The sequence below is a fragment of the Pseudalkalibacillus sp. Hm43 genome, assembly GCF_054170705.1.
Genome location: NZ_CM135129.1, coordinates 2,354,372 through 2,412,042 on the forward strand (window position 1 = coordinate 2,354,372; position 57,671 = coordinate 2,412,042).

The following is a 57,671-nucleotide window of genomic DNA, read 5'->3' on the forward strand; positions in this document are numbered from 1 at the left end:
GATCGTAATGACTCCCTTTCGGCTTCCTTCTTGTAAAGGCTGTGCAGCATACAACAATCGTTCGAGGTCCTGTATCCGTTGATCATAGAACCTGTTTTCTCCCTCAGACTGCTGAGGGTCAACTTCCGGTGCAGTCTTTCTACTTTCATAAACTTCAATCAAATCCGTAGCTAACTTCTTGATGCCTTCACACGTGAGCTGGGTTACTTGTTCACTCATACTCATCCTCCTATTAATAGGTTGCTTGTGTTGACACCAAGAGGTATGTAAACAGTATTCTCTAAGAGTACACCGTTATCCTACTTTAACTTCTTTTTGTTATTTCACCGATTTGGAACGTGTTGTTCCACTCTTTTACGACTGCTGTACTTTTTTTGGAGAAAGTTCTTCTAATGATATTTTCAAAGTCTGACTGACTTTTTGGATCATATCTTCATCTGGCATGCGATTCCCTCGTTCAATCTCACCGAGAATCGATACAGATATGTTCATTTCCCCTGCGAGCCCTTCTTGGGTGAAACCTTTCAGTTTTCGAAAAGCCCGAATTCGCCTTCCCCATTGTTCCGCTTCCATACGTATACTCCTTTTTTGTCCAATCTTTCTTCGATGACCTTCTCAAAGTTTTCATCCGTATGTGGAAATTGCAAATCAGGTTGAAGCTCATAAAGGGGAATCATGACAAATCCTCTTTCGAGCATTCTAGGATGTGGTATTTTTAGGTCTTCTGATAGTATATTCTCTTGATTATACAACAAAATGTCAAGGTCTATCGTGCGTGGACCCCAGTGTACCTCACGTGTACGGTCGAGCTTCTTTTCGATCTTCAATAAAAGATCCAACAACTCATGAGGTGGGATTTCCGTCTCGATCTTCGCCACCATATTCAAAAAAACATCTTGATCGGTATAACCGACGGGTTCTGTTTCATATATGGAGGATACTTTCACGACATTCGTCTGATCGAGAGAATCAATTTCCTTCAAAGCACTTCGCAAAAAACCGGAACGGTCTCCAATGTTGGACCCTAATGCAATGAAAACATCCTTCATGTACGAGACCTCTTGATTTCAATGGCTACTGCATCATAGTGTCCTGGGATTGGTGGATCCGGTTTGATGACCTTCACTGTACACGCCTCGACGATCGGGAATTTTTTGAGTAAGGCTTGGGCGATGTCTTCTGCAATCGTCTCTACGAGCTTCTTCGGTTTCCCTTCGACGATTTCTTTTGTAAGTTCATAAGCTTGACCGTAATGGACAGTGCTCTCGATGTCATCGGATTTCGACGCTTCGGTCAAATCACATTCTAAGATCAAGTCGACATTGAAGCGTTGCCCCAATTTGTTTTCCTCAGGGTATACACCGTGATAACCATAAAATTTCATATTATCGATATAAATTTTATCCATGTTGCACAGCTCCCTTCTTCATTAGCATGGCATCCATCATCATGGCCATGCGTTTGTTTTCAAGCACATCGTGTACACGAACGAGCTGACATCCTTTTTGTATGCCTAGACAAGTTGTTGCGCCTGTCCCCTCCATCCGTTGATCCGCCTCGGTCTGGAGAACTTTCCCGATAAAGGATTTCCGCGAAGTTCCGAGTGTGACGGGATAGCCGAGTTTCGTCAGCACCTCCAGGTTCGCCATCACTTCAAGGTTATCTTCATACGTTTTTGCAAAACCAATTCCCGGATCGAGGATGATGTTCTCGTCTTTCACGCCAGCTTCTTTTACAAGATCAATGCTTTCCCTTAGACCTTTTGCAATGTCCGACATGAGATGGTCATAACGATTTTCGTCCTGGTTATGCATCAAGATGATCGGCACTTGATAATCTGCTGCAACTTCAGCCATTTTCGTATCCGCTTTAGCTCCCCAAACATCATTGATGATGTCGGCACCTGCTTCTATAGCCTGTTTGGCTACTTCTGCTTTATACGTATCAATTGATATAGGTACATCCACCGCGGCCCGAACCGCCTTGATGATCGGAACGACCCTTTCAATCTCTTCTTCAAGGGAGACCTTTTCCGCTCCTGGGCGAGTCGACTCTCCACCGATGTCGATAATATCTGCACCGGCGACTACCATTTCTTCAGCATGCTGTACGGCGCGATCAATGGAGTTGAAGTTACCGCCATCTGAGAAAGAATCGGGTGTGACATTGAGGATTCCCATGATCCAAGTGCGCTCGTTCAGATCTAATGATTGGTCTCGGAGGTTGATTACCCATGGATGTTGCATCCGTTCTAGTCCATCCAACAGTTCTTTGAGTTCTCTACCAACAAGGGTGACTTCATCCGATTCATGTCGAAGCAGGTCTTCTACAGCTAACTGCATTCCGTATGAATGACCAAGCAACAAGGCATGGGTCGTCTCCGCATCCATTTCTTCAGCGCCTTCGGATATGATGGAATCCAGACCTTTCTGAAGCATCGTTTGTTTCACCAACCAAGCGACTTTCAACGAAAGATCTTCTAATCGTACGACCGTTTTACTCGCAATTAACCGATTTCTTCTATCCCGATCGATCCTTGCTCCAACAGACATAAGCTCATTCATAGCATCCGTTTCAGTGCGCGGGTGGATAATGATAGGGTTGTATCTCATTTTGTAAAATCCTTTCTATGGTCTCCTCGACCAGCGTCTTTCTCGATCCTGTTGATAGTAGCGGAACAGTTCTGTCGTCACTTCTCCTGTATCACCAGGAAAAGAAGTATCATCTATCGTTCGAACGGCGGTGATTTCTTGAACAGAGTTCGTCAAGAAGCATTCGTCTGCATTGAGAAGATCTTTTTGTGTATACCGTCCTTCTTTCACCGGAATACCTAGTTTCTCACAAAGCGACATCACATATTGCCTTGTGATCCCATTCAATATACCAGTATCAAGCGAAGGGGTATGAACGATCTTTTCTTTTACCCAAAAAAGGTTAGAAGTGATGCCTTCCGCTACAAAACCATCGGCTGTCATAAAAATGCCTTCCGTACTTGGATCGTTGATTTCCTGCTTCGCGATCAAGTTATTCATGAAATGATGGGATTTCCATCGCTCATGCCCCTCAGGACTGCTTCTTTTGACAGATAGAATACGGGCTTTTTTCTGCTGTAGCTCCACTCCTGCTTGCGGTAAAGAGCTTCCATAGATCAGTACGGTCGGTTTTGTAAAATGAAGCGTCCTTAATGCAGCTTCTCCTTCACCCGCCGAGAGGTTGATACGGATACTCGCATTTTTCCATTGGTTCCGTTCAAGCAGCTGATGGATGATTTCCAACACATCGTTTTTCTCGAACGTATAGTCAATGTTGAGGTCCTGCAGAGCCTTGTTGATTCTGTCCAAGTGATCGTCCAACAGAAAGGGATGGCCGTGATAGATGCGGAGTGTTTCAAAAAAGCCTATACCGTACAAGTACCCATAATCAAATGGAGAAATCCTTGCCTCGCTATCTTCTACAATTTCGCCATTCAGGTAGATGTACATACCAATTCACGTCCATATTCTGCAATAAAATTGCGGAGAAGCTGTTTACCGTTCTCTGTCATGATGGATTCAGGGTGGAATTGCACACCTTCAATCGCCAGGGTTTTGTGGCGGATCGCCATGATTTCTCCCTCTTCCGTTTCAGCAGATATGTCGAAACAGTCTGGCAGAGTGCCACGATCGACAATGAGCGAGTGATAACGAGTCGCTAACATGTCAGGCATCATCCCTTGGAAAATCGTTCTACCATCATGCAGTATTGGTGATGTTTTACCGTGCATCAGTCTCTCTGCACGTACGACCTCTCCTCCAAACACTTGTGCAATGGATTGATGCCCTAAGCAGACTCCGAATATCGGGATTTTCCCAGCAAAATAGCGTATCGCTTCCAGGCTGATCCCCGCTTCATCAGGACTGCACGGTCCTGGCGATATCATCAAATAACTTGGGTCAAGCTGTTCAATTTCTTCAATGGTGATTTCGTCATTCCGTTTGACGATCAGTTCCTCACCCAGCTCTCCAAGGTATTGAACCAAATTGTATGTGAAAGAATCGTAATTATCGATCATCACAATCATTTTCTACACCCTCTTCGTTGTTGCTTGTTCACTTAGTTCTTTTGCATGCCAGAGCGCTTTCGCTTTCTTCAAGCTTTCCTTGAATTCAGCTTTCGGGTCCGAATCGATGACGATTCCGGCGCCAGCTTGGACATGTGCTTTCCCATCCTTACAGATCATTGTCCGAATCGCAATATTCAACTCAGCATCACCATCAAATCCAATCCATCCGATTGAACCAGTATAGATGCCCCGTCGAACCGGTTCGAGTTCTTCAATGATTTCCATCGTCCGGATTTTCGGTGCACCGGTAATTGTTCCACCTGGGAAGGTAGCCCGGATTAAATCCATCGTACTTCGCTCTGGCGCGAGTTCACCTTGTACATTGGAGACGATGTGCATGACGTGCGAATATTTTTCGATGACCATGAACTCATTCACTTCAACGGTTCCATACTGACACACACGACCTAGATCGTTTCGCTCCAGGTCAACGAGCATGACATGTTCTGCACGTTCTTTTTCATTTTCTATGAGCGTTTTAGCCAATGCTTCATCCTCTGCAGGGGTCTTGCCGCGTGACCTTGTCCCAGCGATCGGTCGTGTACTTACGTGATTTCCTTGTTTCTTTACAAGGAGCTCAGGTGAGCCATTGACAAGTTGGAATGCAGGGGTTTCCATATAACCCATATAAGGTGACGGATTGAACTGCCTTAATTGTTCATAGATGCTGAACGGTTCAGAGTTCAATCGCTGTGTTTGGCGAACAGATAGATTCACTTGGAACACATCACCACTGCGGATATAGTCCTGCACTTGGTGTACGGCCGATTTGAACGCTTCTTCATCGATGGAGTATTCCATCGTTTCAGGCTGCATGTTTCCTGTATGGCTAACGTCACTTTGATTTTCACGTTCCTCAAACCATTGTTGCTGCATATCATTTAACTTCTGAGCGGCTTGACTTTGAGCCTCTTCGCTGACGTGTGTAACAAAGGTCAGTTTTTCTGTTTTTTTATCCAACACGATAAAGTCCTCGAAAATCATGAAGTATACATCCGGCATGTCCATATCGTCGATTGCTTGAACGGGAAGCCGTTCGATTTGTCGGGCAATATCATAACTGATGTAGCCGATTGCGCCACCTTTAAAATCAGGTAGTTCTGTTTCTTCATGAGCTCCTTCATCGATGATGTAGGACTGAAGATATTGCTCTGTCAAAGCAAGCAAGTCTCCATGTCTGGTCTCAATATGACCTGTTGCTGAAACACGGATTTCAAGACGGTCGTCTTTTCCAATCAACATAGCGCTTGGCGATACACCGATGATATGGAAACGGCCACCTCTCCCGCTTTCGAGCAGGACGTGATGAGGATGTCCATCTTTAAAAGCTGTATATCGCTCAAACCAATTTTGTAGGTTAGCGTTAACGGTTTTTGAAAACCGGAGTCTTTTGAACTGTTGCATTGAAGTCCTCTCCTGACGTTCATTTTCCTCTTTCATTGTACATGAACAGTACAGGGATGACACGTAAAAACAGCCTCCATTTATTTACATTGATAATGTATGAAGATATTTATTTCTTTGGATCTTTTCTTACGGATGATTGCTAATGGCTAAAGAAGCAACTTGTGCAATTTGATTGAAGAGCAAGGTGCGAGACTCCAGCGGGATCAGCGGGACAGGTGAGACCATTCACTTTTTAAAAGGATCTACGACTAAGACCCACCACGTCCTGTGGTGAACGTCGAAGCCAGCACATCCTGTGCAAGTGAGTGGGCTCACCGCACGCCCCGCGGAAAGCGAGCACCTGGAGCGGAAATCAACTACTTTTAAAGAAAACTTGGCGAGACCAAGCCTTTAATAGGTCGAGTCTTAGTTGCCCTTATACTGAAGAAAGTATTTTATACTTTCTTCAAGTGCAAGAGCAACAAAGCTTGCGAAAACAGGAAAAAAAGCCGACCGTCTGGTCAGCTCTTTATGATCTGCTATGATTATTCTTGTTCAAATTGATAGAGTGGTGTACTTAAGTAGCGTTCACCGTTACTTGGTATGATTGCGAGGACTTTCTTCCCTTTACCAAGCTTTTTTGCGACCTTCAATGCCGCCGCTATGGCTGCACCTGAGGAGATTCCACCTAATAGACCTTCTTCTCTAGCTGCTCGGCGAGCATATTCAAACGATTCATCTGTCGTGATCGTAAGGACTTCATCGTAAATCGACGTATTCAATATCGACGGCACGAAGCCTGCACCGATCCCTTGAATCTTATGCGGTCCTGGTTTGCCGCCTGATAGTACAGGTGAATCCTGCGGCTCCACTGCATACAGCTGAATGGAAGGGTAGTGTTTTTTCAACACTTCACCTGCACCGGTGATCGTTCCGCCTGTTCCAATCCCGGAAATGAAGGCATCTAGCTGATCACCCATCTGCTCAACGATTTCCTTACCGGTCGTATCTCTATGGATGGTAGGATTCGCTTCGTTTCTGAACTGTTGCGGCATGAAGTAACCGTGTTCCTCTGCCAGTTCTTCCGCCTTCGCAATTGCTCCCTTCATTCCTTCTGGGCCGGGAGTAAGTACGAGTTCTGCACCGTAGGCACGAAGGAGGTTACGACGTTCCATACTCATCGTATCAGGCATGACGAGGATCGTTCTATAGCCTTTTGCTGCAGCTACCATCGCAAGCCCGATCCCAGTATTTCCACTCGTCGGCTCGATGATGGTGTCACCTTCTTTCAGCTTTCCTTCTTTTTCAGCTGCTTCTACCATCGCAAAAGCGATACGGTCTTTGACACTGCTACCTGGGTTCATGAATTCAAGCTTCAGATATACATCTGCATCTTCATTGCCCGTCAAACGGTTCAATTTTACAATTGGCGTCTGTCCGATCAAATCTACAATTGAATTTCCCACTCTCACACCATTCACTCCCCAATTCTTAGTATTTTCATAGGAATACTGTATCCAATCATAGCATTATCAGAATCTTTATTCAATTATTGAGAACCGTATTCCCACTCGACCTTTAATTCATCCCAAAGTTGTTTCGGATCGAAGTTTGCATCAAGTTGCTGGATCGCGAGTTGACGTCGAATCTGTCCTTTCACTTCTTCGAACTCATACTTGCTTCCCTTTTTCACATCATGGAGATATACGATTCCATATCCTGCTTCTGTTTGGATCGGACCTCTCCATTTACCGGTTTCCATATCTTCTATGATCTCGAGGTATGCTGGGTCGACATAATTACTTGTTGTGTCCACCCACCCCATGGCACCTCCGCTAGGAGCTGAAAATTCATCAATGGAACGTTCTCTTGCGAGCGTTGAGAAGGATGAACCGTTCTCGAGTTCTTGAATGACTTGTTCCGCTTCCTCTTTCGATTCCACTAGAATTTGAGAAATCTGATAGAGAGGCTTCAGGTCATAAAGATGCTCATTCTCTTTATAATATTTACGCAATTCATCCTCGTTGATGACGACATCTTTCGTAATTAATTCTTCAAGTAAGATTGCGTGTTTAATTTCCTCTTTCAGTTCTTTATCACCCATTTGTTCAACGTCTGGGTGTTCATGCCCATCTGCACTTGTACCCACCATTCGGTGATACAGCTCAATCTCTCTATTCAATTCTTCATCCGATACGGTGATGTCATGCTTCGTTGCAAGCTGTGATACAACTTCCTTATTGATCATTTGCGTAAGCACTTCTTTTCCGTATCGCTCTTTCAAACGTTCAACCCAATCCCCTTCAGATATGGATTGTTCCCCAACCTGCGCCACATTCCCTGAGAATGAAGAAAGGACAGAGCCTTTGTCTCCACCCGTTGTTTCTTCATCAGCTGACATGAAATATACGACTGTGCCGATATTCGTCACCAACAGAAATGCCGCAATGATGATGAGCCACTTTGACTTCATTCACTTTTCTCCTTACGCGCTTCATCTAAGAAGGATTCGAGATCCTCTTTCGTGTAATGATACTCCTCGTTGCAGAAATGACATTTTGCGTCCGCTTTTCCATCTTCCTGAATCATATCCGTAATTTCATCTTCCCCAAGGCTGATGATGGCATCGGCAAACCGCTCTCTTGAGCAGGTGCATTTGAATGCAACTGGAGATGTCGATAAGATCTTCACATTTTCTTCTCCTAATACATTGTAGAGAAGTTGTTCTGGCGTATGGCCTGCTTCGATCATTTTGGAAACAGGATCTAAATTCTCTAGACGCTTCTCAATGAACGTAATCATCTCATCTTGCGCTCCTGGCATGACCTGGATGACGAAACCGCCTGAAGCAAGGACGGTATTATCAGGGTTGACCAGCACACCGACTGCGACAGCCGATGGAATCTGTTCAGATGATACGAAGTAATACGTAAAGTCTTCTCCTAATTCCCCTGAAACGAGAGGAACTTGTCCAGTGAATTTGTCCCGCATACCGAGATCTTTGACGACGGATAGATGTCCATTCTTTCCGACAGCTCGAGCAACATCAAGCTTTCCTTTCGCATTCAAGTCGAAATGGACAAGCGGGTTGGAAACATAGCCACGGGTTTCCCCTTGGACGTTCGCATCGACGATGATCGGTCCGAGCGGTCCATCCCCTTCAATCTTGACGGTCAATTTATTGCTTTCACCTTTCAGCATGGACGCCATCATGGTAGAAGCCGTCATTGCTCGGCCTAGTGCTGCAGACGCAGTCGGCAATGTGCCTTGACGACGCTGTGCTTCTCGAATCATTTCGGTTGTATCGACAGCAAAAGCTCGGATGTTTCCATTGAAAGCTAATGCTTTGACTAAGTAATCTGACATGGTGAAACTCCCTTTCTTAATGTAAATCTGTGTTTTTATGATAGATGAGTTGAAGACCTTTCAACGTGAGGAATGGATCTACGACATCGATGATGGCAGATTCGTCCCCAATCAGGTGAGCTAACCCACCAGTGGCGATGACCGTCGGGTTTTGACCGGATTGGTCCTTCATTCGTTGGACAATTCCTTCCACCTGACCTACATATCCGTAAAAGATTCCTGCTTGCATCGCACTTACCGTATTTTTCCCGACGACATGATCCGGTCTCATGATCTCGATTCGAGGTAGCTTGGCTGCATTCGTATAGAGCGCTTCAGTCGAAATGCCGATACCAGGGGAGATCGCTCCTCCGAGGTAATTATTTTGTTCATCTATATAACAATATGTCGTTGCTGTTCCAAAATCGACAATGATCAACGGACTTTTATACTCATGTAAAGCTGCTACTGCATTAACGATACGATCTGCCCCCACTTCGCGCGGGTTTTCTGTTTTGATATTCAAACCTGTCTTGATTCCAGGTCCAATTACGAGTGGTTTCAAGTTGAAGTATTTCTCACACATCTTCTCAAGCGGGAACATGAGTGGCGGTACAACCGATGAAAGGATGATCCCATCGATATCTTTGAACGCCAATCCAACATGTGTCAACAGATTGGAAATGAACATCCCGTATTCATCTTCTGACTTCTTTTTACTTGTACCAACTCTCCAGTGGTATTTCAATTCATCCCCTTCATATACACCGAGGACGATATTCGTATTTCCAACATCCATTACTAAAATCATTCTATTCCCCACTATCTATACCATTTTCTTTAGTTATAACACAAACAACCCATGAAAACACGTGTAAGAAAAGGATGCCCGTGATGGACATCCTTTATCATATAAGCTTTATTCGTTTTTATTGTCGTCTGAATCGTTTGTTTCATTCGACTCTTCAGTAGTATCTTCTTCCTTCTTATTGATGTTCACTTTCACATCATCTTCAGAAGAAGTTTCTTTTTTCTTTTCAGGAGCTTTATATCCTTCAGGCATTTTACCTGTTTCATATAGAGATTTGATTTGCTCGCTATCCAGTGTTTCCACTTCTTTCAGCGTCTCAGCAATCAAGTTCAGCTGCTCCTGGTTCTGAACAAGAACTTCTTTACAGTGGTTGTATGCTTCCATGATGATCTTCTGAACTTCAAGGTCGATCTCATGAGCAATGGCATCACTGTAATTCTGTTCGTTCTGAATGTCTCTACCGAGAAAGACGTTTCCTCCTTGGCCTTGACCAAACTGCATCGGTCCAAGCTTTTCACTCATACCGAATTCCGTAACCATGCGGCGGGCGATACCAGTCGCACGTTGGAAGTCGTTACTTGCTCCAGTACTGGATTCACCGAATGTGATTTCCTCGGCAACCCGACCACCAAGCAATCCTGTGATCTTATCGATCAGTTCAGGCTTCGTCATGAAGTAACGGTCTTCCTTAGGCAATGTGACCGCATATCCACCGGCTTGACCGCGTGGTACGATCGTAACCTTATGAACAATTTCTGCATTATCCAGAGCAAGACCGATGATCGTATGTCCAGCTTCATGGTATGCAACAATGTTCTTTTCTTTATCAGAAATGACACGGCTCTTCTTGGCAGGACCTGCAATGACACGGTCCGTTGCTTCGTCGATGTCTTCCATGTCTACTTTTTTCTTATTTTGACGGGCAGCAACAAGCGCTGCTTCGTTCAATAAGTTCTCCAGATCTGCGCCTGAGAATCCTGGAGTTCTCATGGCAATGGTCTTCAGGTCGACCTCTTCAGCAAGAGGTTTGTTTCGAGCATGTACTTTAAGTACCGCTTCACGACCTTTGACATCTGGACGTCCGACAGGAATTTGACGGTCAAAACGACCAGGACGCAATAATGCTGGGTCCAAGATATCCGGTCGGTTCGTTGCTGCAACGATAATGATACCTTCGTTCGCACTGAATCCGTCCATTTCAACGAGTAATTGGTTCAATGTCTGTTCACGCTCATCGTGACCGCCGCCAAGTCCTGCGCCACGCTGACGACCAACGGCATCAATCTCATCAATGAAGATGATACATGGTGCGTTTTTCTTCGCGTTTTCGAACAAGTCACGAACACGTGATGCACCGACACCGACAAACATTTCAACGAAGTCGGAACCACTGATAGAGAAGAATGGTACTCCCGCTTCTCCGGCAACCGCTCTTGCAAGCAAGGTTTTACCTGTACCTGGAGGTCCTACAAGCAGGACACCTTTCGGAATACGCGCTCCGAGGGAAGCGAACTTACGAGGATCCTTCAAGAATTCGACGACCTCAACAAGTTCTTGCTTTTCTTCATCAGCACCCGCAACGTCTTTAAAGGTGACTTTTTTCTTTTCTTCACTATAAAGCTTGGCTTTACTCTTACCGAAATTCATGACACGGCTTCCGCCGCCTTGTGCCTGGTTAAGTAAGAAGAAGAATAAGATAAAGATGATGACAAACGGAATGATCGAGGTAAAGAATGTTACCCAGCCGCTCGTACCTTCTGCTTCTTTCACATCAACTTCAACAGGTTGCTCTGCTTGCTCAGCTAATGTAAGGACTTCCTCTGTCAATGCTGGTGGAATATTCGTGTTAAAGTATTGTTCATCCTCATAGTTCGTAAGCTGTCCTTGGATGACGAACACCTGGTTCTTCGGTTGCATTGAAAGGGATCTTACTTCACCATCTTGAAGTTTTGTTTTGAATTGATCATATCTTAATTGTTCAACGTCGTTGTTGTTGCCGTTGAAAAAGCTGACAATCCCTACAACGACAAGGAATATTAATAGATAGAATATTGTATTTCTAAAGATGCGATTCATCCCTTACCTCCTCTCGCATACAAACAAATCATTAATTATAGTATCACATGTGTTCATTTATTCACAACAATTTGACTTTACTGGTTTTGGTAAATCTCTGGCTTCAAAACACCAATGAATGGAAGATTACGATAGCGCTCTGCAAAGTCCAGTCCATACCCGACTACGAATGCATCCGGTACGATGAAACCGGCTGTGTCAGGCTTAAGATCAACCTTACGCCCGGATGGCTTATCCAGAAGTGTGACGATCTTGATAGATTTCGCTTTACGATGCTTGAAGATTTCAATCAGATAGTTCAAAGTCAGGCCGCTGTCGATGATATCTTCTACTATCAATACGTCACGACCCTCTAATGAAGTGTTCAAATCCTTCACGATTTTCACTTCACCAGATGACACTGTTGAATTTCCGTAACTCGATACATCCATGAAATCCAATTCAACATGAATGTCCATCCGTTTTACAAGATCCGCCATGAAAGGTAGTGCCCCTTTCAATACACCGATGACAAGCGGAAAACGATCTTTGTACTCTTCGGATAGTTGTTCAGCAAGCTCGTGGACCTTTTCTTGAATCTCTTCTTCAGAGATCAAGATCTCTTCCATATCGTTTCTCATAAGTATGTATTCCTCCTAGACCTCATGCCTTGTATTTTCAAAAGATAAAAACATCCAATCCATATCATCTCCTGAAACAGGCGGGAGTTCCGCATGCTTCAAGCCTGGAATCCAAATGATTTTCCCTGTCGAATCGGTGACGATGGGCCAGACGTTCCGTAAGTGCTTCGGAACTTTCTCATCAATGAAGATATCCTTCACTTTTCTAGAGCCATTGACCCCGACAGGACGGATTCGATCTCCATCTTCCCTCGTCCGGACGATGAGCGGCAACTGCACTTGCGTGGATGCAAACACGAGATAATCTTTCCCTTTTTTATCGGTTTTCATTCCGGTTAAACGGTGATAACTCAAGTTTCCCATTGGTAATGGATAAGTTTCGCCAGAATGTATTGGATAACGATAAGGGGAGCCTGTCTCATCGGTTTCGAAGGTGAAAGTACACTTCTCATAGGACCGTCGGACAATCAATCCATCTGGGAGATGGAGGGTTCCTGACGGGTAATCAGACATGATCAGCTGCAGACAATCCTTGATATGATTGGACATAATATTCTCTTGGCTTGTTGGATAAAGATAGTTTAATATTAGATGAATCCCTCTCCTTTGTAAAGGAATTGCCACCTTCAGAAAGGGCACGATCGACAATGTCAATTGATTGTCACACTTTTCCACAATAACATTCTCGAGCGCTTCCTCTGCCTGTTGTTCCAAATATGCCTCATCTTCCAATATAGATTCACTTAAGGATTGAAATTTCTCATGGACATTCCGATTTTCTTCTTTCAAAAAAGGTAACACGTGCTTCCTGAACCTGTTCCGTGTATATTTCGGATCTGTGTTGCTCGGATCCATACGATAAGGGATTGCATTGTTCTCACAATAAAGAAGGATCTCTTGTTTCGTTACATTGAGTAAAGGTCGGATGATTTTCCCTGTCGAGAATGGTCTCATAAAAGGGATTCCTGAAAGTCCTGTGAGGCTTGTCCCTCTCACCATATTCATCAACATCGTTTCCACTTGATCATCTCCATGGTGGGCTAAAGCAAGGTAATCGGCTTCATGTTGGACCATCATGTCGGATAAAAACTGATACCTTACCTTTCGAGCAGCCTGTTGAGGAGACTCTCCTGTTTCTTCTATATATAAAGGAAGGTTTTTTTCAGAATGTTCAATTTCAATGGCATGCTGGTTACAATATTGAATGACAAAGCGTGCGTCCTCAGCAGATTCTTCCCCCCTGAACATATGATCCATATGTGCAACGACGATCTTCAAGTCCAGTTTGTCACGTTTCCCCATTAAATAATGAAGCAGCGCCATAGAATCCGGTCCACCCGAGACACCTACGACCACTTTGCTTCCTTTGTTCAATAGTCTATTTCGTTGGATAAATTCGTCGATTGCTTGCTGCATGAAGATCCTCACCATCAATTCAGTCTATTGATGAAATTATAACATGTTCATCCGATTTACATCGTCTGGCCCATCAAATAGACGACATAGAAAACCAATAGAAACAAGAAGATCAGCACCGTTTCGGTCATATGTCGGCGTTTTTTCATTTTCTTCCGTTTATACCTGCCATTTTGGTTCATTGGCGGGGTGACGGAAGGACTGGTCTTTTGGATAGGACGAGACGCAGAGGTGGTTTTTGCAGATGATTTAGCAGAATAATGTTTCAATAAATCCTCTCTCATCTGTTCTGCGGATGAATACTGACCATGCAAGGCTTTGTACAGAATCGCTCGATATTTCTTCAGCCACCTGTTCTGATCTATCGCCTTCTGCAGTTGGTTCCATCCACCCTCTTTCTTATCGAATCGTTTCGGATACGCATAGTTGATGATGATCATCCCGACTGCGAACAAGTCATAGCTAGGCTCAGCCTTCCTTGAACCCATACCCCAATATCCCCGGTCGAAAAACTCCGTATATTCTTTGATGGCCCTGCCGATCATAGTCGTTCCTCCGACATCCAACCAACGTATTTTCGGAGGCGGTCCTGAGATGAGCAGGTTGTCCGGTTTCAAATCGCCGAAAACCCATCCCGAGGCATGAAGGTCGGTCAGATCCCGAAGCAACTGCAACATAAGGATTCCGAACCATTCTTCCTTCCGCTGCCGCATGAAAACAAATAACGACTCGCCTTGTACATATTCCATCACATAGAACGGGAGTGCTCCCTTCAAGGTCACCCAATCATCCATTTCGATAAAAGAAGGTCCAAGTGTTTTCCCCTGGACCTTCGATAGATGTTTGAGGACATTGACCTCAGAGGTAATCGAAAGTGTGTCATGACTGACCTTTACAGCTACTTTGGAACGATTTCCTCTTGCTAGGTAAACCGTGCCCGTAGCACCTGAGCCCAATTCGCGAAGAATTGTATATTGGTTTCGGTTCCACTTTCCAACAATGAGATCACCAGGGGTCAGTTTAACTTCCGGATTCTTCGATGTATTCATCATACTCACCTAGGAGTCTACGCTTCGAACCTCTTTCTGGGAACAGCTCAAGCGCTTCCTGTAAGGCAGGACCGGTCGGTGTAATGCCACCAGTCGATATTTTTTTGAATACTTTTCCGATCGTATCCAATTGTGGTGTCCAATCCATCAACCGTTCAATGGATTGCTTTTTACCAGGGAACGCATAGATGGCAAATTGATTCTTACCCGTTCTCGAATTGAGTGAGATGGAAAGATCCAACAATGATTCTTGGACAGTCGGGAGCTTGTCATCCATACTTGCTGAAATATCGACGAGAATCAATACTTCAAGATTGACCGTTTCACCGATTTCATCCACGACTTCCATCACTTCACCGCGTTTATCGGGTGGTAGATCTTCCATTTGTTTTTCATCGCCTAAGATGTGGGTCAATTCTTTGTTGATCATCCCGTGGATCGTTTGAGTCATTGCCTTTTGGGTGACCATTTTCACGGTTTGGGCCAGCTGGTTCGCGTAAACGATTTGACTGACACCCCCACCGCTCATCGCGATATCTTCTACTTCTTTCAGTCCATGTTCACCATACGCTTCGTTCTGGGATAAGATTCCGATTACGTTGATGGCAATCCCTTTTTCCCTCGCCAATGCGGCGATGGCTACCGGGTCTTCACCATGATTCGAGCATCCATCTGTAATCAACAGGATTTGTTTTAATGTGCCTTTACTCATGCAAAAATCCCCTCTCTCAAATTGTTATTACCATGATGGTCAAGGCCGAGGGGATTTATACTAGAATCAAGGACTCTAGTTCATACGTATTCATTTTTCGAAAAGCCTCTATCTTCAAGCTCGCTTCCTTTCGTTTTTGTTTTGATACGGGATGGTAGACCACTTCGGAATGTTCCGGTTGATCTTCGTTACGACCACCGTCATATCATCCTCAATTTGTCCCCGATCCGTTCGGATGACTTCTTCAAGTAAGAGGTCGGCTATGATTTGCGGGTCGTCCGAGTGAATCTCCCGAATTTTTCGCTTGATCCAAGCTTCCTTATTTTCAACATTCTTCGGTCCTTCGAAGATTCCGTCACTCATCATGATGAGGAAATCCCCTGCTTTCAGTTGATCACTCACAACTTCAACATCAAATTCTTCTATGATTCCCATTGGTAGATTACTTGCCTCGATCATCCTCACGTGGTCAGCTCTTTTTACAAAACTAGGACTCGATCCGATTTTCAAAAACCGTACCGTCGCATCCTGCAAATCAATCATAGCGAGGTCCAGTGTCGAAAAGATCTCGTCTGTCGTCCGTAACGAGAGGATGGAGTTGACTGATTTGATGGCAGTCGTCTCATCGATCCCGGATTGGAGAATCTGTTGAAGCAGCTTCAATGTTTCATTGCTTTCCAGATGAGCTCGTTCACCATTCCCCATTCCATCACTGATGGCCACGGCATGTTTACCAGCACCGAGTTCAATCGTCGAGTGACAGTCTCCCGAAACCCAGGCACCACCTTTTGCCGCACTGGCCACACCTGTTTCAATGACGTAGCTTTGGGAAGATCGGAAGACGACGTGACAAAATCCATTCGGATAAGCGGCACATTCCTCCTGTTTGACGGCGATCGTCTCATCCAATATATCGGACAGTAACGGAGCAATGACTTTTTCTGCTTCCCCCCGTCCATTGCAATACGGAATACTCATCTCTATATCAATGCTACCTTTTTCAAGGCTATAGATTTCAATGTTCCCTATTTCCAGACCGATATCATCCAACGCTTCCTTCACTTGCTCTTCTTGGATCTGATGGTTTTCCCTTTCCCGTTGGATTTCTTTCGCAAAATTGTCCATTACTTGAGATACGCCTTGCAGCTGTTCTGCAACTAGCCTTCTGCTTTCTTTCACTTGTTGCTTCAGCTTGATGTTGGCATGATATTGACCGAGTTCATACTGGATCGTATCGATCACTTTCTTGGAACGTACGCAATGCCGTTCCCAATCTTTCTGTAGTGCCCGATCTTTCAAGGATCCATTTGGTGATGTCTCAGTCATGATCTTCGCCATGTAATCATAGGTTTCATCGAAGTTATTCACCCAGCAATGCCGTTTCTTGAAGCAATTATTACAAGTCTTCTCCGTTACATTACTGAGGAACATGTCGAGCTCCCGCTTCCCCTCTTCTTCCATCATGGTCGTCGCACTTGTGTTGGAAAAGCTGTTCGATAAGGCCTGGAACAAGTGAGAGAATTGCTCGACCCGGTTGGCAGTTACGTCTCGAACCTTGCGTAAGTATTGCTGCTGTTCTTGTGTATATTCTTTCGTCCCCGGTATGTAGCGGGATAGTTTCGAGATCGCTTTGTTCGGTGTGAGCAAGAATAGACCGACAGCGGCGCACGATTCAAGCAGACTATTAATCAGTAATCCGGACTCGTTTCCATATAGACCAATCAATAAAGTCCCGATGAACAAGCCGACACTCACACCCAGTTTTTTCCCCTCTTTTAATAAACCTCCTAATAAACCTGAAAATGCGAGCAAACTCATTTGATAGAGACTCGCTATATTGGCAAGTCCCAAAATCAGGCCTGTAACGACACCGACCGTAGCGCCGATGGCTGTACCCCCGACGAAGGCGAAGATCAGGACTAAATAGCGGGACAGAATATGCTCAAGCGACAGATCATACACATGCCAGCCGATCGTTCCCGTCATGACCGAAGCTAGCAAGATGATGAAACAGACGATTTCTTCATTCTTTAGAGAATGCTGGATCTTTTTAAGGGAAAGCAATGGAATGCTTTGTAAAAAAATCAATGTCAGGATGCTACTCAACCCTGCTTCAATCGACACCATCAACATTGTACCGGTCGTAATCGGCTCGGATGCGAAGGTGTGCAAACTCATCCTCGTAATGAAGCTGGCAGCGAGAACAGTGACCGGTAATAGTTTCAGGTTCTGTTTTACTAGATTCGTAAGGATGGAATAAAGGACGAAGAAGACAGCCAGACCGACCGCTACATATAGTCCCGTCTGTTCAAATGTCGTCAGTGCTCCAGCCAGGAGGGCAATCGCCGCCACCCCAGCTCTTTCCTTTTTTAAAAATAGAACAGTTCCGAAGAACGGAATCGCAAATGGGGATAATTCAGAAAGAATGAGTGCACGGCCGAGTAAAAAGCCTGTACAAAACAATAATAGACTCCAGTGGAGGAGAATACGCTTCACCCGTAGACTCGTTTCTTTCATATGAGAGGATATATTATTCTTCAACCTTTCTACCAGTACGAACTTCCGCAACACCTGGTTGCTTTCCGATCCTACCTTTTGCATCATTCCCCGCACCACCTGTTAATAGATTTGTGTTGTCTATTTAATCACAGTCTACTTTCATTTTTTGTCAAATGGTCAGTCGAGCGGAAAAAAACTTCTCGACGGGTTACGAGGCTCGACGCCATTATGATTCAATTTTCAGAATTTTCTACAGTATAGGTTTTTCTCTTTTTTCTCATGGGCTTCTAAGGGATTACAGTTTTGGAGTGTAATTTGGTTAACTCGAAAATATTGGCGAAGGAAGGATGAGTAAGGAGAAAGGTTTTACCATTCTACAAGGATAGATGGGCATGTCGACGGATTTCAGTTGACCATCGGGGGTAGATTTGAGCTTCGTTACACGTTTATAGATCAGTTTCCGGTTATTTCCCATAAAAACTCGTGTATTTCCAATAAATATAGAAATTTATAGATCAGTTTTGCGATTTTCCCATAAAAATCAGAAATTATAGATCAAATCACGTTTTTTGGGTACAAAAAAACTGCCCTTTGTCAGGACAGTTGTCTTTTATGTGCAAATGGTGACCCCTACGGGATTCGAACCCGTGTTACCGCCGTGAAAGGGCGGTGTCTTAACCACTTGACCAAGGGGCCTAATCTATTAGTTATTTATTTTTAACATCAGATAAAAATGGTAGCGGCGGAGGGGATCGAACCCCCGACCTCACGGGTATGAACCGTACGCTCTAGCCAGCTGAGCTACACCGCCAAATAGATATGTTTTAAAGACACAACAAGAATAATACAAGATAATCGAGATCTCGTCAATAGGTTTTTTGCGATTAAATGATCTTTTCATTACGACTGAAGCATGAGTTCGTATTAAAGCACCCTTTCCAGTCATCTCAATAAGAAAAGACTGACAAATTTGTCAGTCTTTGAATGATTGCTTGCATATTCCGATTAATGAGCTTATTTTTACTACAATCGGTAAGCAGCAGATTCCATTACCCTCGACGTGCACCGCGTCCTCCACGTTTCGATTCGGTTTGCCTCTTCAAGGTAGATAAACGTTCATCACTATCTTTCAAGAAACGATTCAACTTATCTTCGAATGACACGAATTCATTATTCTGTCTTCTAGGTTTTCCTCCCTTACCACGAGGGCGGTCTGGTCTGCGATTCGGTTTTGGTGGCTGATCTTTCGCTTTCTTGATGGAAAGCCCGATCTTGCCGTCATTATCAACGTTAATGACTTTTACCTCAACTTCATCCCCGACAGAAAGGTGTTCGTTAATGTCCTTGACGTAGTTATCGGCAACCTCACTAATGTGGACTAAACCGGTGATACCATCTGGCAGCTCGACAAATGCTCCAAAATGGGTAATACCTGATACTTTTCCCTTCAATTTGCTGCCTACTTCAATTGTCATTGTAAAAATTGCTCCTCCTTAAAGTTTGAAAAAATTAAATTCACTTTATTATACATGCCCGTAAAATCAAGGTCAACGCGACTCCTCTTTGTTCTTAGGGAGTTTGAAAATCGTCTCACCTGGTTTGGACATATTATAATCTCTTCGAGCGACCTCACCAATATAATCAGGGTCTTGTAGTTTATTCACTTCTTCGCTTAATTGTGCTTTTTCTTTTTTCACATCTTCCAAGTTTTGTTCTACTTTCTGTTGCTCTTCTTTCTTCTCAGCAATGACAGTTGCTTGAGAGGTAAGTGTGGAAATCATGACGGCAAACATGATAACAACCAGAACACCGAAAACGACAAGACGTCGATAAAGTCCCTTCTTCCTACGCCGGGCACGATCTTGCTTTTTTCTTTCTTGATCCATGATGTTTTCGTTTAAGGCTGTTATTTTGTCATTTCGTTGAACCATCCTGAACCCCCTTTACCTTCTAAGTTTTCCAATCCAGTCTTTCACTTTATTCGTTGGCTTCTTCAAAAATCCTGCTTTCTCTTTTAGTTTTGTTAACATTTTTACTTGAATCGGTTTCAACCATCGATTGTAGATGAATAGACCGATTTTTCTAAGAGGAAAGAGAAGAATGCCAGAAATGAAGAGAAGGATGGATAATAGAAGTCTACCTATCATTTTACTCAAGGTAAGAAGGAGTTTCAATATGACTTTTACAGGTTGTATAAGAAGTGCTGAAATGATGTTGCGGATCATTCTCGCGATGCCGATTACCACCTTGATGATGAACTCCAATAACTTTCTGTAGGCTTTTTGCAATAAACTTTGGTATCCAGCGAAACCGCATAATAAGGCCAGGAATATGATGATCCTCACTTCTCCATGATTGACTTGTAACAATACATAGAATATGAGGAGAGCTTGTAAAATCCAGAAGACAATGTCATTGATGAACCTCAACCAATTCCACTTTCGATCTCGGGGTTGAAAGCGATGGTACGTATCGAGAGCAGCTCCAATCCAGATACCGCTCCCGACCATTGCTAAAATCGTGTAGAGTTGCACATTCAAACTCATTTGAACAGCTTGCTAAAAAATCCTTTAGCTTTATCCCCTTGTTGCTGATCGAGATAAACGAGATCGTACACTTTCCCTTCGATTGAGACGAGTCCTTGTTCCAAATTCAAGTTTTTCATTTTCAAATTATAGCCGCGGATTGCCAGAAAGCCCATTGAGGTTTCAAGCAAGAATTCTTCGTTATCAAAGCTTTCCACTTGTTTGACTCCGGTGATATCGAGCGCTTTACGACCTCTCATCTTCACATCATGATCCGGTGCCGTTGTGGGTTTATTGTAATTGGAACCATTGTAATCGTAATATTGATCCATGGTAGCTCCCCCCCAAACATAGTTTGTACCAATGTATGAAGGCAAGCGTGGGAATAGAACAAGCTCTCTGCTATACGATACCTAACTCATTAAGTTTTCGTACATAAACAGCCGCAGATGCTGCTAAGTCCAGATGATGGTCTAAAGGGTCTTTGTTTAGATATTTACAATCTACTAAGCCAGTCGCTCCATCAATAAAATCTTGCTCTGTGTCCAATAATTTCAAGCTGTTATTCTTACAATACTTTCTCAAAATCTGATTGTATTGTTGGGTTAGTTCTGTCCGTTGTTTTTGGGTTGCACTTATGCCTTTTCTAAGATTTGCAACATCGCCCCAACTCTGATGGTCTTTAATAGTTGGGGGTGGAGGTGTTGCAACAACGATATGTTGAAAGCCTAATGATTGTATGCTTTTTAAAAATGAAAAATAATTCGTCAGAGTTTCATTTAATTGACTGGAGACGGATAAATTGTATTTTTGAGCTCGATACCATATTACAAAGCCACAATCTACTTCTCCTAACATGAATAATAATGTCCTATTGCGGGGGAGTGGGTGGATTGAGAGATTAAAGGTTTGAAGGGCATTCGTTTTTGAGTTAGGATTCACCATCCCTAATGCTGTGGCCCCGCCTACATGACATATGGAAATGTTCGTCTTTTTTAGAAATTGATGATCTTTAATATATTGAAAGACCAAGACATGACTGTCACCAAAACAACTCAGATCCATATGAATCGCTTCCTTTACAAACAATTACCAATAAAATATGATTCAGCACGTTCGATTATGTGAGTGACAGGAACAAACTAAAAAAGATCGACCGACAGCTGTCCATCCTATCGTGCTGCTCCATTCTAGTAGAATGACGCGTAGACAGGTGACATTTCTGCCAGTCAATCTTTCTGTTATAGTACTAACCCCGATTTAATAAATTCTCTATGATGAAAGTACAGCTTATCCAATCATTATGCGTCGTCGTTTATACGTTGCTCGCTAACGATCGAATACATGGACGCTGCGTCTTCCTTTTTCGTTGTCTCTTTTAAGTCTTCCACTTTTACCGTAACGATCTTCTGTCCGAACCGGATTTGTAGTTCATCTCCCGGTTGGATGGTAGAGGACGCCTTCCCAGCGTTCCCGTTAATCAAGATTCTCCCTTGATCCGAAATTTCTTTCGCAACTGTACGTCGTTTGATCAAGCGAGAAACTTTCAGAAACTTATCAAGACGCATATTTTACTTTACTGCGTCTTTCAGCTTGTTTCCTGCACGGAAAGCAGGAACTGTAGATGCTGGGATATCGATCGTTTCACCAGTTTGTGGGTTACGTCCTGTACGGCTAGAGCGCTCACGAGTTTCGAATGTACCAAATCCGACGAATTGTACTTTGTCGCCATCCTTAAGAGCATCTGTAATTTCAGTCAATAGGCTGTTCACGACTGTTTCAACGTCTTTCTTCGTCATGCCCGCTTTTTCAGAAATATTGTTGACTAGATCATTTTTGTTCATTGTATGTACCTCCTAGTATTCTTCCTTGTTTGATAGACAAATTCGCGTCAAACCACGCTTCTCTGTCCATTCCAAAGAATAAAGTTCTCTATTCTTCGAGAGATTCCTTCTTTTTAGACATATTTTTTGCCTGTTCCCACAAAATGTCCATGTCTTCCAAAGTGACTTCCTCAAAAGAGACACCCTTCTTCTTAAGCGTTTCCTCGATATAACGGAACCGATCATAAAACTTCCGATTGGTCCTGTTGAGAGCGAGTTCAGGGTCTATCCCATAATAACGGCATAGGTTCACAAGTGCAAATAGGCAGTCTCCCAGTTCACTTTCCATCTCCTGCTGATCTTCTGTCTCAACCGCTTGGTGGAATTCATTCAATTCTTCTTTGATCTTTTCAATGATCGGTTCAACTTCGTCCCAGTCAAATCCGACCTTGGCAGCTTTTTTCTGTAGTTTCTCTGCACGGATCAATGCAGGATATTGATCTGTCCCATCCAAAATGGAAGTCCTATCCTGTCCGCCTTTTTCCTTCTTCTTGATTTCATCCCACGTTTCTTTGACTTCCTCAGCTGTTTCAAGTGAGTCATCACCAAATACATGCGGATGACGACGGATCATTTTTTCCGTCAGAGCCTGAATGACATCCTCAATGGTAAAATAACCATCATCCTCACCGATTTGTGCATGAAGCATGATTTGAAGGAGCACATCCCCCAGCTCATCGGTCAAATGATCATCATCCTGTTCATCAATGGCCTCAATGACTTCGTAGGCCTCTTCAAGTAAATATCGGCGTAAACTCTCATGAGTCTGTTTTTTATCCCACGGACATCCTTCCGGTCCTCTGAGCGTCTGGATTACATGACGTAATTGCGTGAATTCCCTGCTTAATTTACTCGTATCCCGAATCGGTTCTACATAAAGAGCAGTGAGGTTATGCAACTCGACATGACGATCCAGTTCGTAAAGCGGTACAGATACAATCGTTTCTTCACTTGAACCAGCAGCTGTGACGACATGTACCGGATGATCATCTGGATAGCGCTCCATCAGAATCAATTTTACATGGGAAGCGATGAATGCATCATATACTTGTCCAATGATGATATGCTGTTGCACATTCATTTGGTCTCGAGTAAGGCTTGTACCATCCAGTAGTTGAAATCCATCGATCGGATCGATTCGTAACGCCTGGAACATGGCATCCAGGAAGCTTTGTCCACCTCTGAATTCTACTTCCGTGTTGTGCTTTTCCTGCCCTTCGATCAAAAGCTGGACGGTCTGTTCGGCTACAAAAGGGTGACCTGGAACGACGTATACGATTGATTTATCTTCCGCTTCCACCCATAACCGCTCCACGATTTCATGGTACACACTTTCGAACGCATTTTCCTGTACATAGAGATCATCGAAGCTCTCGAATTTGATTCCTTCTGCTTCCAGCTCTTTCACGACCGGATGCTCTTTCGTCCGTAAAAAAAGATGCTCCGATTGTTTGATTCGTTTATAGACGCCATACGGGATCTGATCCAAATCGCCTGATCCTAATCCGATGACCGTAATTGTATTTCCCATGTTAACCGCTCCTTTCTCTGTAAAACCATTTGATCAAGTACTTTCCTTTCGGCAGCATTTCCAGCTCTTCATATTTCCAAACCCTCTGATTCATAAGGGCGATCAAATAAATGAGCGCTCCGAACACAGCGCTTGTCAACGCGACTAAACCTGCGACAAAGCGATCTTCAACAGGATGGAACATGAGCCACAATTCTTTCCATAAGAACGTCCCGACAGCCATCAGGAGAAGTGAAAAGACAACCTTCAGACTGTAAAAGCGTTGCATCTGGAAGACGTTCGTCAATCGTTGGACCATGAAAAGATTACAACAAGCTACAAATGCTGTGCTTATCACGGTTGTGATGGCCGCACCTGAAATACCCCATTTTGGAATCAGCCAAAGGTTCAAGATGGCTTTGATCACCAACGCAATCATGATGAACAAAACAGGATATCCGATCTTTCCGAGTCCTTGTAAAATCGCTGATGAAGTGATCGCAATGGAACCGAACAAAATTGCAGCAGCGAGTATACCGAGCGCAATCGAACCCTTCGTGTCCTCATACAAAAAGACGTTTGTCGGAGAGATGATGATAGCAAGCCCGACCGCTGCTGCTCCTCCTATGATAAAACTGAACTTCAATGTTTGACCTGTCAGGTTGATGATCTTTTCCTGATCTCTTTCTCGGTTCGATTTTGCAATATACGGGATGAGTGGTAATGCCATAGAAGTCGCTAAGACCGTCCCTAATTGCAGAAGGGGTTGTCCACGATCAAAGACTCCTTTACTCACCTTGGCATCAAGAAGAGCGACACCCACCTTTTCCAGGCCCGGCACAACTTGGAGGGCATCCACCAATTGGAACAAGGCAAACATGACCGCCGTAATACAGATCGCGAATCCCCCTCTTATAACGGATACCATCAAAGGAACTGTTCGTTTACGAGAAAGTACGCTCAATGGACCGATTGCAGTTGCTTTCTTTTTCACATATAGGAGCAAAACAACAATGGAGGCCATACTTCCGATCAAGCCACCAAATACAGCAGCACTTCCGACTGTGTAGTGATCCACTCCGTGGGAGACGAGCCAAATCGTCAGGATCAATATGAGGCTCACTCGGAAGAATTGTTCCACGACTTGCGAAATCGCTGTTGGGGTCATCTCTTTCTTTCCCTGGAAAAATCCCCTTATAACCGACAGAACCGGTACGAACAAAAAGGAATAAGAGGCGACCCGAAGCGGCTTCACCAGTAACGGATCGTTCATGGCACCCGCGATAGCAGGAGCCGATAAATATAACAATAAGAAAATCAGACCGAAGAAGCTGCTCAATCCAATCAAGATTGTAGTCAGCGTCTCTTTTGTATGCTGTAATTCATTTTCTGACAATACCTTAGAGATGATAAGCGGAAATCCATAAAGGCTTAACGCAAACGCAATAGCGTAGAATGGGTATACTTGTTGGTACACGTAAAGTCCTAGATCTCCGGCGATGTTCTGGTAGGGGATACGGTAAAATGCGCTCAGTATCTTCACAAGGAGTGCTGCACCAGATACAACGAGCGTCCCTTTCCAGAACGACTTATGCAATTCCGTTTGGTTGAACATCAAGCCACCGCCTATTTCGATAAAGAAAACTCGGCAAGCCAATAAGGCTTCCTTAAGAAGTACAATAATAGCCCCATTATATCATGAGAAAAGGTGAACCTGATAAGGGGTGAACTCTTATATAGCTTTAAAAAACAAAAATAAAAAGAAGCAGACTCGCCTGCTTCTTTTCTTATTGCTCCATTTGTTTGGCTAGAAATCCAGCTGCTGTTTCCGCTAATTTCTGTTCCACATCTCCGATCTGCTTGTCCGTCTTGCAGAGCAATACGACTGCCCCGATCGGATCCCCGTTCGCTACAATCGGTGCAATGACGTGTGCAACAGATTCACTATTGCCATCTGAAATTTCTACTGTCGTAGCTTGTGCAGACACGAGTGATTTTCGATCATTCATTGAGGATTCGATCATTTTGCCGATATTCTTATTCAAGTAATCCTTCTTGCCTCCACCAGCTACCGCTATAAATGCATCTCTGTCCGAAATCAATGCGATGTGTTGGGTGTGCTCGTACAATGATTCTGCGTACTCCTGAGCAAAATCTCCAAGCTCACTTATCGGCGAGTATTTCTTAAGGATGACTTCCCCTTCACGGTCAACGAAAATTTCAAGAGGATCTCCCTCACGAATGCGCAGGGTTCTTCGAATTTCCTTTGGAATGACGACCCGTCCAAGATCATCAATACGACGTACGATACCTGTGGCTTTCATTCTTTGTTGCCCTCACTTTCTATCGTTGCAAGATAATGGAGATACAATAGCATTCATGGTACAAATGAATAAATATACCATTGATTTTCCTTTAGTATCCGTACGTTCGCTTAATCTATTCACTTAAACGGAAAATTCTTCGAAAAGTGGAAGCCTCCTATCATCATTAGGCCTGGACGGTTTCTTTTTTGGCATCCGGTACTTTTTCAAGCACCTCTTCAATCGTCTTCAACAGCTTCTCATCCGCCATTTTCTTATGGTTCACGATGACTTTGATCTGTTCTTTCTCCATCCCAAGATTCACATGACGACCTATTTTATTCACGATATCAAAAAGCTTGCTTCCATCTAGCTGCAGTGTCGTTTCTTTCGACAATAGAAGCTGTACCTGGTTGTTCTTCATCTGTTCGACCTTTTCGACTTTCTCTCGTTGTGCGTAAAGTTTGATTCTGGATACCGCAAATAAGTTCTCCACTTGCTCTGGATAGTCACCGAAACGATCGATCATTTCATCATGAAGATCCAAGACATCCTCAAAGTTCTCAATTCCCTTGAAGCGTTTATACATGTCGATTTTCTGTTTTTCATCCGCAATATAGGAAGAAGGGATGTACGCATCGACGTTAAGATCCAGCTCAAGTTCAAATTCCTTCTTCTTCGGTTTCTCGCCTTTCCGTTCTTCAATCGCTTCCTTCAGCATTTGAGAGTAAAGATCGAATCCGACAGAATCAATGAATCCATGTTGTTGCGCACCTAACAGGTTACCCGCACCACGAATCGAAAGATCTCGCATCGCGATCTTGAAGCCCGAACCTAATTCCGTGAATTCTTTGATCGCTTGTAGACGTTTCTCCGCTACTTCCGTAAGCACCTTATCCCGTTGATACATGAAATAGGAATAAGCGACGCGATTGGAGCGTCCGACACGTCCACGCAGCTGATACAACTGCGATAAGCCCATCTTGTCGGCGTCGTTGACGATCAACGTGTTTACATTCGGAATGTCGACCCCTGTTTCAATGATCGTCGTACTGACTAGTACGTCATAGTTACCATCCAAGAAGTCGATCATCACCGATTCAAGTTCATTTTCTCGCATCTGACCATGAGCGTATGCAACGCGGGCATCCGGAACAAGCTGGGATATCTGATCAGCCATCCGTTCAATCGATTCGACCCTATTATATAAAAAGTACACTTGACCGCCTCTAGATAATTCACGCTCGATCGCCTCTCGTATGATGCCTCCGCTATACTCGACCACATACGTTTGGACCGGGAAGCGGTTTTCAGGCGGAGTTTCGATGACAGATAAATCACGAACGCCAAGCATCGACATATGCAACGTACGTGGAATCGGTGTCGCCGTCAACGTAAGTACGTCCACATTTGTTTTCATCTGTTTGATTTTCTCTTTATGGGTTACACCGAATCGTTGCTCCTCATCAATGATCAGCAATCCAAGATCTTTGAATTGGATATCTTTAGACAGAATACGATGTGTTCCGACGACGATATCGACGGTTCCTGCCTTCAGTCCTTTTAACGTTTCTGTTTGTTCCTTCCGTGTCCGGAAACGGCTTAACGAACGGATCGTAATCGGAAACTCAGCAAAACGCTCCAGGAACGTTTCGTAATGCTGTTGGGCAAGGATTGTCGTCGGTACGAGGAAGGCGACTTGCTTACCATCATTGATCGCTTTGAAAGCAGCACGGATCGCTACTTCTGTTTTTCCATAACCGACATCTCCACATAGCAATCGATCCATCGGACGTTCCATCTCCATATCCTTCTTGATCTCTTCAATCGCCCTCAGCTGATCTTCCGTCTCTTGATATGGGAAGGCACTTTCGAATTCCTGCTGAAGTCCTGCATCTTCAGAGAACGCATATCCTTTCGACGCTTCACGTTCTGCATAAAGCTTGATGAGATCATCAGCAATGTCCTGGACAGACGATTGGACTTTGCTTTTGACTTTCTTCCATTCGCTGCCGCCCAGTTTATAGACCTTCGGCTCTTTCCCTTCCGATCCGACAAACTTCTGCACCTGGTCAATCTGCTCTACAGGGACATACAGTTTGTCATCGCCTGCATATTTAAGGTTGAGATAATCCTTATGAACACCATTGATTTCGAGCGTTTCAATACCGAGGTATTTACCGATCCCATGGTTGATATGGACGACGTAATCGCCGACCTTCAACTCAGAATAGCTTTTGATCCGTTCAGCATTTGAAACCTTCTGTGGTCTTCTCGGTTTTCTCGTTGTTTTTTTCGTGAATACTTCCTCTTCTGTCAAAACGACCAACTTACGCATCGGTAGCTCAAATCCACCATTCAAATCACCGATGATGATATGGTTTTTACCCGGTGTGAGTGGCGTATTACCGTCTGTGAGTGCCGCTTCGATTTTGTAATCTTCCATGACACGTTCAAGACGCTTGGCCCGCTCTTTGTTGGCAGCCAAAAAGACGACGGCATCTTTACTCTTATGCCATCTCTGCACTTCAGAAAGGAGGACATTCAATTGTCCATGGAAGTTTTGCATCGCTTTACAGCTCATATTGATGATGTTCTGAGGATTGGTGTGTGGAACATGTCTTAAGAATAAAGAAAGATATAAGAACATAAGCTTCGGTCGATTGACCAGATCCTCATATTGATGGGAAAGGCGTAATCCTGACAAAATCTCTCCCTGATTCAATAAAGTCGTATGCCATTCTGCTTCTTCCTTCTCCAAATTTGAAGAAGTCTCCTGGACACGACTGATTTCATCCATAATGACCAGCGCATCTTCGGGAAGATAGTCTAGCAAACTAGCAGGGTGTTCATAGTAGCAGGAAATGTATTTGTACATTCCTTGGAATGTTTGTCGATGTTTTAACTGTTCGATTTCGTACCCGATGTTTTCGGTGAGCTTCTCCTTTACTCCCGCGTCTTTTATTTTTTGGAGTGATCTCGATAACCCGAGGTCAACCTTAGAAACGGCTCTTTCGTAGTGTTCCGGAAAAAGTATGATTTCTTCTGCCGGCCCAACCTGGATCTCTTGAAGTTGATTTTCAGATCTTTGTGTTTCAACGTCAAAATAACGGATGGAATCCACTTCTGTATCAAACAACTCGATTCGAAGAGGCTGTGCTTCGGTCAGTGGAAAGATATCGAGAATCCCCCCACGAATACTGAACTCCCCTGGACCAGTAATCATATCAGAACGTTCATAACCCATGGCAATCAACTGATTCTTCACGTCATCCAGTTCGATATCCGTACCTCGCTTGAATGTTACACGCCTCGCGTTCCATACATTCTTCGGAGGGATCATTCTTCTCAAGCCTGCAATCGGAGTGATGATCACTCCGCCGTCAGACCTGTCCGCCAATCGGTTCAGAACATCAATCCGTTGAGATTTCAATTCTGGACTGGCAATTGCGATTTCAGCAGAAGTCAGCTCGTTCACTGGATACAAATGCACCGTTTCTTCCCCGAGAATCGCCACTAAGTCTTCATATAGCTTTTGAGCTTGAAAAAGGTTATGTGTAACGACGAGCTGAGCACGACTATTCGATTGATATAGGCCAGCCATCAATAAGGTACGAGCAGAGTTCGATAAACCAGAAACCAATTGCTCCCGCAGACCTTCCGACATACCTGTAATGAGGGATTGGAAATCATCATTATCACAAAAATACTTCAATAAACCTTGCATCACTTTTATCTCCTTCCCAGTAGGAATGGGAGTCCAAATTCCCTAAACTGTATCTTCTTGTTGTCTATAGATTTTTCAATCCATTAAAATGATAAAGACTTTTATGAACAGCCAGGCTACTTCTTACACAGCAAAAAACGCCTTGGTGTGTGAACCAAAGCTGTTTACTGTATAAATGAATCCAGTGCATGAAAATCTGGGTTCCTTCTTAGCATTTCATAACAGTCCTCACAAATGGATTTTACATACATATGTCCTTGATCATCATAGGATAAGTATTCTTCCCTCTCTTGATCGGTCAGTTGATTCAATCCTAAATCCGTTGAACCGACAGAATGCAGATCCAGCTTACCGATCTGGACATTACAATGCTTACATGAATAATAGACTGCCATCTTCCGCCTCCTCAGTGACCTGTTATACTCTCATTATGGTCGCTAAGAGGCGTTTCTATTCACCCGTTGTACCGGTTCATCACTTGAGAAAATGGCTTTTGGATCCAACTTTCACATGCCTTGGCAGATCGATCGAGAGCTTCTGTAATCGCATCTCGTTGATCGGGACGGAATGTTTTCAAGACATAATCGGGTACAGCTTCACCTGGCTCAGGCCTTCCGATTCCGATTCGGACCCTTTTAAAGTCCTGAGTACCTAAATGCTGTATGATGGACTTCATCCCATTGTGACCGCCTGCGCTTCCTTTTTCACGAAGACGCAGCTTTCCCGGTACTGTGTCTAGATCATCATAAATGACAAGCAGATCTTCACGATCGACTTTATAATACTTCATCAGTGGAATGATGGAGTCTCCAGAACGATTCATATAGGTGAGAGGTTTTAATAAACATATTTTATGCCCGTTTACTTCCCCTATGCCATACAACCCGTTGAACTTTTGCTTATTCAATGGAATAGACAGTGACTCAGACAGTTGGTCAATCACTTTGAATCCGACGTTATGACGTGTTTCTTCGTACTTGCTTCCTGGATTACCTAAACCAGCGATTACCTTCATGTCTTCATGACCTTCCTTTTCAAACAATTGCTTAATCTTATTCAACATTTTGAATATAACTCCTCATATGAACTTTCTTATTCTATTCCAGATTAAGTCGTTCCATCCTCCCAGAGGATGGTTTCAACTTTATTACAATTTAGAAAAGCTTAAGCACCCGTTCAGCCACGAAGGTCACCGAAGGCCTGATGAGGAGGCTGTTGCCGCCGCAAGAAGGCTGAAGTGATCCAAGTGGCTGGGTGCTGAAGCTAGACATCAAGAAAACGTAAGTGCTTTTCTAAAGTCTATTTTATCTTAAAGGATCTTCGACTAAACCCCACCACGTCCTGTGGTGAACGTCGAAGCCAGCACATCCTGTGGAAGTGAGGCTTGCGGTTCGCCCGCGGAAAGGGAGTGAATTCCGAAGAAACCAACCTTTCTATTAGACGTAGAAAAAGGCGCAACCAAAGCGGCTACGCCTTTGTATGAATATGAATATTTCGTCGATGTTAATCTTCTTTTTTCTCTTCTGCTTCTTCTTCCCCGTCATCATCAGAATCGTCTTTATCACTGATGACTTCTGGTTCTTGATCTTCTTCATCGATCATTTCTTCTTCCGGTTCTTCAGTCGGAGGTGCGATTGAAACGACAACCTCTTCCGGATCTGTCATGATGTTGTACGAAGAATTTTCAATGACATCTGCAACTGTAAATGCGTCACTGATATTCAATTCCTCGATATTGACCTCGATCTCACTTGGAATATCAGCTGGCAACGCTCTAACCGTAATGTCATGTAAGAAGTGCTGTACGACGCCGCCTTCTTTCGCTCCAGCAGGCTCGCCGACAAGACGTACAGGTACATCTGCATCTGTTTCTTCATTCAAGTCGATTTCTCTGAAGTCGACATGAATCAGAAGATCTTTCAAATGATCGATCTGCAGGTCTTGTACCATAGCAGAATGTTTTTTGTTGTCGATTTTCAAATTGATGACTGCATTAATTCCGTTTTCACGGATCGATTTTACGAAATTGACTCTGTTAAGATAGATCGGCTTACTATCACCGTTTCCATAGAAGACTGCTGGTACATTGCCTTCTTCACGTAACTTCCTTGTAGTAGAACGACTGAAATCATCTCTTACTTTCACATCTAAATCGATAGCCATAACGAAATCACCTTCCTGTGTCAGTTACTATTTTAAAACTATACCCGAAAACAGATAGGTTCAAACATCAATCAGACAAAAAGATTAATCGAACAGCTTACTTACAGATTGTTGCTCATGAACTCGGATAATCGCTTCCCCTAGAAGAGGTGCTACTGAAAGCTGTGTCAATTTATCAATGAATTTCTCTTCAGGTAGTGCGATCGTATTCGTTACTACGAGCTCTTTGATTTTTGAATTTTGGATACGTTCAATCGCAGGACCAGATAACACTGGATGTGTACAGCAAGCATACACATCTGTCGCACCATTTTCAATCAATGCGTTTGCCGCAAGTGTAATCGTTCCTGCTGTATCGATGATATCATCGATCAAGATCGCCGTTTTCCCTTCAATGTTACCGACGATATTCATGACTTCGGAAACATTCGGTCGTGGACGACGCTTATCGATGATCGCAATAGGTGCTTTCAAGCGGTCCGCCATTTTTCTAGCACGTGTCACTCCGCCATGATCAGGAGAGACGATGACGACATCTTCTAAGTTCTTGCTTTCGAAGTAATTCGCCAATGTCGGTACACCAAGCAGTTGATCCACTGGAATATCGAAGAAACCTTGGATTTGCGGTGCGTGAAGATCCATGGAAATGACACGTGTTGCTCCTGCTGTTTCCAAAAGGTTTGCAACGAGCTTTGCCGTAATCGGCTCTCTTGAACGAGCTTTACGATCTTGTCTTGCATATCCATAGTAAGGAATCACAACATTGATTGTCTTAGCTGATGCACGCTTCAATGCATCGATCATGATCAATAGTTCCATCAAATTTTCGTTGACCGGAGAAGAAGTGGATTGGATGACATATACTTCGCCACCACGAATGCTTTCTTCGATGTTGATTTGGATTTCTCCGTCACTGAAACGTTGAACAGAACATTTCCCCATGTGAACACCAATGTGTTCAGTAATTTCTTCAGCCAGGCCTTCATTGGAATTTAAGGTGAATACTTTTAACTTCGAGTTCTCATACTTGGACACGCTTATTACCCCCTGTGATTGTTTTGCTTTTCCTGTATTTTAGAAACGTAACCTTCTTTATTCGTTTGGCGAGCTCGAGCGATGGACAAAGCTTCGCCAGGTACATCTTCAGTGATCGTCGATCCAGCTGCAACATAAGCATTTTCTCCAACTGTGACGGGGGCAACCAAATTGGAATTACATCCAATGAATGCTCCATCTCCAACTTTCGTCAGATGCTTGTTTTTACCGTCGTAGTTGACAGTGATCGATCCACAGCCGAGATTGACGTCTTTACCGATCTCAGCATCACCGATGTAACTCAGATGCGATGCCTTGCTACCGTGGTCCATCTTAGATTTCTTCACTTCTACAAAGTTCCCGATCTTGATCTCATTCCCCAACTGTGATTGTGGACGGATATGAGCGTAGGGTCCAATCGCAACTTTGTCTCCGACTTCACTATCGTGTACCACGGATTGTTTGATCGTCGTTTCGTTACCGATCTGACTATCTTTAATTTCTGCATTCGGTCCGATGGTACACTCTTCACCGATTACTGTATTCCCGGATAATACGGTTCCAGGGTAGATGACCGTATCTGCTCCGATCTTCACATCGGAAGTGATATACGTCTGTTGTGGATCAATGATCGTAACACCGTTCTTCATATGTTTGGTGTTGATCCTCTTCTTCATCAGACGCTCCGCTTCCGATAAGGCAACTCGATCATTAACGCCAATCGTTTCTTCAAATGCAGGGGTCTGGTAAGCTGCCACCGTTTCATTTTGCTCTTTCACGATTTCGATGACATCCGGCAAATAGTATTCACCTTGTACGTTGTCATTCGTCACTTGTTTCAGCGCTTCAAACAACGTCTTATTGTCAAAACAGTACGTACCTGTATTGATTTCTTGAACAGCTTGTTCATGAATAGTCGCGTCTTTATGTTCGACGATTTTCGAAACAGTTCCGTCCTCTTTTCGGATGACTCTTCCATATCCGAACGGGTCTTCTGCATGTGCCGTCAGTAAAGTGACTTTCGCGTTTTCTTTTTCATGATGTTTCAAGAGTGCATCCATCGTTTCAGCTGAAATCAATGGTGTATCACCACAGACGACGAGTGTCGTACCTTCAAGGTCTCCTAACAAATCCTCTGTTTGCATGACGGCATGACCTGTGCCGAGCTGCTCCTCTTGCAACACATAATTCACTTCAGCACCGAGCTGATCTTTCACCTTTTCAGCTCCATGACCAATGACCGTGACGATTTGATCGACCTGTACTTCTTTAATCTGATCGACAACATGTTGAACCATCGGTTTACCACCTACAGGGTGCAACACTTTATATAAACGAGATTTCATTCGGGTACCTTTTCCAGCTGCTAACACAACCGCATATCGTTTCGACATATATATCCTCCAATGCTCGTTGTTGACCTTTATCCAATATGAATATATCTTATAATCCTGTATGATTCAAGGAAAGGCGCCATTTGTCGCTATATTGAAACATTCTATGTAGGAGGAGAATGATTCATATCCAATGATTGGTATCCATACTGTTCACGCCACAATAAAAAGAACCTAATCGAAGGTGATCAGGTTCTTAGTTGCGTAGATTATTAGGATGCACCGGCTTCTTCAAGTGCGGACTCCAATTCCCCTACACGATGGTATTCGGTTAACACAGCTGTCTGGATCTTCTCACGAGTGTTTGATGTGATCGGATGTGCGATATCACGGAATTCACCATCTGGCGTCCGCTTGCTCGGCATTGCAACAAACATTCCATTGTTTCCGTCGATTACACGGATATCATGAACTACGAATTCATGATCGATGGTAATTGAAGCAATCGCCTTCATACGCCCATCTGTGTTCACTCGTCGAAGTCTTACGTCAGTTACTTCCATTTTGTAAAACACACCACCTTTTTTATAAATACCAGCGTACTAAGAGGTTTCTACACACTTGTAACTTTTTCCTGCTCGGAATATAAAAAATAATGAAAAAATTTAATCAACTTAAAAAGAAAGGCTGTTGTCGCAAGAAAGTAGTTGATTTCCGCTTCAGGTGCTCGCTTTCCGCGGGGCGTGCGGTGAGCCCACTCGTCGCGTTGCCACATTGATTGGTCTCACCTGTCCCGCTGATCCCGCTGGAGTCTCGCACCCTGCACTCCAATCAAATCCACAAGTTGTTTCTATCTAAAAGCAACAATTCTTAAGAAAAGAGCCCAAAGAAAATAAAAAAAGCCAACGATAGCATTAGTTGCTGTCGTTGGCTTTTGTTCTTCTTATTTCACTAGTGCAATGACTTCAATTTCAATCCGTACGTCTTTCGGAAGCTTGGACACTTCTACACAAGAACGTGCAGGCTGATGATTCTCGAAGTAACTTCCGTAAATTTCATTCACGGTCGGAAACTCATCCATATCCTTTAAGAAGACCGTTGTTTTGACGACTGTATCGAGGGATGCTCCCGCCTCTTCCAAAACAGCCTTCAAGTTAGAAAAGATCTGATGCGTTTGTGTTTGGACATCCTCACCAGCAAGTGTGCCTTCCGGAGTGAGGGCAATCTGACCAGAACTATAAAATATGTTGTTTACAACGATTCCCTGGGAGTATGGCCCGATCGCTTCAGGTGCGTTCGTCGTATGGATCTTCTTCATTCGCTTCCAACCTCCATCTGATCTAAGTAATTACCTGCTTCAACTTGTATCTTCTGCTCTCTCGTATCGACATTGGAGAGACGAGCTAAAGAAATATAGTCATCGACAAGTCTTTCCTGGACTTCCTCAGATTCAACAAGTACTCCGATTCCTACCATTGTCGCGTCGAATTCTTGAAGTAGATCCATCATACCTTTGATTGTGCCGCCTGCCTTCATGAAGTCATCGATGATCAAGACGTTGGAGCCTGATGGCAGGCTTCTTTTCGCTAACGCCATCGTTTGGATTCTTTTAGTCGAACCGGAAACGTAATTGATGCTCATCGTTGAACCTTCAGTGACGCGACTATTGCTACGGACAATCACAACTGGAACGTTCAGATAGGATGCAACAGCGTATGCGAGTGGAATCCCTTTTGTCGCTACGGTCATGACAACATCAATCGAACGATCTGCAAACATGGATGCAAACATCCGTCCAACCTTATTGATGATCGAAGGATTCCCTATGATATCCGTCATATAAAGATATCCACCTGGAAGTACACGTTCTGAAGAGCTTAATAGACCCTTCAGTTCTTCAATCACTTCACGTGCTTCATCTTCTGATACGCGCGGAATATACCGGACGCCTCCTGCTGCACCAGGTACAGTTACCAACCAGCCTACACCTTGTCCCTCAAAGTTTTCTTTAATAATCAACAAATCTTCGCTTATGGATGACTTTGCAGCTCCGTATCGATCACTGAAAAAAGAAAGAGAAATGAGTTCATGTGGATGCTGGAGGAGATAACGAGTCAAATCAACGAGCCTGCTGCTTCGTTTTAATTTCATGCTTAATTCCTCCAAAACCGAATATTTTAAGGTTAATATACCACTTTTGTACGGGTTTATTCAACCTGTTATTCGGTTTCTCCTAACATCCTGACCATATATACTTCGTTACAAAACCCTCTGAGACCATTGTAGATCCGTTGAGCACGTGTTTCATGAACAGTCAGCCCAAATACTGTCGGACCGCTTCCACTCATCAAAACGCCTTCTGCTCCTAGACGTTCCATCTGATTCTTGATGTGAGAAACATCCGGATAATCCTCTAGTGTGACGGATTCCAGTACGTTCCCTAACAAATAACAGATTTGGTTGAAGTCTTTCCGTTCAATTGCAGCCACCATCGATTGGATATCAGGATGTTCGACCTCTGCCAATTTCAAATTCCGATACACATCCGCAGTCGATACGCCAATAGCTGGTTTTGCTAAAACGACCCAACAAGGGGGTGGTGATGGAATCGACTTGATGATTTCTCCTCTTCCTGTTGCAAGAGCTGTGCCGCCATAAACACAAAAAGAAACATCGGATCCAATTTTGGCACCTAAAACAGCTAATTCATCAATCGATAGCCCAAGATCCCATAATTCGTTCAAGCCTTTTAGAGTGGCTGCTGCATCGCTGCTTCCTCCTGCAAGACCAGCGGACACGGGGATATGCTTATCAATTGTGATGTGTACACCTTCGTTTCGGTTACACTCTTTTTTAAGTAAGTCTGCCGCCTGATAAGCGAGGTTTCGAAAGTCAGAAGGGACGTACCCCCCTGAGGATTCGATTTTGATGATGTCTTCATCAAGTGTGGTCAATTCAATCCGATCAGCCAGATCAATGGTCGTCATGACCATCTCCACTTCATGAAATCCATCGTCACGTTTATGTAAGACGTCTAATGAAAGATTTATTTTTGCCGGAGCTTTAATAGAAAGTTTCATTCTTCTTCACCTACTTCATAAGTCCATAATACCGCAGAATAGTTTATCATACATTCTGCCAGAATTGCGGAAAACATTCAATTAAAAAAAGGATGGACATACTTGTTCAATCAACTCGGTCCTAACATTTCCTGCAACATTTGTGTTGAGGGGTCTGTTTGGCAGCTGGAGGATTGTCAGTACGGTCCACCCTGTATAGAGCAGTAGTTTATTCAGACATTTGTTGTTGTGCTTTTTCAATCGCACGTTTGACCATGTTTCCGGCATCTCTGGAACGTATCGCTCCCCAACCTTCTTTTTGCACGGTCTCATAGAAGCCTAACTCTTTTGCAATTTCTTCTTTAAAACGGTCGGACATAACGCCGCGTCGTCTTGCCATAATTGCGAAAAGCCCCTTTCAAATCCTTTTTCACTACTACGTATGATTAGTATAAGGAGTTGAAGGTGAATTATGATTTCCTTATGTAGGTAGTACAGGGTTGATTGTAGTCGAAATTTACGACACTCCTGCGGGAACAGCGAGCCAGGCAAGACCCCACAGCGAACTTGTGGGTCAAGCATCACAAAGATCTTCGACTAAGACCCACCACGTCCTGTGGTGAACGTCGAAGCCACCACCTCCTGTGGAAGTGAGGCTTGCGGTTCGCCCGCGGAAAGGGAGTGAATTTCGAAGAAATCAACAACAGATATTTAAGCCTATAAAAAGTAAAAAAGCAGTTAGACATTATGCCTTACTGCCCGCTTACCATCATTCCGTTCGTAGTATCTTCAGCAAATGTGATTTCGACTGTTTCAGTCAAAACGTCAGCATAGCTGTATGATACGCGTTCAAATGCATTTGTATCTTGATCCAACTTCACAATGAAGACTGCTGGATAAGTTTCTTCTAAGGTGCCACTTCTCTCAATGGTTTTTCGTCGTCCTCCGTTAGCTTTCAACGTTAGACGCTTACCAACTTGCCCTTCTAACACGCGTTTTATGTCAGGAATTGTTTTACCCATTCTACTACACCTCACTTAGACAAATTATAACATCATTTGATGCATTTTGTCAAAATAAATCTAAAATTATAGCAATGCTCTGTAACAGTTGTCAACGGTGTTGGCTCTATTTTTTTAATTTAAAATTATTTTGTCATTAAAATAGGTATATTATGTAGACTTGTACAAAAAAATTGGAGAAAAAATTCAAATCAGTTGAACCAGGCTGACTCTTCATATCCAATAAAATTCGACAGAGACAGCCTATGGTTTTTATGCATTTGCGTTTGCAGCAGTTGTTTGATTATTGTTCTCTGGGTCTTTAATCGGCATTCCCGTTCTTAAGAAACCTGTCGTTTCCACCCCACCTAGACCATCATCACCTGTAATCGTGTTCCGCAAAACTTCCCACACATTGATTCGGTCATAAAAGGAGGTGAAGCTTACCTTTGACACGATATAAACGGGATCCAACGCATGAATGTTGACTCTTGAAGGTGAGCTTGCAAAATTGGCACCAGCTCTGATCAATGATTCAAAATGCGACTGGCATGCACCGGCAAAAATCATCAACTGATCAAGGTTCGGATTTTTTTTGCGAGCATCTTTCACTGTACGCACGAAATACTTGGAATGCCTATAAGCTTGCAGGTCTGAAGTATCCCCTTTGGATCGGATATAAGCATCATGACCTGTAATGACTAATATGTCCGGAGCAACTTCATCCATAAGGGCAGGTACTTTTTCCGGCATTTCGGTTTCCTTCATATGGATTCCGAAAACAGGCACATTCAACTTTTTATATAATTCAAGACATTTGTTCAGGTAATATGGATCTCCATCGACATGCAGAACTTTCCCAGGGAGCCTGAAGTAAGAGTGGTTTTTGTCATATCCGCCTGTCGCAGAATACTCCATCTTATGTCTTAACAATTGATAATCCTGTCGAAATAAACGATAGGAAGATTTCTCTTTTTCTTTGATCTTCTTTCTTCGTTCTTGTTGCTCATCACCATTCATCACGACCAGATCATCCACAGGGGCATCTGCGATCAATCTCATATCTTCCCCGGCTAATTCAGCCATCTGATCGTCTGTTATATGGGTAATACGAAATAAGAGATCACATTGGTATGAACGTCTTCCGACGATGTCCCCTACTTGAATAGGCATAAACTCTATTCCCCCTCGACGAGAGTGATCCTGAGTGCTTATCATTTAAGATAATGGATATATGATTGCTTACTTTCGAATTTCAGTTACTCTTTAAACCTATGTTCAGGAGTTTGAAAAAATGATTAATTATCAAAATGCATAAAGAAACCCTTATCGATGGTGGATCGATAAGGGCATGAATGATGATTATCTTTTTAATGGAAGCAATGCATTCGAGAGTTTGGCGAATTCAGCAATCGTCAGTGTCTCTCCACGACGTTTCCCATCAATGTCGACCTCTTGAAAAACTTGCTCGATTTCAGCTTTTTGCTCTTTTGATAAGAGATTGTTCTGTAAATTGTTCAACAAGGTCTTTCTGCGCTGAGCGAAGCTCGCACGTACAACCTCGAAGAAAAACGTTTCATCCGCCACTTCAACGGGTGGCTCATCACGTAACATCAACGATATGACAGATGAATCCACATTCGGTTGAGGTACGAAGACCGTTTTCGGAACTTTCACTTCTGATTTGGCAACCGCATAATATTGAACGGCTATTGAAAGAGATCCATAATTTTTCGTCCCCGGTTCTGCTGCCATCCGATCGGCTACTTCTTTTTGGATCATCACGACAATACCCCTGATCGGCAATCGTTCCATCAGCAGCTTCAGTATGATGGGTGTAGTCACATAATAAGGTAAATTCGCGACGACCATCAAATCATCAAGTCCACTGAATTCCTCTTCGATGATAGCAGGAAGATCCGCTTCCAGCACATCTTGATGGATGATTTTCACATGGGGATAGTCAGACAAAGTATCTTTCAAAATTGGAATCAATCTTTGGTCGATTTCGAACGCTGTAACCTTTTTGGCGCGTTTCGCCAATTGTTCCGTCAACGAACCGATTCCAGGTCCGATCTCAATGACACCAGTTTCAGAAGTCACACCAGCAGTATCGACGATCTTGTCGAGAATGTTTCGATCTATCAAGAAGTTCTGGCCCAGACTTTTTTTGAAAGTGAATTTATGTTTATCAATTATTGATCTCGTATATTGAGGGGTTGAGATATCTTTTCTCATGACTCCTCCTCCTTTAACACATGTTGAAGCGCGTCTCTAAATTCCTCACGACTGATTTGGAACATCTTCAGCCTTTTATGTAGTTGCTTTCCATTACTATATCCTAGTTTCAAATAAGTTCCGAGCTTTTCACGGCGTTCACGGGCATGATTGCCACCAATCAAGCCACCATCAATGAGGTCTTGCCAGCTGATCGTTTCAAACTCTTCATTCACAAAGTCTTGTCGCGCTTCTCGCAGTGCATTTCGAATAGAATCATCGGATGCATGTTCAATTCCGACACCTTTGTTATTGAGTGCGATCGCTTCTTGTTTTGGGAGAAAAGCATGCTTACAGCCCGGCACACGTTCACGAATGATCTTTCGAATTCGTTCACCCGGAAAGTCTGGATCTGTGAATACAATCACACCTCTCCGCTCTTGAGCAAGCTTGATCCTCTCCAATGTTGTTTCGCTGATTTCCGAACCGTTTGTCTCGATTGTATCAGCATCTATTGCCCGTTTTATCGCAATCGTATCGCTTTTCCCTTCGACCACGATAATTTCTTTAATTTTCATGAAAAACCTCCGAAATATTTGAAACCTTTTTGTAATGAATGCGTCTATATAAGTAGAACGGCTTTTAACTCAGTATACCCTAACCCAAACTTTTAGATAAAGCGTTCATTTTTGGGGTGGAAGATAAAGATAAAAAGCACAGGGACGGTAATCCCTGCGCTAAAAGATGAAATGTGTATGATGTTCTGCCAAACATCCTCACGTTAATTTAGTACTTTGATACGAACAGTCTTCCTACCCCAACTTCTTGCTGTAGATTTACTGCTGAAGAATACATCGATTTTATTACCACGGATTGCGCCACCAGTATCCAGAGCAGTAGCATATCCATATCCTTCAACCCAGACTCTGCTTCCTAATGGAATGACACTTGGGTCAACAGCAATGACTTTCGCATTCGGATTTGCTTTCAAATTGTAACCTGTAGCCGTAATTCCAGAACAACCACTGCAATTTGCTGTATATGCAGTACTTGTAACATAAAATTCACGACCGGCTGGTTCGGACGAATTTGATGATTTGCTACGTGAAACCGTTTGAGTTCTTACCTTCGTACCGACTGCTACAATTTTATCTTTACTGTCAGATACTTTTTCCGTTTTGACCAGTTCTCTGGAGACTTCTTTTCCATTCTCCATGACAACCTCATAATGCTTTTTCACTTTTCCTTCTTGACCATTGGAAACGACTTTTTCCTTACCTTTTTCAAGGCTGCTATCTTTACGCTTAACGACTGCGTAATCCACTGTTTCTTCCACTACATCGGTGACCTTTTCTACCCGAATGACTTTGACCTGAGATCCCTTTTCGACGAGGGCGTCTTTACCAGGTTCTACGCGATCCATTTCTGAAAGCTGGATCTTATTTTGTTTTAAAAGGTCAGCGACCGTAATCGAAGTGGTCCAAACTTGTTTTTCTTTTCCACCGTCATTCAACTTGACTTGAAATGCTTTTTCAAGATTGACAGTTAATCCATCTATGATGTCAGCATCGAGAGCTGGACTTAATTGATCGTGCTCTTCAACCTTGATTTCCTCTTGTTCTAACATCTCTTTCACTGTATCAGCCGTGGTCCAGATCTTTTGTTCCTTCCCTCCGACATTTAGTGTCACTTGATGGGACTGGACCCAAGAGATCTTCATCTGATTTTCGACTTTTGTATCTAATCCAGGACTTACTTTGTCGTGTGAACCGACAACAATCCCATTTTCTTGTAAAATCCCCTCAACGGTTTCGGCATGAGTTTGCACCTGCTTTTCCTTCCCGTTAATTGAGAGTGTGACCGAGTTTTTCGTCATCTCATAAGCTCCGACGCTTACGGCTGCTCCCAATACGAGTAGGCCTGCAATGGATACCAGAAGCCACTTTCCCGATAACATTCTGGTCATGACAGTTTTTAGGTGGATCATGTTCCGACCCCTCCTTTTCGAATTCTGTTATTTACAACACCTGCTGTACCTCCGTCAAACAAGACCTCCCTTTCACTTTTGGTCCCCATTATGCAAGGGATTTTTTGAAAAATAAAGGAAAATTGCTCGACATGATTTGTGTTCTATTTTAGAGAACTTTGTAGAATCTCGCGTTATCTCTTCTTTCTCTTCTTCCTTCGACATTTATCATCAGCGATTGATGCCGAATAAACGAAATGCGTTGTCGGAAGTTTTTTGGGCGAGTTCTTCTACTGATATGCCTTTCAAATCGGCGATTTGTTCTGCGATATATTTTACATAAGAAGATTCGTTACGTTTTCCCCTTAATGGATGCGGGCTTAAAAACGGACAATCCGTTTCAATCAGCAATCGATCCATCGGAATTTCAGCAGCTACTTCTTTTGGGCGTTTTGCATTTTTGAATGTGACAGGTCCACCGAAAGATATGTAGAAATTCATATCCATGCACCGTTGGGCGATTTCCAAGCTACCACTGTAGCAGTGCATTATACCACCGACTTCTCCTGCATTTTCTTCTTCCAAAATCGATACTACGTCTTCAGTCGCTTCACGATTATGAATGACAATGGGAAGCTTGACCTTTTTAGCGAGGTTGATCTGTTTTCGGAAGACTTCCTTCTGAACCTCTTTCGGAGATTTGTCCCAATGATAATCGAGCCCCATCTCTCCAAGCGCTACGACTTTCGGATGTTCAGATAGTTCTTCTAGCCACTTCAGATCTTCTTCCGTCATGTCGATTGCATCAACTGGATGCCAGCCGACCGCTGCATAAATGAAATCATATGTTTCCGCAAGCTCCAGTGCACCATGAATCGTTTTTCGGTCAAAGCCGACGACAACGATATGGGAGACACCTTCGTCAAGCGCTCTCTGGATGACTTCATCACGATCGTCTTCAAATTGATCGGCATTCAAATGAGCGTGAGTATCAAATAACATAGTCAAAAACACCTACTAAATCATGATATTTATAATCCGTAACTCCTAGTTTCAAAATCACTTTCCTAGTTTATCACATTTAATATAGGAATTGCTAAGTCAATTGCTTGTCATTCCGATTACAAATCCATTACAAAGAAAAGTCATTATTATATAGAAGAAAAGCGATTTAATCTAAATGAACATGGATTTCCCATCATATACACTCCTGTGCTAGACATTACTTCCATGGTAGCACCAGTCTCGTGGATAGCGATTAAAGAGTCTAATTTCTATGAATTACCAAAAAAAAGATCGACCCTTTTATCGGGTCGATCCCTGATTCATATGGCGTTATTTTACAATGGAGCCGTTCGGTAACGATTGATCGATTGTTGCGAGCTTCAGCTTTCCGTCCTGACTTCCAGCTAGAATCATTCCTTCAGAACGTTCTCCACGTAATTTGACCGGTTTCAGGTTCGTCACACAAATGACCTTCATACCCACAAGTTCTTCCGGTTGGTAATATTGCGCAATACCAGAAACGACTTGACGCTTCTCATCACCAAGGTCCAGTTGAAGCTTCAAGAGTTTATCGGCCTTTTTCACTTTATCTGCCTCTACGATTTCAGCTACTTTCAATTCAACCTTTGAAAACTCATCAAAACTAATTTCATTGTTCGGTGCTTCCTCTTTTTGTTGATTCGATTGATCAGAAGAAGTTTCTTCTTCTTTCGGTTCAGAACCTCGCATAGAAGTTTTGATATAGGTGATTTCATCTTCATTCTCTAGGCGTGGGAAAATCGGTTGTCCTTTTTGAACCTTCGTTCCTCCAGGGATTTGACCGAACTCTTTCAAACTCTCCCAGCTTGTAAGATGTGCATCGTCTTGAATACCTAGCTGTTCCCAAATCTTATAAGGAGCCTTCGTCATGAATGGTTGAATCATGACAGAAACGTAGCGTAACGATTCAGCCAGATGGGACATGACGGAAGCCAACTGATCACGTTGATCTTCGTTTTTCGCTAGAATCCATGGTTGCGTTTCATCAATATATTTATTCGTGCGACTGACCAGTTGCCAGATGGATGATAATGCTACTGAAAATTCCATATGGTCCATCGCATTTTCTACTTTTTCAAGCGTCGCATTCACTAATTCTTCAAGTGAATCATCATAGGAGGTGATCATTCCTTCATGCGCAGGAATTTCTCCGTCAAAGTATTTGCTGATCATGGCTACTGTCCGGTTCAATAAATTACCTAGATCATTCGCCAGGTCATGGTTTACACGATCAACGAAGCTTTCCGGTGTAAAGACACCATCTGATCCAAATGGAACTTCACGTAATAGGTAATATCGAAGCGCATCCAGGCCATAACGATCGATCAATGTGACAGGATCGACGACATTCCCCTTTGATTTCGACATTTTTCCGTCTTTCATCAATAGCCACCCATGAGCAAATACTTGCTTAGGCAATGGCAAGTCGAGTGCCATAAGGATGATCGGCCAATAGATTGTATGGAAACGCGTAATCTCTTTTCCGACTAGATGGACATCTGCCGGCCAATATTTTTTGTATTTGCTATCATCTTCCGAACCATATCCGAGCGCGGTGATATAATTGGATAACGCATCAATCCATACATAAATGACGTGCTTCGGATTTCCTGGTACTTTAACTCCCCAATCGAAAGAAGTTCGAGATACAGCGAGATCTTCCAAGCCAGGTTTGATGAAGTTGTTGACCATTTCATTCTTTCGGGTTTCAGGAAGAATGAAGTGTGGATTCTCTTCATAGTATTGTAGAAGTCGATCAGCGTATTTGCTCATTTTAAAGAAGTAAGATTCCTCTTTCACCCGTTGAACAGGTCTACCACAATCGGGGCATTTCCCATCCTCTAATTGAAGATCCGTAAAGAACGATTCACAAGGGGTACAATACCAACCCTCATACTCATCTAAGTATATATCACCTTGCTCCATAAGCTGTTGGAAAATCTTTTCGACAACATTTTTATGGCGGTCTTGCGTCGTTCGGATGAAATCATCATAGGAGATGTCTAACTTATCCCAAAGCTCTTGGATACTTTCTACGATTTCATCGACATATCGGATAGGAGTTTTACCACTCTCTTCCGCTTTCTCTTGAATCTTCTTTCCGTGTTCGTCTGTACCAGTCAGGTACATGACATCATAACCACGGAGTCTTTTATACCTTGCCATAGCATCTCCAGCTACGGTTGTGTAAGCATGTCCGATATGAAGCTTCCCACTTGGGTAATATATCGGTGTTGAGATGTAAAATGTTTTGTTTTCCCCTGGCATTCTTGCTACCTCCTCTAATTTCCAAAAATTGTTTCATGAGAATTGATTAGGGGTAAGTTAGTCGATAATACAACTTCTTAAAGTATTTTTCCCGTTTCATTCTACCATTAATTAAAGACTTTTTCTTTCCCTAGACATAAAATGACACGCAAGTACGAAAAACAATATATGTAAATACCTACAGGATTACTGTACTTGGTCAAAAATATACCTGGTACCTTCGAAACTATATATGAACTCTTTCATCTTTCGACATTATTTTGTCGAAATTTGACGAATCGATGAGGGGTTATAATACTTTTAGATTATGAATAACCCTAAAATAGTTAGTAGAATTTACCTGTATATTCCTGATAGAAATGGAAGGGTTTATCAGTTCAGTAATTTGGAATTGCGTCAACTCAACAACGAAAGGGTGTTTACAAAAATTGCAAAAACTTTCTCAGGAGAAAATGATTGACGAGTTTGGGAATCGCTGGTATTATTAGGACATAATAGTTTTTGTCGAATAATGGCGATAAACATAGAATGAAGTCAAAATAAAAATAGGATTAAAGAGAGGAGATTTTACATTATGAAATCTACAGGTATCGTACGTAAAGTTGATGAACTAGGTCGTGTGGTCATTCCGATCGAGCTTCGTCGTACTCTTGGAATTGCAGAAAAAGATGCTCTTGAAATCTATGTAGATGACGATCGCATCGTACTTAAGAAATACAAGCCTAACATGACTTGCCAAGTAACAGGAGAGGTTTCCGATGATAACCTTTCAATCGGTGACGGAAAGATCATCCTTAGCCGTGAAGGTGCAGAACAAATCCTTAAAGAGCTAAACGACTACGTTTCTAAATCAAAATAAGTGATTTAAAAAAAGAGGCTGACAACTGTCAGTCTCTTTTTTGATGGCTATTTTCGCTTTGTTACTCTTAAGAGTCGTTGATTTCCGCTCCAGGATGCTCGCTTTCCGCGGGGCGTGCGGTGAGCCGTGAATTTCGAAGAAATCAACCAACTATGTTAATTACGATTCGACATGATAGATTTGGTAGACTTCGCGTTTCGGCAAGTCACGGTCGAGTGCGACTTGCTTGATCGCTGCTTTATTCGACATGTCATCTTCCTTCATGTAATGCTCAACGTGTTCAATGACCGACAAGGTAATCCACCATTTATCATCCGGATCATCAATCACACCGGTTCCTTCAATGATGATGCAGAATTCTCCCCTTACCTGCTCTTCATCGCTCCAGGTCAACAAGTCCCCAAGGTTCCCACGAATGATTTCTTCAAATTTTTTCGTGAGCTCTCGATTCATAGAGGCTTTCCTCTCCACACCAAAAGCATCCGACAACTCTTTCAACGTATCTTTCAAACGATGGGGAGACTCATAAAGAATGAGACTGTCTCTAAGTTTGGATAGGAATTCTATTTCTGTTTTACGTGATTTTTTGTCTCGTGGTAGAAATCCATAGAAATAGAAATGGTCTGTCGAAAGTCCTGAAGCCACGAGTGCGGGCAAGGCCGCATTGGCACCAGGTAAAGGTATGACTGTAATTTGCGCTTCTACACATTCCTTGATCAAATCATGACCAGGATCGGAAACACCTGGCATACCCGCATCACTTACAAGTGCAATCGTATGTCCATCCTTCAGTTGTTCAATCAGCTTTTCACCGCTCTTCATCTTGTTATGTTCATGATAGCTGACAAGAGGTGTCGAAATGTCGAAATGATTGCATAGTTTTTTCGTTTGTCTTGTATCCTCACATGCAATCAAGTCCGCATCCTTCAAATATTGAATCGCCCGGAATGTCATGTCTTCCAGGTTCCCGATCGGTGTTGGGATGATGAATAATCTTCCTTGATCCGTTTCAGTCTGATAACTCTTTTGACTCCACATGATTCATTGACTCCTTCATATCAATCAGACGTTCTTTCTCAATCCTTTTCAACTGTTTGATTCGGTATTCTGCTCTCAACGCATCGGATTTCGTAACATGCTCTTCCATGTATACAAGCTTCACCGGCGTCCGTCCACGAGTGTACTTCGCTCCTTTGCCTTGTTGATGAGCAATGATACGACGATCCAAATCATTTGTATAGCCTGTATACAAACTTCCATCTTTACATTCTAGAATATATACACAATGCCCGTCATCGCCCATATGCACGGAGAACCTCCTCTGTATATTCATTGGATTCGTTATATACGATGATTGGAGGGAGAAGCTTCAAATCGGGCTTTCCGCCTTTAGAACCTTCAACTAGAATCATGTTCGCCTCTTTACCCTGTTTCGGATAGACGAACTGCAGACGCTTAGGTTCTAATCTATATTTTCTCATAAGAGATAGCAAATCCATCAATCGTTCCGGACGATGGACAAAGGCTGCCTTTCCACCGTTTCGTACACTTTTGGCAGCGATTCTGACGACATCATCCAATGAACAATAGAGTTCATGCCTCGCGATTGCATAATGTTCATTTTGATGATGGTCCTTCGGATTTTTCGATTCAAAATAAGGTGGGTTGCATGTCACAACATCATAGTCTTCATTCAGTTCATTTTCTAATTGGAGAATATCCTTATGCTGAATGGAAATCTGATCTTCCAGCTCATTGAGCGCAACACTTCGTTCAGCCATGCTGACGAGTTTATTTTGTATTTCGACCCCTGTAATGGTTCCTTTCGTCCTTCTCGACAAAAGAAGAGGGATGGCTCCTGTACCTGTACACAAATCCAATAGTTTTCCTTTCTGAATCGGTACATAGACGAAATTCGCTAATAAGACTGCATCTAGGGAAAATGTGAATACAGAAGGGCTTTGAATGATTTTCAACTGATCAGGTATGATGTAATCGACACGCTCTCCTTCAAATATTTCTACTGACATCATGCTGTATCCTTTCACATTGAATATGTAAATTTATCATGTCCTAACGAAAAAACCTTATCAAACTGAGCATTTGATAAGGTCTAAGTCCTAGTGGAAAGCTACTTTTTGTTCAAAAAAGATAGGCAGAACAAACAATCTCCTTCGGTACGGATACTTCCATAATGCAGATTGCATATATGAAAGCCCTCTTGATACAATCGAGCCAATGTATCGAATCCTTCACCGATGTCTGGAGCATTTTTCTGTGCATCTTCCTGTTTTGAGGAACGATTGCCTTGAGCCGGTTGTTTCTCCCGCTCCAAACGGCTCCTCAAATTACGGTTTTCCACTTCTAGATGGTGATTTTCCTCCAGAAGAGCAGCCAACTGGTTTTTTAAATCTCCCAATTGCTTGTATAAACTTCCGATCTGCTCTTCCATTTCACTTACTCTTGAGAAGATTTCTTTCTTGTCCACGGCTTCACCCCGTTACTCTGTCGCTTGTGAAACGGAGCCTTCCTTAATAAGCTCATCAAGGGTGTATTCAATCACACGTTCACGTTCATAGAGGTCAACCTGCACGAGACGTTCAAGAATGTTCAGACCAACGACTTTTCCGTTTCCATGTGCTGTGTGAATCTCTTCTCCTATGTCTGGAAGCTCCTTTTTAGCGGTTTCATAATCATCGTTTTCATATTTCAGACAACACATCAGTCGACCGCATAAACCAGAAATTTTCGCTGGATTCAATGAAAGATTTTGGTCTTTCGCCATCTTAATGGAGACGGGCTCGAAATCTCCAAGGAATGTGGAACAGCATAGCAAACGACCACAAGGCCCGATTCCTCCAAGCATTTTAGCTTCGTCACGTACACCGATTTGACGAAGTTCAATCCGTGTACGGAAGATGGATGCCAGGTCTTTCACGAGTTCACGGAAATCGACACGGCCATCAGCTGTAAAGTAGAAGATGACTTTGTTACGATCAAACGTATACTCGACATCGACGAGTTTCATATCGAGGTCATGTTCATCAATCTTCTTTACACAGACGTCGAATGCTTCTTTCGCTGCTTCTTTATTTTCTTGGACGGAAATTTGGTCCTTTTTGTTCGCGATCCGTACGACCTTCTTCAAAGGAAGGACGACATCGTTCTCATCGACTTGTTTCTTTGCAAGGACCGTCTTGCCATATTCAATCCCTCTTGCTGTTTCGACAATGACGAATGTGTTGTTATCTATATCTAGATCACCAGGATCAAAATAATATATTTTTCCCGCTTTCTTGAAGCGGACACCAATTACTTCATACACTAGGGTTATCCCTCCTGCAATCTAAGCACCAATTGCTCCATTAACAATTGAAGATTCATATTTGCGTTCAGACGTCTTTTCGCTTCGAGTATCTGCATCATTTGATGGCGTACTCTGCTCTGGGAGCTATGTAGCGCTTGGACGGATAATATATTTGTAGCATCGTTGAATACGATGGATTGTTCTTCTTCTAATTGAGTGAGAAAGACGTCTTTATACCAAATCAACAACAAATCCAAACCGATCTCGACTTGTTGTTTATCTTTGAAATGTGGGTGCCAATATTCATTCAGAGCGAGAAGGACTCGGTGTGGTCTTTCATGAAGCTCTTCTCCTAATTTTAACACGTTCTTTCGGGCTTGTACAAACCACTCATCCTCTAGTAACGATTGCGCTTCTTTCTGATCATTGGTTAACGCTGCTGCGGTTTTTGCCAATTGTTCAGGATTACCTTCGCTTGTAAGCGCTTGAATCAGTTCCCGTTGAGATTGTGGGGCGAACGTTAAAATTTGGCACCTCGACCGGATCGTGTCCAGAAGCTGTTGCGGATTCTCCGTCAATAGGACGGCGACCGTCTTCTGTCCCGGCTCTTCTAAAAATTTCAACAGGCTGTTCGCAGCCTGGGTTGTCATCCTCTCCGCATGTTCTATGATGTACGCTTTGGATTTGGACTCCAGCCCGAGATAGGAGAATTCCTTCTGCAACTTTCTTACCTGTTCAATCTTGATTGACTGTCCATCCGGCTCCACCAAATGCACATCTGGATGATTGCCTGAATCGATCCGTTTGCAATCCGGACATTCGCCACATGGCTCACTTGATTCTCTTACACGACAGAAATAGGCTTTTGTCAGTTGGAGAGCTACTTGCTTCTTTCCAGTCCCCTTGTTTCCTTTGAATAAGTAAGCATGGGCCAAACGGTCTTTCTTTATGCTGTTGGTCAATAACTTCACAACATACGGTTGTTTGTCCTGTAGTGTGTTCCAACTCATAACAATCGACTCTTTTCTACGTATACAAATTGACGAGTAATCCTTTAATCTCACCAATCCTGCCTAATATATCAATACTCTTGACTTCCCGGTTCATAAGCTCTTCCGTCAAGGTAATCAACTCTTCATCAATCCGTTCCACGAGATGCATCGTTTCCAGATGCCCATGCCCGCTCCAACTTCTTGATTTCTTCAGATTCATGCCGAACTCTACCGTTTCTTTCATGAATCGTTTTACAAGGCGTTTGTACTCTCTAAGGTCGCTTAATGTTTGTGATTTCAGCAAACGTTGTCCTTGTTGATCGATTTTATTCAAAAGCGTAGACAGATGCTCATTTTGTAGCTTCTGCTGTTGTGCTTGGACCACTGAATCGAACTTCCCTTGTCTGACAGGTGGTTTTACCCCTTCCTGCAGCCTTTGTTCGACAGTCGTCCGAAGGTCTTGACCGATTTTCATCATCGATGCCTCCTAAAATTGCATAAACTGTTCAATCGGAAGGACGAATACAGTCGCGCCACCAACTTCGACTTCCACAGGATATGGAACATAAGAGTCCGCATTCCCGCCCATTGGTGAAACAGGTGCTACGAGCTGATCTCTGCTTTGGCAATTCTCTTTGATAATGTCTAGTACACGTTGGACGTGCTGATCTTCTGTACCAATCATGAACGTCGTATTCCCGGACTTCAGGAATCCACCCGTACTCGCTAATTTCGTTGCACGGAAATTGCTCTTCACAAGGGCATCCGACAAACGATTGCTATCTTTATCTTGAACCACCGCAACCACAAGCTTCATAAGCGAGAGCTCCTTTCATACCTTATTATCTCTATTATAACAGGTGCACATTTTTCATTCTATTTTATCTTTGCAAGTTTTTGGTTGATTATGCTGATGACGTCTTCATAGACATCCTCTATGGATTGTTCCGCATTCACTTTGACGATTCTTTCAGAAAACCGATCATTTACGATTTGATAGCCTTCTTGCACTTTTTCATGAAAATCGAGCTTTTCAAGATCGAGTCTGTTCTTTTCCCGTTTGGCATTATCGTCGATTCGACCCAAACCTACTTCCGGTGAAAGATCGAAATAGATCGTCAAATCCGGCATATGGTCCTCTGTAGCGAAACGGTTGATTGTATACACTTCATCTATGCCCAGTTCACGAGCATATCCTTGATAGGCGAGGCTGCTGTCGATGAACCGGTCACATAGTACGACTTTCCCTTCCTGTAATGCCGGTAGGACTCTCTCCACCAGATGCTGACGCCTTGCTGCAGCGTAAAGAAGTGCTTCTGTTCGCCCGTCCATTTTCGTATTTTCCGGATTCAGGATCACCGAACGAATCTGTTCTGCAATCTCGATCCCACCTGGTTCTCTTGTACAGATGAACGGGATTCCCCGACTTTTGAATGCTTCTTCGACCCGTTTGATGATCGTCGTTTTTCCAGCTCCCTCAGGTCCTTCAAATGTGATGAATAACGGTTGACTCATGTAAAGCTACCTCCGAACTCTTGATGTTTATATTATCGATATATCATAATTCCTTGATCAGGTTGATTGCCTTGAAACCTTGCCTTCTGCTCAATCAGGAAAGAACAATAGGCAAGATGGTCCTTTGTAATACGTTCCCCTTTTAAAAGGATCGGGATTCCCGGTGGATACGGGATGATAGTTTCCGCACTGACCTTTCCAACGGTTTCGGCAAGTGGCACTTTCGTCTGCTCTTGCTGATTGCTTCTACTCAGATCGATTTCAGCGATGGCAGGTAACTTGTAGTTAACATGCATCGGCTTTCGATCGTTCACGACTTCATAGGATGACAGGGTCGCCTTGATCAGGTTAATGAGGTGATCCTTCTGTTTTAACCGGCTTAATGGCAACACGAACAACACATTGAACGGGTCCGCCAGTTCTGTATATATTCCGACTTGCTCAAGTACCTTTTGTAATTCATAGCCTGACAATTTCGTTCTCGACTGCACCACCAATTTGAGCGGATCATGGTAATCACAACCGTGAGACCCCTGTACGACTTCAATTTGCGGAACGGTCTTGAGTCGTTCTTTCAACTCTTGGATACTGACAATGATCTGCTTAATATCATCAGGTTCCAGGCTTTCTAGATACGCACGTGCATAATCGAGCGACGCCATCAATACATAGGACGGACTACTTGACTGTAAAACCTCGAGCTTGTCTTCTAGCTCAAGGGGATCGACAAGGCTGGATTTGATATGTAAAAATGACGCCATCGTCATTGCAGGTAATGTTTTGTGGGCAGATTGAACGACCACATCAGCCCCCATCGATAATGAAGAAGATGGGAAAGGGGAGCCAATTCCGAAATGAGCCCCATGTGCTTCATCTACCAGGACAGGACATCCCTGTTCGTGTGAGAATGCAATGATTCCTGTTAAATCCTGTGTCATCCCGTAATAGTTCGGATTCGTCAGGATGACAGCATCAATGGCATCATAAAGCTTGAAAGCTTCCTCGACGCTTTCTATCGTAATCCCTGTAGCGACTCCGGTCGTTACATCCACTTCGGGAGTAAGGAAAACAGGTATTGCTTCGGCTAGACGTATTCCATTCATGATTGATTTGTGGCAATTCCTTTGAACGAGCACGGTTGAACCTTTTCGACACGTCGCCAAAATCATCGCAAGATTTCCGACTGTCGTACCGTTTACAAGAAAATAACTACGGTCTGCCTGGTAAAATCGAGCGGTCTGATCCTGCGCTTCCTTTATGACCCCAGAAGGATCATGTAAATCATCAAGCCCTGACAATTCGGTTGCATCCAGTTGCAAAAGATCTTTTTTGAATCTGTCATCTGACCAAAGTTCACCGTATTTATGTCCTGGCACATGAAAAGAAAACACCTGCCGATCATAATGTTCTATCAGCCTATCCATTAACGGTGTATGTAGCTTTTTCAATACCATCAGTCCGATTCTGTGAAATATCCTCCCCTCATTCTATCAAAAAACAATCTAAATGACTTGTAGATACGAGGATTGGATGAATTGGGCAAACAAAAAAACAGGTGTATGTTCACCTGCTTTAACAAGAAACTCGATTGATCTTCCTTAATTTCTCTATAAAATATTGATATTCTTCATCGTCCGTATCCGTTACAACCATTCTCTGTTCACATTCGGTGCATAAAAAGTGTTGGAAAATATAGATCCCTTTATTGGATTGCTCTTCACAAACCATACATGTATCCGTGGATCGCTTTGTCGTTTCCATTTCTCCCACCTCCATCACCATTGTTGCCAGAAACAATTATAAATATACCGAACCGATTCAATTTTTAGAAAAATCATCTGCTAACGTAAATGTATGATGGGTCATTTGGAATTGTGTATGTCTCCCTGAAAGTAAAGATGGAATATTGAAAGTTGATTTCTTCGAAATTCACTGCCTTTCATAGAAGTCACTTCATTGCTTTTTTATAAGTCTTTCCAGATACCATTTGCCCGCGATTTTAATAAAAATCTGGTTTTTAACCAAAAAGAAGTGATTTAAAAGCGATTTATTACTCTTTGGAACTGTTTTTTGTGCAGAGGAGTAAAAATCACCTCTTTAGTAAAATGTTACTCCCTTTTTCATGCAATAAACGATGGATCTCATAGTCTCACTTCGATGTTTAGACCTCTGAGCTTCTTTTGAAAAACACAAAAAAGAACAGCTTCGCAGCTGTCCTTTCGTTGTTGCCCGGCGACGTTCTACTCTCACAGGGGGAAGCCCCCAATTACCATTGACGCGCGAGCTTAACTTCCGTGTTCAGCCTTCGGCTTGCGATGAACGGCGGATCTCTTCGTCAACTGCACTCTCCTCCGTCCTCGCGTATATCATACGCTCCGGTCGTGGCTCCCTTGTTTCCTCGACCTCCTTGTTCCTCTCAACCCTCAACTTCGTAGCCTTTGGACCTTACGGTCCTTCTTTTGAAACACAAAAAAGAACAGCCTTATAAGGCTGCTCTGTTGTTGCCCGGCGACGTTCTACTCTCACAGGGGGAAGCCCCCAATTACCATTGACGCTGAAGAGCTTAACTTCCGTGTTCGGCATGGGAACGGGTGTGACCTCTTCGCCATCGTCACCAGACTATGAAGTTGAAGGAACCATTCCTTCAAAACTAGATAACGGTTCTTGAAAACATCTTCGATGTTTAAGTATTGTGGTTAAGTCCTCGATCGATTAGTATCTGTCAGCTTCACGTGTCACCACGCTTCCACACCAGACCTATCAACCTCATCATCTCTGAGGGATCTTACTCGCTTGACGCGATGGGAAATCTCATCTTGAGGGGGGCTTCATGCTTAGATGCTTTCAGCACTTATCCCGTCCACACGTAGCTACCCAGCGATGCTCCTGGCGGAACAACTGGTACACCAGCGGTGTGTCCATCCCGGTCCTCTCGTACTAAGGACAGCTCCTCTCAAATTTCCTGCGCCCGCGACGGATAGGGACCGAACTGTCTCACGACGTTCTGAACCCAGCTCGCGTACCGCTTTAATGGGCGAACAGCCCAACCCTTGGGACCTACTTCAGCCCCAGGATGCGATGAGCCGACATCGAGGTGCCAAACCTCCCCGTCGATGTGGACTCTTGGGGGAGATAAGCCTGTTATCCCCAGGGTAGCTTTTATCCGTTGAGCGATGGCCCTTCCATGCGGAACCACCGGATCACTAAGCCCGACTTTCGTCCCTGCTCGACTTGTAGGTCTCGCAGTCAAGCTCCCTTGTGCCTTTACACTCTGCGAATGATTTCCAACCATTCTGAGGGAACCTTTGGGCGCCTCCGTTACACTTTAGGAGGCGACCGCCCCAGTCAAACTGCCCACCTGACACTGTCTCCGAACCGGATCACGGTCCTGGGTTAGAATTTCAATACCGTCAGGGTAGTATCCCACCGACGCCTCCACCGAACCTAGCGGTCCGGCTTCTAAGGCTCCTACCTATCCTGTACAAACGATACCAAAATCCAATATCAGGCTACAGTAAAGCTCCATGGGGTCTTTCCGTCCTGTCGCGGGTAACCTGCATCTTCACAGGTACTATAATTTCACCGGGTCTCTCGTTGAGACAGTATCCAAGTCGTTGCACCTTTCGTGCGGGTCGGAACTTACCCGACAAGGAATTTCGCTACCTTAGGACCGTTATAGTTACGGCCGCCGTTTACTGGGGCTTCGATTCAGAGCTTCTCCCGTAAGGGATAACCCCTCCTCTTAACCTTCCAGCACCGGGCAGGTGTCAGCCCCTATACTTCGCCTTACGGCTTCGCAGAGACCTGTGTTTTTGCTAAACAGTCGCTTGGATCTTTTCACTGCGGCTCTCTCGGGCATACACCCTATCAGAGCACCCCTTCTCCCGAAGTTACGGGGTCATTTTGCCGAGTTCCTTAACGAGAGTTCTCCCGAGCATCTTAGGATTCTCTCCTCGCCTACCTGTGTCGGTTTACGGTACGGGCACCTCTTTCCTCGCTAGAGGCTTTTCTTGGCAGTGTAGGATCAGGGACTTCGGTACTTTAGTTCCCTCGCCATCACAGCTCTGCCGTATGGTGGACGGATTTGCCTATCCACCGGCCTTGACTGCTTGGACGCGCATATCCATCAGCGCGCTCTCCCTACCTTCCTGCGTCCCCCCGTTGCTCAAACGGAAAGGAGGTGGTACAGGAATATCAACCTGTTGTCCATCGCCTACGCCTTTCGGCCTCGGCTTAGGTCCCGACTAACCCTGAGCGGACGAGCCTTCCTCAGGAAACCTTGGGCTTTCGATGGAGAAGATTCTCACTTCTCTTTTCGCTACTCATACCGGCATTCTCACTTCAAAGCGCTCCACGAGTCCTTCCGGTCTCGCTTCTCAGCCCTTCGAACGCTCCCCTACCACTGTACCAAAGGTACAATCCATAGCTTCGGTGATACGTTTAGCCCCGGTACATTTTCGGCGCAGAGTCACTCGACCAGTGAGCTATTACGCACTCTTTAAATGGTGGCTGCTTCTAAGCCAACATCCTGGTTGTCTGGGCAACTCCACATCCTTTTCCACTTAACGTATACTTGGGGACCTTAGCTGATGGTCTGGGCTGTTTCCCTCTCGACTACGGATCTTATCACTCGCAGTCTGACTCCCGTGGACAAGTTCCTGGCATTCGGAGTTTGACTGAATTCGGTAATCCTGTGGGGACCCCTAGTCCAATCAGTGCTCTACCTCCAGAACTCTCACCACGAGGCTAGCCCTAAAGCTATTTCGGGGAGAACCAGCTATCTCCGAGTTCGATTGGCATTTCACCCCTACCCACACCTCATCCCCGCACTTTTCAACGTGCGTGGGTTCGGGCCTCCATTCAGTGTTACCTGAACTTCACCCTGGACATGGGTAGATCACTCGGTTTCGGGTCTACGACAACGTACTCCTTCGCCCTATTCAGACT

Annotated in this window: 58 protein-coding genes, 2 tRNA genes and 2 rRNA genes (2 of these 62 running past the window's edge); 1 reads left to right on the forward strand and 61 read right to left on the reverse strand. The window is 43.6% G+C overall.

The window, feature by feature from the left end; genetic code table 11:
* From ACXQIQ_RS12585 to metG, 48 genes are all read right to left on the reverse strand, one after another.
* Window positions 1–219, reverse strand: the 5' portion of a protein-coding gene (locus tag ACXQIQ_RS12585; protein ID WP_439302406.1) for a GreA/GreB family elongation factor. It extends 207 nt beyond the left edge of the window; the window shows 219 of its 426 coding nt (coding positions 1–219); the start codon lies at window positions 217–219; its stop codon lies off the left edge, out of view.
* Window positions 220–354: 135 nt separating this feature from the next.
* Window positions 355–573 (reverse strand): helix-turn-helix domain-containing protein, encoded by a 219-nt coding sequence (locus ACXQIQ_RS12590; RefSeq protein ID WP_439302407.1) that lies wholly within the window; start codon window positions 571–573, stop codon window positions 355–357.
* Window positions 525–1,049 carry a 2-amino-4-hydroxy-6-hydroxymethyldihydropteridine diphosphokinase gene (gene folK, locus ACXQIQ_RS12595; protein WP_439302408.1) on the reverse strand — a complete coding sequence of 175 codons (525 nt, stop codon included), beginning with the start codon at window positions 1,047–1,049 and terminating at the stop codon, window positions 525–527. Before folK ends, ACXQIQ_RS12590 begins: the two co-directional genes overlap by 49 nt.
* Window positions 1,046–1,408, reverse strand: a complete 363-nt coding sequence (gene folB / locus ACXQIQ_RS12600) for a dihydroneopterin aldolase (protein ID WP_439302409.1) — start codon at window positions 1,406–1,408, stop codon at window positions 1,046–1,048. Before folB ends, folK begins: the two co-directional genes overlap by 4 nt.
* Entirely contained in the window at window positions 1,401–2,246 is an 846-nt protein-coding gene (folP, locus tag ACXQIQ_RS12605) for a dihydropteroate synthase (RefSeq protein WP_439302452.1), read from the reverse strand. The genes folB and folP overlap by 8 nt, the downstream gene beginning before the upstream one ends.
* 381 nt (window positions 2,247–2,627) lie before the next feature.
* Window positions 2,628–3,482 (reverse strand): aminodeoxychorismate lyase, encoded by an 855-nt coding sequence (gene pabC, locus ACXQIQ_RS12610; RefSeq protein WP_439302410.1) that lies wholly within the window; start codon window positions 3,480–3,482, stop codon window positions 2,628–2,630.
* Window positions 3,467–4,060 (reverse strand): aminodeoxychorismate/anthranilate synthase component II, encoded by a 594-nt coding sequence (gene pabA, locus ACXQIQ_RS12615; RefSeq protein WP_439302411.1) that lies wholly within the window; start codon window positions 4,058–4,060, stop codon window positions 3,467–3,469. Before pabA ends, pabC begins: the two co-directional genes overlap by 16 nt.
* 3 nt (window positions 4,061–4,063) lie before the next feature.
* Window positions 4,064–5,506, reverse strand: a complete 1,443-nt coding sequence (pabB, locus tag ACXQIQ_RS12620) for an aminodeoxychorismate synthase, component I (RefSeq protein ID WP_439302412.1) — start codon at window positions 5,504–5,506, stop codon at window positions 4,064–4,066.
* 527 nt (window positions 5,507–6,033) lie between these two features.
* A complete protein-coding gene (cysK, locus tag ACXQIQ_RS12625) occupies window positions 6,034–6,960 on the reverse strand; it encodes a cysteine synthase A (RefSeq protein ID WP_226552598.1) in 927 nt (308 codons plus the stop codon).
* A 77-nt stretch (window positions 6,961–7,037) separates the two neighbouring features.
* Window positions 7,038–7,961: a peptidyl-prolyl cis-trans isomerase gene (locus ACXQIQ_RS12630; RefSeq protein WP_439302413.1), complete on the reverse strand. Its 924-nt coding sequence runs from the start codon at window positions 7,959–7,961 to the stop codon at window positions 7,038–7,040.
* Window positions 7,958–8,854, reverse strand: a complete 897-nt coding sequence (gene hslO, locus ACXQIQ_RS12635; RefSeq protein WP_439302414.1) for an Hsp33 family molecular chaperone HslO — start codon at window positions 8,852–8,854, stop codon at window positions 7,958–7,960. Before hslO ends, ACXQIQ_RS12630 begins: the two co-directional genes overlap by 4 nt.
* A 16-nt stretch (window positions 8,855–8,870) precedes the next feature.
* Window positions 8,871–9,644, reverse strand: a complete 774-nt coding sequence (locus ACXQIQ_RS12640) for a type III pantothenate kinase (protein WP_439302415.1) — start codon at window positions 9,642–9,644, stop codon at window positions 8,871–8,873.
* 108 nt (window positions 9,645–9,752) lie between these two features.
* Window positions 9,753–11,720 (reverse strand): ATP-dependent zinc metalloprotease FtsH, encoded by a 1,968-nt coding sequence (gene ftsH, locus ACXQIQ_RS12645; protein WP_439302416.1) that lies wholly within the window; start codon window positions 11,718–11,720, stop codon window positions 9,753–9,755.
* 77 nt (window positions 11,721–11,797) lie between these two features.
* On the reverse strand, window positions 11,798–12,340 hold the full coding sequence (gene hpt, locus ACXQIQ_RS12650) for a hypoxanthine phosphoribosyltransferase (RefSeq protein WP_226552608.1): 543 nt from the start codon (window positions 12,338–12,340) through the stop codon (window positions 11,798–11,800).
* Window positions 12,341–12,355: 15 nt separating this feature from the next.
* On the reverse strand, window positions 12,356–13,756 hold the full coding sequence (tilS, locus tag ACXQIQ_RS12655; protein WP_439302417.1) for a tRNA lysidine(34) synthetase TilS: 1,401 nt from the start codon (window positions 13,754–13,756) through the stop codon (window positions 12,356–12,358).
* 56 nt (window positions 13,757–13,812) lie between these two features.
* Window positions 13,813–14,805, reverse strand: coding sequence for a serine/threonine protein kinase (locus ACXQIQ_RS12660; RefSeq protein ID WP_439302418.1), 993 nt, complete (start codon window positions 14,803–14,805; stop codon window positions 13,813–13,815).
* On the reverse strand, window positions 14,777–15,517 hold the full coding sequence (locus ACXQIQ_RS12665; RefSeq protein WP_439302419.1) for a vWA domain-containing protein: 741 nt from the start codon (window positions 15,515–15,517) through the stop codon (window positions 14,777–14,779). The genes ACXQIQ_RS12660 and ACXQIQ_RS12665 overlap by 29 nt, the downstream gene beginning before the upstream one ends.
* Before the next feature lie 114 nt (window positions 15,518–15,631).
* On the reverse strand, window positions 15,632–18,118 hold the full coding sequence (gene spoIIE / locus ACXQIQ_RS12670) for a stage II sporulation protein E (RefSeq protein ID WP_439302453.1): 2,487 nt from the start codon (window positions 18,116–18,118) through the stop codon (window positions 15,632–15,634).
* Between the two features lie 519 nt (window positions 18,119–18,637).
* Window positions 18,638–18,712 (reverse strand) — tRNA-Glu (locus ACXQIQ_RS12675).
* A 38-nt stretch (window positions 18,713–18,750) separates the two neighbouring features.
* Window positions 18,751–18,827: transfer RNA gene (locus tag ACXQIQ_RS12680), tRNA-Met, on the reverse strand.
* 238 nt (window positions 18,828–19,065) lie between these two features.
* Complete coding sequence (locus ACXQIQ_RS12685; RefSeq protein WP_439302420.1) at window positions 19,066–19,491, reverse strand: S1 domain-containing RNA-binding protein; 426 nt, start codon at window positions 19,489–19,491, stop codon at window positions 19,066–19,068.
* Between the two features lie 72 nt (window positions 19,492–19,563).
* Window positions 19,564–19,947, reverse strand: a complete 384-nt coding sequence (locus ACXQIQ_RS12690) for an FtsB family cell division protein (RefSeq protein ID WP_226552621.1) — start codon at window positions 19,945–19,947, stop codon at window positions 19,564–19,566.
* 12 nt (window positions 19,948–19,959) lie between these two features.
* Entirely contained in the window at window positions 19,960–20,562 is a 603-nt protein-coding gene (yabQ, locus tag ACXQIQ_RS12695; RefSeq protein ID WP_439302421.1) for a spore cortex biosynthesis protein YabQ, read from the reverse strand.
* Window positions 20,559–20,873: a sporulation protein YabP gene (gene yabP / locus ACXQIQ_RS12700; protein WP_226552625.1), complete on the reverse strand. Its 315-nt coding sequence runs from the start codon at window positions 20,871–20,873 to the stop codon at window positions 20,559–20,561. Before yabP ends, yabQ begins: the two co-directional genes overlap by 4 nt.
* A gap of 70 nt (window positions 20,874–20,943) precedes the next feature.
* Window positions 20,944–21,606, reverse strand: coding sequence for an SGNH/GDSL hydrolase family protein (locus ACXQIQ_RS12705; protein ID WP_439302422.1), 663 nt, complete (start codon window positions 21,604–21,606; stop codon window positions 20,944–20,946).
* A gap of 236 nt (window positions 21,607–21,842) precedes the next feature.
* A complete protein-coding gene (locus tag ACXQIQ_RS12710) occupies window positions 21,843–22,109 on the reverse strand; it encodes an RNA-binding S4 domain-containing protein (protein WP_439302423.1) in 267 nt (88 codons plus the stop codon).
* Window positions 22,110–22,112: 3 nt separating this feature from the next.
* On the reverse strand, window positions 22,113–22,385 hold the full coding sequence (locus ACXQIQ_RS12715) for an HU family DNA-binding protein (protein ID WP_226552629.1): 273 nt from the start codon (window positions 22,383–22,385) through the stop codon (window positions 22,113–22,115).
* Window positions 22,386–22,473: 88 nt separating this feature from the next.
* On the reverse strand, window positions 22,474–23,955 hold the full coding sequence (yabN, locus tag ACXQIQ_RS12720) for a bifunctional methyltransferase/pyrophosphohydrolase YabN (RefSeq protein WP_439302424.1): 1,482 nt from the start codon (window positions 23,953–23,955) through the stop codon (window positions 22,474–22,476).
* A gap of 1 nt (window position 23,956) precedes the next feature.
* A complete protein-coding gene (locus tag ACXQIQ_RS12725; protein WP_439302425.1) occupies window positions 23,957–25,549 on the reverse strand; it encodes a putative polysaccharide biosynthesis protein in 1,593 nt (530 codons plus the stop codon).
* A gap of 172 nt (window positions 25,550–25,721) precedes the next feature.
* On the reverse strand, window positions 25,722–26,258 hold the full coding sequence (gene spoVT / locus ACXQIQ_RS12730; RefSeq protein WP_439302426.1) for a stage V sporulation protein T: 537 nt from the start codon (window positions 26,256–26,258) through the stop codon (window positions 25,722–25,724).
* A 166-nt stretch (window positions 26,259–26,424) separates the two neighbouring features.
* Window positions 26,425–29,964 carry a transcription-repair coupling factor gene (gene mfd, locus ACXQIQ_RS12735; RefSeq protein WP_439302427.1) on the reverse strand — a complete coding sequence of 1,180 codons (3,540 nt, stop codon included), beginning with the start codon at window positions 29,962–29,964 and terminating at the stop codon, window positions 26,425–26,427.
* A 164-nt stretch (window positions 29,965–30,128) separates the two neighbouring features.
* Window positions 30,129–30,359, reverse strand: a complete 231-nt coding sequence (locus tag ACXQIQ_RS12740; RefSeq protein WP_226552639.1) for an anti-sigma-F factor Fin — start codon at window positions 30,357–30,359, stop codon at window positions 30,129–30,131.
* Window positions 30,360–30,418: 59 nt separating this feature from the next.
* Window positions 30,419–30,979, reverse strand: a complete 561-nt coding sequence (gene pth, locus ACXQIQ_RS12745) for an aminoacyl-tRNA hydrolase (RefSeq protein ID WP_439302454.1) — start codon at window positions 30,977–30,979, stop codon at window positions 30,419–30,421.
* A gap of 488 nt (window positions 30,980–31,467) precedes the next feature.
* Window positions 31,468–32,127 (reverse strand): 50S ribosomal protein L25/general stress protein Ctc, encoded by a 660-nt coding sequence (locus ACXQIQ_RS12750; protein WP_439302428.1) that lies wholly within the window; start codon window positions 32,125–32,127, stop codon window positions 31,468–31,470.
* A gap of 84 nt (window positions 32,128–32,211) precedes the next feature.
* The gene (locus ACXQIQ_RS12755; protein WP_439302429.1) at window positions 32,212–33,162 is read right to left on the reverse strand and encodes a ribose-phosphate diphosphokinase; all 951 of its coding nucleotides are present in this window, start codon (window positions 33,160–33,162) and stop codon (window positions 32,212–32,214) included.
* A gap of 5 nt (window positions 33,163–33,167) precedes the next feature.
* Window positions 33,168–34,556, reverse strand: coding sequence for a bifunctional UDP-N-acetylglucosamine diphosphorylase/glucosamine-1-phosphate N-acetyltransferase GlmU (gene glmU / locus ACXQIQ_RS12760; RefSeq protein ID WP_439302430.1), 1,389 nt, complete (start codon window positions 34,554–34,556; stop codon window positions 33,168–33,170).
* Between the two features lie 212 nt (window positions 34,557–34,768).
* Complete coding sequence (gene spoVG, locus ACXQIQ_RS12765) at window positions 34,769–35,059, reverse strand: septation regulator SpoVG (RefSeq protein WP_221569249.1); 291 nt, start codon at window positions 35,057–35,059, stop codon at window positions 34,769–34,771.
* Between the two features lie 380 nt (window positions 35,060–35,439).
* Window positions 35,440–35,814 (reverse strand): RidA family protein, encoded by a 375-nt coding sequence (locus ACXQIQ_RS12770; RefSeq protein WP_439302431.1) that lies wholly within the window; start codon window positions 35,812–35,814, stop codon window positions 35,440–35,442.
* Window positions 35,811–36,647, reverse strand: coding sequence for a pur operon repressor (gene purR / locus ACXQIQ_RS12775; RefSeq protein WP_439302432.1), 837 nt, complete (start codon window positions 36,645–36,647; stop codon window positions 35,811–35,813). The genes ACXQIQ_RS12770 and purR overlap by 4 nt, the downstream gene beginning before the upstream one ends.
* 68 nt (window positions 36,648–36,715) lie before the next feature.
* On the reverse strand, window positions 36,716–37,576 hold the full coding sequence (gene ispE, locus ACXQIQ_RS12780) for a 4-(cytidine 5'-diphospho)-2-C-methyl-D-erythritol kinase (RefSeq protein ID WP_439302433.1): 861 nt from the start codon (window positions 37,574–37,576) through the stop codon (window positions 36,716–36,718).
* Window positions 37,577–37,784: 208 nt separating this feature from the next.
* Window positions 37,785–37,955, reverse strand: a complete 171-nt coding sequence (locus ACXQIQ_RS12785; RefSeq protein ID WP_439302434.1) for a small, acid-soluble spore protein, alpha/beta type — start codon at window positions 37,953–37,955, stop codon at window positions 37,785–37,787.
* 352 nt (window positions 37,956–38,307) lie between these two features.
* Entirely contained in the window at window positions 38,308–38,577 is a 270-nt protein-coding gene (gene veg / locus ACXQIQ_RS12790) for a biofilm formation stimulator Veg (protein ID WP_226552655.1), read from the reverse strand.
* Between the two features lie 252 nt (window positions 38,578–38,829).
* Entirely contained in the window at window positions 38,830–39,729 is a 900-nt protein-coding gene (yabG, locus tag ACXQIQ_RS12795; protein WP_439302435.1) for a sporulation peptidase YabG, read from the reverse strand.
* Window positions 39,730–39,918: 189 nt separating this feature from the next.
* Window positions 39,919–40,794: a 16S rRNA (adenine(1518)-N(6)/adenine(1519)-N(6))-dimethyltransferase RsmA gene (gene rsmA / locus ACXQIQ_RS12800; protein ID WP_439302436.1), complete on the reverse strand. Its 876-nt coding sequence runs from the start codon at window positions 40,792–40,794 to the stop codon at window positions 39,919–39,921.
* A complete protein-coding gene (gene rnmV, locus ACXQIQ_RS12805) occupies window positions 40,791–41,351 on the reverse strand; it encodes a ribonuclease M5 (protein ID WP_439302437.1) in 561 nt (186 codons plus the stop codon). Before rnmV ends, rsmA begins: the two co-directional genes overlap by 4 nt.
* Window positions 41,352–41,554: 203 nt before the next feature.
* Entirely contained in the window at window positions 41,555–42,760 is a 1,206-nt protein-coding gene (locus tag ACXQIQ_RS12810; RefSeq protein WP_439302438.1) for a ubiquitin-like domain-containing protein, read from the reverse strand.
* A 210-nt stretch (window positions 42,761–42,970) separates the two neighbouring features.
* Window positions 42,971–43,741 carry a TatD family hydrolase gene (locus ACXQIQ_RS12815; protein WP_439302439.1) on the reverse strand — a complete coding sequence of 257 codons (771 nt, stop codon included), beginning with the start codon at window positions 43,739–43,741 and terminating at the stop codon, window positions 42,971–42,973.
* Window positions 43,742–44,074: 333 nt separating this feature from the next.
* Window positions 44,075–46,051, reverse strand: coding sequence for a methionine--tRNA ligase (gene metG, locus ACXQIQ_RS12820; RefSeq protein WP_439302440.1), 1,977 nt, complete (start codon window positions 46,049–46,051; stop codon window positions 44,075–44,077).
* 574 nt (window positions 46,052–46,625) lie between these two features.
* On the opposite strand from metG, the gene ACXQIQ_RS12825 reads away from it, so the two are divergent.
* Window positions 46,626–46,910, forward strand: coding sequence for an AbrB/MazE/SpoVT family DNA-binding domain-containing protein (locus ACXQIQ_RS12825; protein WP_439302441.1), 285 nt, complete (start codon window positions 46,626–46,628; stop codon window positions 46,908–46,910).
* A 159-nt stretch (window positions 46,911–47,069) separates the two neighbouring features.
* On the opposite strand, the gene rsmI is transcribed toward ACXQIQ_RS12825, so the two are convergent.
* The 13 genes from rsmI to ACXQIQ_RS12890 all read right to left on the reverse strand — a co-directional run.
* The gene (gene rsmI / locus ACXQIQ_RS12830) at window positions 47,070–47,948 is read right to left on the reverse strand and encodes a 16S rRNA (cytidine(1402)-2'-O)-methyltransferase (RefSeq protein WP_439302442.1); all 879 of its coding nucleotides are present in this window, start codon (window positions 47,946–47,948) and stop codon (window positions 47,070–47,072) included.
* Window positions 47,920–48,213: a GIY-YIG nuclease family protein gene (locus tag ACXQIQ_RS12835; RefSeq protein ID WP_439302455.1), complete on the reverse strand. Its 294-nt coding sequence runs from the start codon at window positions 48,211–48,213 to the stop codon at window positions 47,920–47,922. Before ACXQIQ_RS12835 ends, rsmI begins: the two co-directional genes overlap by 29 nt.
* Entirely contained in the window at window positions 48,203–48,940 is a 738-nt protein-coding gene (locus ACXQIQ_RS12840) for a tRNA1(Val) (adenine(37)-N6)-methyltransferase (RefSeq protein WP_439302443.1), read from the reverse strand. The genes ACXQIQ_RS12835 and ACXQIQ_RS12840 overlap by 11 nt, the downstream gene beginning before the upstream one ends.
* Before the next feature lie 101 nt (window positions 48,941–49,041).
* Window positions 49,042–49,398 (reverse strand): DNA replication initiation control protein YabA, encoded by a 357-nt coding sequence (yabA, locus tag ACXQIQ_RS12845; protein WP_439302444.1) that lies wholly within the window; start codon window positions 49,396–49,398, stop codon window positions 49,042–49,044.
* Between the two features lie 12 nt (window positions 49,399–49,410).
* Complete coding sequence (locus ACXQIQ_RS12850) at window positions 49,411–50,235, reverse strand: PSP1 domain-containing protein (protein WP_439302445.1); 825 nt, start codon at window positions 50,233–50,235, stop codon at window positions 49,411–49,413.
* Between the two features lie 5 nt (window positions 50,236–50,240).
* The gene (gene holB, locus ACXQIQ_RS12855; protein WP_439302446.1) at window positions 50,241–51,227 is read right to left on the reverse strand and encodes a DNA polymerase III subunit delta'; all 987 of its coding nucleotides are present in this window, start codon (window positions 51,225–51,227) and stop codon (window positions 50,241–50,243) included.
* Between the two features lie 16 nt (window positions 51,228–51,243).
* Window positions 51,244–51,687, reverse strand: coding sequence for a YaaR family protein (locus ACXQIQ_RS12860; protein WP_439302447.1), 444 nt, complete (start codon window positions 51,685–51,687; stop codon window positions 51,244–51,246).
* Window positions 51,688–51,696: 9 nt separating this feature from the next.
* Window positions 51,697–52,026, reverse strand: a complete 330-nt coding sequence (locus tag ACXQIQ_RS12865) for a cyclic-di-AMP receptor (protein WP_439302448.1) — start codon at window positions 52,024–52,026, stop codon at window positions 51,697–51,699.
* 59 nt (window positions 52,027–52,085) lie between these two features.
* A complete protein-coding gene (gene tmk, locus ACXQIQ_RS12870) occupies window positions 52,086–52,724 on the reverse strand; it encodes a dTMP kinase (protein WP_439302449.1) in 639 nt (212 codons plus the stop codon).
* A gap of 32 nt (window positions 52,725–52,756) precedes the next feature.
* A complete protein-coding gene (locus ACXQIQ_RS12875) occupies window positions 52,757–54,172 on the reverse strand; it encodes an aminotransferase class I/II-fold pyridoxal phosphate-dependent enzyme (RefSeq protein ID WP_439302450.1) in 1,416 nt (471 codons plus the stop codon).
* Between the two features lie 124 nt (window positions 54,173–54,296).
* A complete protein-coding gene (locus ACXQIQ_RS12880; protein WP_439302451.1) occupies window positions 54,297–54,485 on the reverse strand; it encodes a sigma factor G inhibitor Gin in 189 nt (62 codons plus the stop codon).
* A 742-nt stretch (window positions 54,486–55,227) separates the two neighbouring features.
* Window positions 55,228–55,343, reverse strand: a 5S ribosomal RNA gene (gene rrf / locus ACXQIQ_RS12885).
* 73 nt (window positions 55,344–55,416) lie between these two features.
* Window positions 55,417–57,671, reverse strand: a 23S ribosomal RNA gene (locus ACXQIQ_RS12890); it runs 682 nt beyond the window's last position.

Bases quoted from the DNA above. Each gene is read 5' to 3' on its own strand.
- ACXQIQ_RS12590 (WP_439302407.1), bottom strand. From the start codon at position 573: ATGGAAGCGGAACAATGGGGAAGGCGAATTCGGGCTTTTCGAAAACTG.
- folK (WP_439302408.1), bottom strand. From the start codon at position 1,049: ATGAAGGATGTTTTCATTGCATTAGGGTCCAACATTGGAGACCGTTCC.
- folB (WP_439302409.1), bottom strand. From the start codon at position 1,408: ATGGATAAAATTTATATCGATAATATGAAATTTTATGGTTATCACGGT.
- folP (WP_439302452.1), bottom strand. From the start codon at position 2,246: ATGCAACATCCATGGGTAATCAACCTCCGAGACCAATCATTAGATCTG.
- pabC (WP_439302410.1), bottom strand. From the start codon at position 3,482: ATGTACATCTACCTGAATGGCGAAATTGTAGAAGATAGCGAGGCAAGG.
- pabA (WP_439302411.1), bottom strand. From the start codon at position 4,060: ATGATTGTGATGATCGATAATTACGATTCTTTCACATACAATTTGGTT.
- pabB (WP_439302412.1), bottom strand. From the start codon at position 5,506: ATGCAACAGTTCAAAAGACTCCGGTTTTCAAAAACCGTTAACGCTAAC.
- ACXQIQ_RS12630 (WP_439302413.1), bottom strand. From the start codon at position 7,961: ATGAAGTCAAAGTGGCTCATCATCATTGCGGCATTTCTGTTGGTGACG.
- hslO (WP_439302414.1), bottom strand. From the start codon at position 8,854: ATGTCAGATTACTTAGTCAAAGCATTAGCTTTCAATGGAAACATCCGA.
- ACXQIQ_RS12640 (WP_439302415.1), bottom strand. From the start codon at position 9,644: ATGATTTTAGTAATGGATGTTGGAAATACGAATATCGTCCTCGGTGTA.
- ftsH (WP_439302416.1), bottom strand. From the start codon at position 11,720: ATGAATCGCATCTTTAGAAATACAATATTCTATCTATTAATATTCCTT.
- hpt (WP_226552608.1), bottom strand. From the start codon at position 12,340: ATGAGAAACGATATGGAAGAGATCTTGATCTCTGAAGAAGAGATTCAA.
- tilS (WP_439302417.1), bottom strand. From the start codon at position 13,756: ATGCAGCAAGCAATCGACGAATTTATCCAACGAAATAGACTATTGAAC.
- ACXQIQ_RS12660 (WP_439302418.1), bottom strand. From the start codon at position 14,805: ATGAATACATCGAAGAATCCGGAAGTTAAACTGACCCCTGGTGATCTC.
- ACXQIQ_RS12665 (WP_439302419.1), bottom strand. From the start codon at position 15,517: ATGAGTAAAGGCACATTAAAACAAATCCTGTTGATTACAGATGGATGC.
- spoIIE (WP_439302453.1), bottom strand. From the start codon at position 18,118: ATGCAAAAGGTAGGATCGGAAAGCAACCAGGTGTTGCGGAAGTTCGTA.
- ACXQIQ_RS12685 (WP_439302420.1), bottom strand. From the start codon at position 19,491: ATGACAATTGAAGTAGGCAGCAAATTGAAGGGAAAAGTATCAGGTATT.
- ACXQIQ_RS12690 (WP_226552621.1), bottom strand. From the start codon at position 19,947: ATGGTTCAACGAAATGACAAAATAACAGCCTTAAACGAAAACATCATG.
- yabQ (WP_439302421.1), bottom strand. From the start codon at position 20,562: ATGAGTTTGAATGTGCAACTCTACACGATTTTAGCAATGGTCGGGAGC.
- yabP (WP_226552625.1), bottom strand. From the start codon at position 20,873: ATGGATCAATATTACGATTACAATGGTTCCAATTACAATAAACCCACA.
- ACXQIQ_RS12705 (WP_439302422.1), bottom strand. From the start codon at position 21,606: ATGGATCTGAGTTGTTTTGGTGACAGTCATGTCTTGGTCTTTCAATAT.
- ACXQIQ_RS12710 (WP_439302423.1), bottom strand. From the start codon at position 22,109: ATGCGTCTTGATAAGTTTCTGAAAGTTTCTCGCTTGATCAAACGACGT.
- ACXQIQ_RS12715 (WP_226552629.1), bottom strand. From the start codon at position 22,385: ATGAACAAAAATGATCTAGTCAACAATATTTCTGAAAAAGCGGGCATG.
- yabN (WP_439302424.1), bottom strand. From the start codon at position 23,955: ATGGGAAATACAATTACGGTCATCGGATTAGGATCAGGCGATTTGGAT.
- ACXQIQ_RS12725 (WP_439302425.1), bottom strand. From the start codon at position 25,549: ATGTTCAACCAAACGGAATTGCATAAGTCGTTCTGGAAAGGGACGCTC.
- spoVT (WP_439302426.1), bottom strand. From the start codon at position 26,258: ATGAAAGCCACAGGTATCGTACGTCGTATTGATGATCTTGGACGGGTC.
- mfd (WP_439302427.1), bottom strand. From the start codon at position 29,964: ATGCAAGGTTTATTGAAGTATTTTTGTGATAATGATGATTTCCAATCC.
- ACXQIQ_RS12740 (WP_226552639.1), bottom strand. From the start codon at position 30,359: ATGGCAGTCTATTATTCATGTAAGCATTGTAATGTCCAGATCGGTAAG.
- pth (WP_439302454.1), bottom strand. From the start codon at position 30,979: ATGAAGGTAATCGCTGGTTTAGGTAATCCAGGAAGCAAGTACGAAGAA.
- ACXQIQ_RS12750 (WP_439302428.1), bottom strand. From the start codon at position 32,127: ATGGCTATCGATTTAGATGTGAAAGTAAGAGATGATTTCAGTCGTTCT.
- glmU (WP_439302430.1), bottom strand. From the start codon at position 34,556: ATGTCGAAACGATATGCGGTTGTGTTAGCAGCTGGAAAAGGTACCCGA.
- spoVG (WP_221569249.1), bottom strand. From the start codon at position 35,059: ATGGAAGTAACTGACGTAAGACTTCGACGAGTGAACACAGATGGGCGT.
- ACXQIQ_RS12770 (WP_439302431.1), bottom strand. From the start codon at position 35,814: ATGAAGAAGATCCATACGACGAACGCACCTGAAGCGATCGGGCCATAC.
- purR (WP_439302432.1), bottom strand. From the start codon at position 36,647: ATGAAATTAAAACGAAGCAGCAGGCTCGTTGATTTGACTCGTTATCTC.
- ispE (WP_439302433.1), bottom strand. From the start codon at position 37,576: ATGAAACTTTCTATTAAAGCTCCGGCAAAAATAAATCTTTCATTAGAC.
- ACXQIQ_RS12785 (WP_439302434.1), bottom strand. From the start codon at position 37,955: ATGGCAAGACGACGCGGCGTTATGTCCGACCGTTTTAAAGAAGAAATT.
- veg (WP_226552655.1), bottom strand. From the start codon at position 38,577: ATGGGTAAAACAATTCCTGACATAAAACGCGTGTTAGAAGGGCAAGTT.
- yabG (WP_439302435.1), bottom strand. From the start codon at position 39,729: ATGCCTATTCAAGTAGGGGACATCGTCGGAAGACGTTCATACCAATGT.
- rsmA (WP_439302436.1), bottom strand. From the start codon at position 40,794: ATGAGAAAAGATATCTCAACCCCTCAATATACGAGATCAATAATTGAT.
- rnmV (WP_439302437.1), bottom strand. From the start codon at position 41,351: ATGAAAATTAAAGAAATTATCGTGGTCGAAGGGAAAAGCGATACGATT.
- ACXQIQ_RS12810 (WP_439302438.1), bottom strand. From the start codon at position 42,760: ATGATCCACCTAAAAACTGTCATGACCAGAATGTTATCGGGAAAGTGG.
- ACXQIQ_RS12815 (WP_439302439.1), bottom strand. From the start codon at position 43,741: ATGTTATTTGATACTCACGCTCATTTGAATGCCGATCAATTTGAAGAC.
- metG (WP_439302440.1), bottom strand. From the start codon at position 46,051: ATGCCAGGGGAAAACAAAACATTTTACATCTCAACACCGATATATTAC.
- ACXQIQ_RS12825 (WP_439302441.1), top strand. From the start codon at position 46,626: ATGAAATCTACAGGTATCGTACGTAAAGTTGATGAACTAGGTCGTGTG.
- rsmI (WP_439302442.1), bottom strand. From the start codon at position 47,948: ATGTGGAGTCAAAAGAGTTATCAGACTGAAACGGATCAAGGAAGATTA.
- ACXQIQ_RS12835 (WP_439302455.1), bottom strand. From the start codon at position 48,213: ATGGGCGATGACGGGCATTGTGTATATATTCTAGAATGTAAAGATGGA.
- ACXQIQ_RS12840 (WP_439302443.1), bottom strand. From the start codon at position 48,940: ATGTCAGTAGAAATATTTGAAGGAGAGCGTGTCGATTACATCATACCT.
- holB (WP_439302446.1), bottom strand. From the start codon at position 51,227: ATGAGTTGGAACACACTACAGGACAAACAACCGTATGTTGTGAAGTTA.
- ACXQIQ_RS12860 (WP_439302447.1), bottom strand. From the start codon at position 51,687: ATGATGAAAATCGGTCAAGACCTTCGGACGACTGTCGAACAAAGGCTG.
- ACXQIQ_RS12865 (WP_439302448.1), bottom strand. From the start codon at position 52,026: ATGAAGCTTGTGGTTGCGGTGGTTCAAGATAAAGATAGCAATCGTTTG.
- tmk (WP_439302449.1), bottom strand. From the start codon at position 52,724: ATGAGTCAACCGTTATTCATCACATTTGAAGGACCTGAGGGAGCTGGA.
- ACXQIQ_RS12880 (WP_439302451.1), bottom strand. From the start codon at position 54,485: ATGGAAACGACAAAGCGATCCACGGATACATGTATGGTTTGTGAAGAG.